Annotated in this window: 48 protein-coding genes (1 of these 48 running past the window's edge); 30 read left to right on the top strand and 18 right to left on the bottom strand. The window is 68.9% G+C overall.

Annotated elements, in window-relative coordinates; translation table 11 throughout:
- The 8 genes from nusA to ACFV7R_RS38240 form a co-directional block, all read left to right on the top strand.
- A protein-coding gene (gene nusA / locus ACFV7R_RS38275; protein WP_385272568.1) for a transcription termination factor NusA crosses the window boundary here: on the top strand, positions 1 to 290 show its 3' portion. It extends 697 nt beyond the left edge of the window; the window shows 290 of its 987 coding nt (coding positions 698-987); the start codon falls outside the window, past its left edge; it ends in the stop codon at positions 288 to 290.
- Positions 291 to 392: 102 nt separating this feature from the next.
- Positions 393 to 689 carry a YlxR family protein gene (locus ACFV7R_RS38270; protein WP_129801141.1) on the top strand — a complete coding sequence of 99 codons (297 nt, stop codon included), beginning with the start codon at positions 393 to 395 and terminating at the stop codon, positions 687 to 689.
- A gap of 146 nt (positions 690 to 835) precedes the next feature.
- The gene (gene infB / locus ACFV7R_RS38265; RefSeq protein WP_385272565.1) at positions 836 to 3,931 is read left to right on the top strand and encodes a translation initiation factor IF-2; all 3,096 of its coding nucleotides are present in this window, start codon (positions 836 to 838) and stop codon (positions 3,929 to 3,931) included.
- A 210-nt stretch (positions 3,932 to 4,141) separates the two neighbouring features.
- Positions 4,142 to 4,435 (top strand): DUF503 domain-containing protein, encoded by a 294-nt coding sequence (locus tag ACFV7R_RS38260; protein WP_129801140.1) that lies wholly within the window; start codon positions 4,142 to 4,144, stop codon positions 4,433 to 4,435.
- A 38-nt stretch (positions 4,436 to 4,473) separates the two neighbouring features.
- Positions 4,474 to 4,920: a 30S ribosome-binding factor RbfA gene (gene rbfA, locus ACFV7R_RS38255; protein ID WP_129801139.1), complete on the top strand. Its 447-nt coding sequence runs from the start codon at positions 4,474 to 4,476 to the stop codon at positions 4,918 to 4,920.
- Entirely contained in the window at positions 4,917 to 5,822 is a 906-nt protein-coding gene (truB, locus tag ACFV7R_RS38250; protein WP_385272560.1) for a tRNA pseudouridine(55) synthase TruB, read from the top strand. Before rbfA ends, truB begins: the two co-directional genes overlap by 4 nt.
- A 244-nt stretch (positions 5,823 to 6,066) precedes the next feature.
- Positions 6,067 to 9,600 carry a trypsin-like peptidase domain-containing protein gene (locus ACFV7R_RS38245; RefSeq protein ID WP_385272557.1) on the top strand — a complete coding sequence of 1,178 codons (3,534 nt, stop codon included), beginning with the start codon at positions 6,067 to 6,069 and terminating at the stop codon, positions 9,598 to 9,600.
- Positions 9,601 to 9,731: 131 nt separating this feature from the next.
- Positions 9,732 to 10,679, top strand: coding sequence for a bifunctional riboflavin kinase/FAD synthetase (locus ACFV7R_RS38240; protein ID WP_385272554.1), 948 nt, complete (start codon positions 9,732 to 9,734; stop codon positions 10,677 to 10,679).
- Positions 10,680 to 10,772: 93 nt separating this feature from the next.
- On the opposite strand, the gene ACFV7R_RS38235 is transcribed toward ACFV7R_RS38240, so the two are convergent.
- The 3 genes from ACFV7R_RS38235 to eccE form a co-directional block, all read right to left on the bottom strand.
- Positions 10,773 to 14,132, bottom strand: a complete 3,360-nt coding sequence (locus tag ACFV7R_RS38235) for an SCO5717 family growth-regulating ATPase (protein WP_385272551.1) — start codon at positions 14,130 to 14,132, stop codon at positions 10,773 to 10,775.
- Between the two features lie 351 nt (positions 14,133 to 14,483).
- Positions 14,484 to 15,257 (bottom strand): hypothetical protein, encoded by a 774-nt coding sequence (locus ACFV7R_RS38230; RefSeq protein ID WP_385272548.1) that lies wholly within the window; start codon positions 15,255 to 15,257, stop codon positions 14,484 to 14,486.
- Entirely contained in the window at positions 15,257 to 16,621 is a 1,365-nt protein-coding gene (gene eccE / locus ACFV7R_RS38225) for a type VII secretion protein EccE (protein ID WP_385272545.1), read from the bottom strand. The genes ACFV7R_RS38230 and eccE overlap by 1 nt, the downstream gene beginning before the upstream one ends.
- A gap of 206 nt (positions 16,622 to 16,827) precedes the next feature.
- Here eccE and eccB point away from each other — a divergent pair, with 206 nt between their 5' ends.
- The 5 genes from eccB to ACFV7R_RS38200 are packed head-to-tail and all read left to right on the top strand — an operon-like array spanning position 16,828 to position 22,644.
- A complete protein-coding gene (eccB, locus tag ACFV7R_RS38220) occupies positions 16,828 to 18,354 on the top strand; it encodes a type VII secretion protein EccB (protein WP_385272542.1) in 1,527 nt (508 codons plus the stop codon).
- A 23-nt stretch (positions 18,355 to 18,377) separates the two neighbouring features.
- The gene (mycP, locus tag ACFV7R_RS38215) at positions 18,378 to 19,649 is read left to right on the top strand and encodes a type VII secretion-associated serine protease mycosin (protein ID WP_385272540.1); all 1,272 of its coding nucleotides are present in this window, start codon (positions 18,378 to 18,380) and stop codon (positions 19,647 to 19,649) included.
- A complete protein-coding gene (locus ACFV7R_RS38210) occupies positions 19,643 to 20,254 on the top strand; it encodes a hypothetical protein (RefSeq protein ID WP_385272537.1) in 612 nt (203 codons plus the stop codon). Before mycP ends, ACFV7R_RS38210 begins: the two co-directional genes overlap by 7 nt.
- 33 nt (positions 20,255 to 20,287) lie before the next feature.
- Positions 20,288 to 21,544 (top strand): hypothetical protein, encoded by a 1,257-nt coding sequence (locus ACFV7R_RS38205; protein ID WP_385272534.1) that lies wholly within the window; start codon positions 20,288 to 20,290, stop codon positions 21,542 to 21,544.
- Positions 21,535 to 22,644, top strand: a complete 1,110-nt coding sequence (locus ACFV7R_RS38200) for a hypothetical protein (RefSeq protein ID WP_385272531.1) — start codon at positions 21,535 to 21,537, stop codon at positions 22,642 to 22,644. Before ACFV7R_RS38205 ends, ACFV7R_RS38200 begins: the two co-directional genes overlap by 10 nt.
- 62 nt (positions 22,645 to 22,706) lie before the next feature.
- Here ACFV7R_RS38200 and ACFV7R_RS38195 read toward each other — a convergent pair whose 3' ends face one another.
- From ACFV7R_RS38195 to ACFV7R_RS38180, 4 genes are all read right to left on the bottom strand, one after another.
- Positions 22,707 to 23,219, bottom strand: a complete 513-nt coding sequence (locus tag ACFV7R_RS38195) for a hypothetical protein (RefSeq protein ID WP_385272528.1) — start codon at positions 23,217 to 23,219, stop codon at positions 22,707 to 22,709.
- A gap of 67 nt (positions 23,220 to 23,286) precedes the next feature.
- Positions 23,287 to 23,859, bottom strand: a complete 573-nt coding sequence (locus ACFV7R_RS38190; RefSeq protein ID WP_385272525.1) for a hypothetical protein — start codon at positions 23,857 to 23,859, stop codon at positions 23,287 to 23,289.
- Between the two features lie 82 nt (positions 23,860 to 23,941).
- Entirely contained in the window at positions 23,942 to 24,148 is a 207-nt protein-coding gene (locus ACFV7R_RS38185) for a DUF397 domain-containing protein (protein ID WP_385272522.1), read from the bottom strand.
- Positions 24,145 to 25,017 (bottom strand): helix-turn-helix domain-containing protein, encoded by an 873-nt coding sequence (locus ACFV7R_RS38180; RefSeq protein WP_385272519.1) that lies wholly within the window; start codon positions 25,015 to 25,017, stop codon positions 24,145 to 24,147. Before ACFV7R_RS38180 ends, ACFV7R_RS38185 begins: the two co-directional genes overlap by 4 nt.
- A gap of 238 nt (positions 25,018 to 25,255) precedes the next feature.
- Here ACFV7R_RS38180 and ACFV7R_RS38175 point away from each other — a divergent pair, with 238 nt between their 5' ends.
- The 3 genes from ACFV7R_RS38175 (at position 25,256) to ACFV7R_RS38165 (ending at position 27,449) form a co-directional block, all read left to right on the top strand.
- On the top strand, positions 25,256 to 25,735 hold the full coding sequence (locus ACFV7R_RS38175) for an ATP-binding protein (RefSeq protein ID WP_385272516.1): 480 nt from the start codon (positions 25,256 to 25,258) through the stop codon (positions 25,733 to 25,735).
- Complete coding sequence (locus ACFV7R_RS38170) at positions 25,720 to 26,910, top strand: helix-turn-helix domain-containing protein (protein ID WP_385272513.1); 1,191 nt, start codon at positions 25,720 to 25,722, stop codon at positions 26,908 to 26,910. The genes ACFV7R_RS38175 and ACFV7R_RS38170 overlap by 16 nt, the downstream gene beginning before the upstream one ends.
- A gap of 74 nt (positions 26,911 to 26,984) precedes the next feature.
- Positions 26,985 to 27,449, top strand: coding sequence for a hypothetical protein (locus ACFV7R_RS38165; RefSeq protein ID WP_385272510.1), 465 nt, complete (start codon positions 26,985 to 26,987; stop codon positions 27,447 to 27,449).
- A gap of 174 nt (positions 27,450 to 27,623) precedes the next feature.
- On the opposite strand, the gene ACFV7R_RS38160 is transcribed toward ACFV7R_RS38165, so the two are convergent.
- The 6 genes from ACFV7R_RS38160 to ACFV7R_RS38135 all read right to left on the bottom strand — a co-directional run bounded on the left by ACFV7R_RS38160 (position 27,624) and on the right by ACFV7R_RS38135 (position 34,687).
- A complete protein-coding gene (locus ACFV7R_RS38160; protein ID WP_385272507.1) occupies positions 27,624 to 28,115 on the bottom strand; it encodes a hypothetical protein in 492 nt (163 codons plus the stop codon).
- A gap of 74 nt (positions 28,116 to 28,189) precedes the next feature.
- Positions 28,190 to 30,499: a hypothetical protein gene (locus ACFV7R_RS38155; RefSeq protein ID WP_385272504.1), complete on the bottom strand. Its 2,310-nt coding sequence runs from the start codon at positions 30,497 to 30,499 to the stop codon at positions 28,190 to 28,192.
- 104 nt (positions 30,500 to 30,603) lie between these two features.
- Entirely contained in the window at positions 30,604 to 31,119 is a 516-nt protein-coding gene (locus ACFV7R_RS38150) for a hypothetical protein (protein ID WP_385272501.1), read from the bottom strand.
- Between the two features lie 240 nt (positions 31,120 to 31,359).
- Entirely contained in the window at positions 31,360 to 31,722 is a 363-nt protein-coding gene (locus ACFV7R_RS38145; RefSeq protein WP_385272498.1) for a hypothetical protein, read from the bottom strand.
- A 176-nt stretch (positions 31,723 to 31,898) separates the two neighbouring features.
- Positions 31,899 to 34,205, bottom strand: a complete 2,307-nt coding sequence (locus tag ACFV7R_RS38140; RefSeq protein ID WP_385272495.1) for a hypothetical protein — start codon at positions 34,203 to 34,205, stop codon at positions 31,899 to 31,901.
- Between the two features lie 11 nt (positions 34,206 to 34,216).
- Positions 34,217 to 34,687: a hypothetical protein gene (locus ACFV7R_RS38135; RefSeq protein ID WP_385272492.1), complete on the bottom strand. Its 471-nt coding sequence runs from the start codon at positions 34,685 to 34,687 to the stop codon at positions 34,217 to 34,219.
- Positions 34,688 to 35,121: 434 nt separating this feature from the next.
- On the opposite strand from ACFV7R_RS38135, the gene ACFV7R_RS38130 reads away from it, so the two are divergent.
- From ACFV7R_RS38130 to ACFV7R_RS38110, 5 genes are all read left to right on the top strand, one after another.
- Entirely contained in the window at positions 35,122 to 35,568 is a 447-nt protein-coding gene (locus ACFV7R_RS38130) for a hypothetical protein (RefSeq protein WP_385272489.1), read from the top strand.
- A 2-nt stretch (positions 35,569 to 35,570) separates the two neighbouring features.
- Positions 35,571 to 37,349: a hypothetical protein gene (locus tag ACFV7R_RS38125; protein ID WP_385272486.1), complete on the top strand. Its 1,779-nt coding sequence runs from the start codon at positions 35,571 to 35,573 to the stop codon at positions 37,347 to 37,349.
- A gap of 90 nt (positions 37,350 to 37,439) precedes the next feature.
- Positions 37,440 to 38,678 carry a S8 family serine peptidase gene (locus ACFV7R_RS38120; protein WP_385272483.1) on the top strand — a complete coding sequence of 413 codons (1,239 nt, stop codon included), beginning with the start codon at positions 37,440 to 37,442 and terminating at the stop codon, positions 38,676 to 38,678.
- Between the two features lie 138 nt (positions 38,679 to 38,816).
- Positions 38,817 to 39,164 (top strand): hypothetical protein, encoded by a 348-nt coding sequence (locus tag ACFV7R_RS38115; protein ID WP_385272480.1) that lies wholly within the window; start codon positions 38,817 to 38,819, stop codon positions 39,162 to 39,164.
- Positions 39,165 to 39,259: 95 nt separating this feature from the next.
- Positions 39,260 to 39,559 (top strand): WXG100 family type VII secretion target, encoded by a 300-nt coding sequence (locus ACFV7R_RS38110; RefSeq protein WP_224733539.1) that lies wholly within the window; start codon positions 39,260 to 39,262, stop codon positions 39,557 to 39,559.
- Between the two features lie 139 nt (positions 39,560 to 39,698).
- On the opposite strand, the gene ACFV7R_RS38105 is transcribed toward ACFV7R_RS38110, so the two are convergent.
- Both ACFV7R_RS38105 and eccCa read right to left on the bottom strand, forming a co-directional pair.
- Complete coding sequence (locus tag ACFV7R_RS38105) at positions 39,699 to 40,730, bottom strand: hypothetical protein (RefSeq protein ID WP_385272477.1); 1,032 nt, start codon at positions 40,728 to 40,730, stop codon at positions 39,699 to 39,701.
- The gene (eccCa, locus tag ACFV7R_RS38100; RefSeq protein ID WP_385272474.1) at positions 40,727 to 44,704 is read right to left on the bottom strand and encodes a type VII secretion protein EccCa; all 3,978 of its coding nucleotides are present in this window, start codon (positions 44,702 to 44,704) and stop codon (positions 40,727 to 40,729) included. The genes ACFV7R_RS38105 and eccCa overlap by 4 nt, the downstream gene beginning before the upstream one ends.
- Before the next feature lie 332 nt (positions 44,705 to 45,036).
- On the opposite strand from eccCa, the gene eccD reads away from it, so the two are divergent.
- Entirely contained in the window at positions 45,037 to 46,545 is a 1,509-nt protein-coding gene (eccD, locus tag ACFV7R_RS38095; protein ID WP_385272471.1) for a type VII secretion integral membrane protein EccD, read from the top strand.
- A gap of 45 nt (positions 46,546 to 46,590) precedes the next feature.
- Here eccD and ACFV7R_RS38090 read toward each other — a convergent pair whose 3' ends face one another.
- Entirely contained in the window at positions 46,591 to 46,884 is a 294-nt protein-coding gene (locus tag ACFV7R_RS38090) for a DUF397 domain-containing protein (protein ID WP_385272468.1), read from the bottom strand.
- 264 nt (positions 46,885 to 47,148) lie between these two features.
- On the opposite strand from ACFV7R_RS38090, the gene rpsO reads away from it, so the two are divergent.
- From rpsO to ACFV7R_RS38065, 5 genes are all read left to right on the top strand, one after another.
- Entirely contained in the window at positions 47,149 to 47,436 is a 288-nt protein-coding gene (rpsO, locus tag ACFV7R_RS38085) for a 30S ribosomal protein S15 (RefSeq protein WP_004982702.1), read from the top strand.
- 336 nt (positions 47,437 to 47,772) lie between these two features.
- A complete protein-coding gene (locus tag ACFV7R_RS38080; protein ID WP_385272465.1) occupies positions 47,773 to 49,992 on the top strand; it encodes a polyribonucleotide nucleotidyltransferase in 2,220 nt (739 codons plus the stop codon).
- Positions 49,989 to 51,368, top strand: a complete 1,380-nt coding sequence (locus tag ACFV7R_RS38075) for a M16 family metallopeptidase (RefSeq protein ID WP_385272462.1) — start codon at positions 49,989 to 49,991, stop codon at positions 51,366 to 51,368. Before ACFV7R_RS38080 ends, ACFV7R_RS38075 begins: the two co-directional genes overlap by 4 nt.
- 29 nt (positions 51,369 to 51,397) lie before the next feature.
- Positions 51,398 to 52,150, top strand: coding sequence for a 4-hydroxy-tetrahydrodipicolinate reductase (gene dapB / locus ACFV7R_RS38070; protein WP_129801134.1), 753 nt, complete (start codon positions 51,398 to 51,400; stop codon positions 52,148 to 52,150).
- A gap of 8 nt (positions 52,151 to 52,158) precedes the next feature.
- Positions 52,159 to 52,614, top strand: coding sequence for a hypothetical protein (locus ACFV7R_RS38065; RefSeq protein ID WP_385272459.1), 456 nt, complete (start codon positions 52,159 to 52,161; stop codon positions 52,612 to 52,614).
- A gap of 91 nt (positions 52,615 to 52,705) precedes the next feature.
- Here ACFV7R_RS38065 and ACFV7R_RS38060 read toward each other — a convergent pair whose 3' ends face one another.
- On the bottom strand, positions 52,706 to 53,263 hold the full coding sequence (locus ACFV7R_RS38060; protein ID WP_385272456.1) for a hypothetical protein: 558 nt from the start codon (positions 53,261 to 53,263) through the stop codon (positions 52,706 to 52,708).
- Positions 53,264 to 53,362: 99 nt separating this feature from the next.
- Positions 53,363 to 53,608 (bottom strand): hypothetical protein, encoded by a 246-nt coding sequence (locus ACFV7R_RS38055; protein ID WP_385272453.1) that lies wholly within the window; start codon positions 53,606 to 53,608, stop codon positions 53,363 to 53,365.
- Positions 53,609 to 53,821: 213 nt separating this feature from the next.
- Between ACFV7R_RS38055 and thyX the strand changes: the two genes are divergently transcribed.
- The 3 genes from thyX (at position 53,822) to ACFV7R_RS38040 (ending at position 57,533) form a co-directional block, all read left to right on the top strand.
- A complete protein-coding gene (gene thyX, locus ACFV7R_RS38050; protein ID WP_385272450.1) occupies positions 53,822 to 54,580 on the top strand; it encodes an FAD-dependent thymidylate synthase in 759 nt (252 codons plus the stop codon).
- Between the two features lie 214 nt (positions 54,581 to 54,794).
- Positions 54,795 to 55,694, top strand: coding sequence for a 4-hydroxy-tetrahydrodipicolinate synthase (gene dapA, locus ACFV7R_RS38045; protein ID WP_385272447.1), 900 nt, complete (start codon positions 54,795 to 54,797; stop codon positions 55,692 to 55,694).
- A gap of 153 nt (positions 55,695 to 55,847) precedes the next feature.
- On the top strand, positions 55,848 to 57,533 hold the full coding sequence (locus ACFV7R_RS38040) for a ribonuclease J (RefSeq protein ID WP_385272444.1): 1,686 nt from the start codon (positions 55,848 to 55,850) through the stop codon (positions 57,531 to 57,533).
- The last annotated feature ends 138 nt before the right edge of the window (positions 57,534 to 57,671 follow it).

The raw sequence follows: 57,671 nt of genomic DNA, 5'->3' as shown, positions 1-57,671 counted from the left end.
GCCCCATGGGCGGCCGGGTGCGCAACGTGATGGGCGAGCTGAACGGCGAGAAGATCGACATCGTCGACTGGTCGGACGACCCGGCGGAAATGGTGGCGAACGCGCTGTCCCCCGCGCGGGTGTCCAAGGTCGATGTCGTGGACATGGCGGCCCGCTCCGCGCGCGTGACGGTGCCGGACTACCAGCTGTCGCTGGCGATCGGCAAGGAGGGGCAGAATGCCCGGCTTGCGGCCCGCCTCACCGGCTGGCGGATCGACATCCGTCCGGACACCGAACAGCCCGGGGAATAGATCCAGACCGCAGGGCGCTAGGAACACGACAGATCTGTGTGCAGCAACTGTTCGATCTCTGCCCCAAAGGGGTGAGGTCGGTACGGGGAGGTAGACTTAACCGTGTCTGGCCGGACGCCTGCCCGCGCATGCCCTGAACGCACGTGTGTGGGGTGCCGGGAGCGAGCGGCCAAGACGGATCTGCTGCGCATCGTGGCGATCAAGGACGCATGTGTCCCTGATCCTCGCGGTACGCTGCCCGGCCGGGGTGCGTATGTGCACCCCGCCCTGGTCTGTATCGACCAGGCGGTACGCCGCCGGGCGTTCACGCGGGCGCTGCGCGCCCCGGGTGCGCTCGACACAAAGGCGTTGCGCCGGTACGTCGAGCAGACAACAGTTGCTGAGCAGGCAACACCGTAAGAAGCGTCGTACGGAACCCCGTGCGGCCCTGGTACCTCGCGAGTCGAAAGCAGGTCGAGATTGCGATGAGCACTCGATGAGTACGCGATGAGTACGCCCATGAAGTAGCGACGGTCCGGCCGCAACCCGGACCTAAAAGGAGCGAAGTGGCTAAGGTCCGGGTATACGAACTCGCCAAGGAGTTCGGGGTTGAGAGCAAGGTCGTCATGGCCAAGCTCCAGGAACTCGGTGAATTCGTCCGTTCGGCGTCTTCGACCATCGAAGCGCCCGTTGTCCGCAAGCTGACGGACGCCCTCCAGCAGGGCAACGGAGGCGGCAAGTCCGCCCCCGCACGCAAGGCTGCCCCGGCGAAGCCGGCAGCCCCCTCCCCGGTGCAGGCTGCCCGTCCGGCCGCCCCGCGCCCGCCGGCCCCCAAGCCGGCCGCCGAGAAGCCCGCGGCTCCTGCCGCGCCGGCCACTCCCGGCCCCCGTCCCACTCCGGGCCCGAAGCCCGCGCCGCGGCCCGCCCCGGCGTCCCCGGCTCCGACCACGCCCGAGTTCACGGCGCCCCCGTCGGCTCCCGCCGCACCGGCCGCCTCCCAGGGCTCCGGTCCGCGTCCGGGCGCCCCGCGTCCGGCCGGCCAGGCCCCGCGTCCGGGCGCCCCGCGTCCGGGTGGCCCCGGCCAGGGCCGTGGTGACCGCGGTGACCGTTCCGGCGCTCCGCGCCCGGGTGGCGGCGCCCCGCGTCCCGGTGCCCGTCCGGCCGGTCCCCGTCCGGGCAACAACCCGTTCACCTCTGGTGGCTCCACCGGCATGGCGCGCCCGCAGGCGCCCCGTCCGGGCGGCGCCCCGCGTCCGGGCGGCCCCGGTGCTCCCGGCGGCGCCCCGCGTCCGCAGGGCCAGGGCCAGGGCGGTCCCCGTCCCCAGGGCGCGGCGGGCGGTCCTCGTCCGCAGGCTCCGGGCGGTCAGCGTCCCACCCCGGGCGGCATGCCCCGCCCGCAGGGCGGCGGCCCGCGTCCCGGCGGCGGTCCCGGTGGTCCGCGTCCCAACCCCGGCATGATGCCGCAGCGTCCTGCTGCCGGCCCGCGTCCCGGTGGCGGTGGCCCCGGTGGCCGTGGTCCCGGTGGCGGCGGTCGTCCCGGTGGCGGCGGTCGCCCGGGTGGCGGCGGCTTCGCCGGCCGTCCCGGCGGTCCCGGTGGCGGTGGCGGCTTCGCCGGCCGTCCCGGCGGTCCCGGTGGCGGTGGCGGCGGTTTCGCCGGTCGTCCGGGTGGTCCCGGTGGCGGCGGTGGCCGTCCCGGCTTCGGTGGTCGTCCCGGTGGTCCCGGTGGCCGTGGTGGCACGCAGGGTGCCTTCGGTCGTCCCGGCGGTCCCGCGCGTCGTGGCCGTAAGTCGAAGCGGCAGAGGCGTCAGGAGTACGAGGCCATGCAGGCCCCGTCGGTCGGCGGTGTGATGCTGCCTCGCGGCAACGGCGAGACCATTCGCCTGTCGCGCGGTGCGTCGCTCACCGACTTCGCGGAGAAGATCAACGCCAACCCGGCGTCGCTCGTCGCGGTCATGATGAACCTCGGCGAGATGGTCACCGCGACCCAGTCCGTCTCCGACGAGACGCTGGAACTCCTCGCCAGCGAGATGAACTACACGGTTCAGATCGTCAGCCCCGAGGAGGAGGACCGCGAGCTGCTCGAGTCCTTCGACATCGAGTTCGGCGAGGACGAGGGCGACGACGAGGACCTGGTGGTCCGCCCGCCGGTCGTCACCGTCATGGGCCACGTCGACCACGGTAAGACCCGACTGCTCGACGCCATCCGCAAGACGAACGTCATCGCGGGCGAGGCCGGCGGCATCACCCAGCACATCGGTGCCTACCAGGTCGCGACCGAGGTCAACGACGAAGAGCGCAAGATCACCTTCATCGACACCCCGGGTCACGAGGCGTTCACCGCCATGCGTGCCCGTGGTGCGAAGTCGACCGACATCGCGATCCTGGTCGTCGCGGCCAACGACGGCGTCATGCCGCAGACGGTCGAGGCGCTCAACCACGCCAAGGCGGCCGACGTCCCGATCGTCGTCGCGGTCAACAAGATCGACGTCGAGGGCGCCGACCCGACCAAGGTGCGCGGTCAGCTCACCGAATACGGTCTGGTGGCCGAGGAGTACGGCGGCGACACGATGTTCGTCGACATCTCCGCCAAGCAGGGTCTGCACATCGACTCCCTGCTGGAGGCCGTGATCCTCACGGCCGACGCCTCGCTCGACCTGCGGGCCAACCCGGTCCAGGACGCGCAGGGCATCTCGATCGAGTCCCGTCTCGACCGCGGCCGTGGTGCCGTGGCGACGGTCCTCGTCCAGCGAGGCACGCTGCGGGTCGGTGACACGATGGTCGTGGGCGACGCCTACGGTCGTGTGCGCGCCATGCTCGACGACAACGGCAACAACGTCGCCGAGGCGGGCCCGTCGACGCCGGTCCAGGTCCTGGGCCTGACCAACGTCCCGGGCGCGGGCGACAACTTCCTCGTCGTCGAGGAGGACCGTACGGCCCGCCAGATCGCGGAGAAGCGTGCCGCCCGCGAGCGCAACGCGGCCTTCGCCAAGCGCACGCGTCGTGTCTCGCTCGAGGACCTGGACAAGGTGCTCAAGGCCGGCGAGGTCCAGCAGCTGAACCTGATCATCAAGGGTGACGCTTCTGGTTCCGTCGAGGCCCTGGAGTCCTCCCTGCTCCAGCTGGACGTCGGCGAAGAGGTCGACATCCGCGTCCTGCACCGCGGTGTCGGTGCGGTCACGGAGTCCGACATCGACCTGGCGATGGGCTCCGACGCCATCGTGATCGGCTTCAACGTCCGTGCGGCCGGCCGCGCGGCGCAGATGGCCGAGCGCGAGGGTGTGGACGTCCGCTACTACTCGGTCATCTACCAGGCGATCGAGGAGATCGAGGCGGCCCTCAAGGGCATGCTCAAGCCGGAGTTCGAGGAGGTCGAGCTCGGTACGGCGGAGATCCGCGAGGTCTTCAAGTCGTCCAAGCTGGGCAACATCGCGGGTGTTCTCATCCGCTCCGGCGAGGTCAAGCGGAACACCAAGGCCCGTCTCATCCGCGACGGCAAGGTCGTCGCGGAGAACCTCAACATCGAGGGCCTGCGTCGCTTCAAGGACGACGTCACCGAGATCCGCGAAGGGTTCGAGGGCGGTATCAACCTCGGCAACTTCAACGACATCAAGGTGGACGACGTCATCGCGACGTACGAGATGCGGGAGAAGCCGCGGGTGTAACAGCCGACGGTTTCTTTGCCGGCCGGCGGGACATGGTTCCCGTCGGCCGGCGTGCCGTGTACCGGGGGGCTTCGCCCCCAGCCCCGGCCTGGGCGGGCGACAAAGAATCCCGTCGAGCCGTCCGCCCGTTCGTTGTACCTTTCTTGATGTCCCTGCCGACTGAACAGCGGGGCCATCGATCCCGTACCGGCGGGTGAACCGGTTGCACACATGTATGTGGGGACGCTGTCCTTCGACCTGCTTCTCGGCGACGTACGGTCGCTGAAGGAGAAACGCTCCGTCGTCCGTCCGATCGTCGCGGAACTCCAGCGGAAGTACGCCGTGAGCGCGGCCGAGGTGGATCACATGGACCTTCATCGCAGGGCCCTCATCGGTCTCGCGATGGTGTCCGGCGACGCGGGGCACCTGACGGACGTACTGGACCGGTGCGAGCGGCTGGTCGCCGGCCGCCCCGAGGTGGAGCTGCTGTCCGTGAGACGCCGCTTCCACGGCGACGACGACTGACCGAAGAACGTAGACAGGAAAGAACGGGAGACGGACCAGTGGCCGACAATGCGCGGGCCAAGAGGCTGGCGGACCTCATCCGAGAGGTGGTGGCCCAGAAGCTGCAGCGCGGGATCAAGGACCCGCGGCTCGGCTCGCACGTCACCATCACGGACACCCGGGTGACGGGCGATCTGCGGGAGGCGACCGTCTTCTACACCGTGTACGGGGACGAAGAGGAGCGGGCAGCTGCGGCCGCCGGTCTGGAGAGCGCCAAGGGCATCCTGCGCTCCGAGGTCGGCAGGGCGGCCGGTGTGAAGTTCACGCCGACCCTGACCTTCGTCGCCGACGCTCTCCCGGACACCGCCCGGACCATCGAGGACCTCCTCGACAAGGCGCGCGCCTCCGACGAGAAGGTGCGCGAGGCGGCCACCGGCGCCACATACGCCGGAGACGCCGACCCGTACAAGAAGCCGGGTGACGACGAGGACGACACCACCGAATGACCCAGAAGCACACCACGCCCGACGGCCTCGTCATCGTCGACAAGCCGTCGGGCTTCACTTCGCACGACGTGGTCGCCAAGATGCGCGGCATCGCCAGGACGCGCCGCGTCGGCCACGCCGGCACCCTCGACCCGATGGCGACCGGCGTCCTCGTCCTCGGCGTCGAGAAGGCGACCAAGCTCCTCGGGCACCTCGCGCTGACCGAGAAGGAGTACCTGGGCACGATCCGCCTGGGCCAGACGACCGTGACGGACGATGCCGAGGGCGAGATCACGGGGTCGGTCGACGCCTCGAAGGTCACCCGGGAAGCCATCGACGCCGGGATCGCCAAGCTGACCGGCGACATCATGCAGGTACCGTCCAAGGTCAGCGCCATCAAGATCAACGGTGTGCGCTCGTACAAGCGGGCGCGGGAGGGCGAGGACTTCGACATCCCGGCCCGCCGGGTGACGGTGTCGTCGTTCAGCGTGTACGACGTCCGGGACGCCGTCGCCGAGGACGGCACCCCCGTGCTCGACCTGGTCGTGTCGGTGGTCTGCTCCTCCGGCACCTACATCCGCGCCCTCGCCCGCGACCTGGGCGCCGACCTCGGCGTCGGCGGCCACCTCACCGCGCTGCGCCGGACGCGCGTCGGACCGTACAAGCTCGACTCGGCCCGTACCCTCGACCAGCTCCAGGAGGAGCTGACCGTCATGCCGATCGCCGAGGCCGCCGCGGCCGCGTTCCCGCGCTGGGACGTGGACGCCAGACGGGCCCGGCTGCTCACCAACGGTGTCCGGCTCGACATGCCCGACGTGTACGCGGACCGTGGCCCGGTGGCCGTCTTCGACCCCGAGGGCCGCTTCCTCGCGCTCGTGGAGGAGCAGCGGGGCAAGGCGAAGAGCCTCGCCGTCTTCGGCTGACGGCTCGGGACTGCCCGTGGAGCGGCGGTCACGGGGTCGTGCACTCCCGCCGCTCCACGGTCCCCCTCGGTTCCCCCATCCCTAGGGTGTATCCAACGACCCCTTCCCGTTCACCCGTCCGGGCAGGCGCTCGGAGTGAACCGGGGGAGTGCAAGGGGGCGCGTTGGGCCCGCGATCTGTCCGTCTGATCATCCCGCCCCTACCGTCGAACGCAGGGCACATGTACGACGGGGGAGGTTCGACCATGGCGGTACGGGGCCGGAGGACCGCACCGCAGGCCGGCTCGAGTGAGAACGCCGGGCGCGCGCCACACCACGACGCCCTGGTACGCATCCACGACCTCGCCGGACGCCCGCGCGGCACGGGTGTCGTCGCCGACCACGACGGCACGGTCCTCACCAGCCACGAAACCGTCGACGGCCTGACCCGCCTCGTTCTCCACGACGCCGGGGGCCGCAGCTGTGTCGTCACCGCCGATGCCGTGACCCCGCTGCCCGAGCTCGACCTGGCTCTCGTACAGACCGAGGGCCTCGGCGCGAACCCGCTCCCCGTCACCGTGCGGGACCGCATCGAGAGCGGCACGTATGTGCGGATCGCCGCCGGCGGCTGGCGGGAGGCCCGTGTGCTGGGCGCGACCGGCGTGACGTACACGGCCACGGACGGGTTCCATGTCCTCGACGACGTACTGGAGTTGGCGATCGGTACAGCCGGCAGGGACGCACTGCGGCTGGGCGGCGGCGCGGCAGGGGGACCGGTCGTCGACGTCACGACCGGCGCCGTGGTCGCGGTCCTCGGCACCGCCCTGCAGGCCGGTCACCGTGACACCGGCTTCGCCGTTCCGCTGCACCGCACCGAGAGCGGCCCACTCGCCGACCTGCTCGCCCGCAACGCCGCGACGGTGCCTGCGTACGGGGCCGACCTCAACCTTGCCGGAGTACTGGAGCTGACGGGCACGTCGGTGGGGCAGGACGGGCCGGGCGGGGCGGTTGCCGGGGCTGTCTTCGACGCGGTTCAGCCGGTCGAACGGGTGGCGACGGTGCGGGAGTTCGCCGCGTTCACCGCGGGGCCGGCCGTCGTCCTCGGGCTCGTCGGGCCGCCGGGCAGCGGTCGTACGACGGAACTCGCGGCCCTCGCCGACCGCCGCAGCCGGGGCGCGCAACCGGCCCCCACGCTGTGGCTGCACGGCTCCGACCTGAGGGACGACGACGCCTCGGTCGCGGACGCCGCCCGCCGGGCGCTGACCCGGGCGGCCCGCATCGTGGCGGCGTCCGGCGCCGACCTGCCCACCGACCTGCGGCATGCCGATCCCGACGGCTCCTCGGTGGATGGCGGTGACGCCGATTCCGGGGGCCTGTGCGGCGATCCTGAGGCCCCCGACCCCGCCGGCCCGGGCGACGTCCGGCCCGAACGGGTCGCCGCCCTGGCCCGCGCCGCGGGCCGCCCCCTGCTGTTGCTGCTCGACGGTCCCGAGGAGATGCCGCCGGTTCTGGCTCACCGGCTGCCCGAGTGGACGGACGGGACGGCGAGGTGGCTGCGGGAGACGGGGGCGCGGCTGGTGGTCGCGTGCCGGGCGGAGTACTGGGAGCGGGCGGGGGCGGAGTTCCCGCGGGAGTTCCTGCATGCGGGCGGGCGGTACGACGAAGGCCCCGGCAGCCTTCCGCCCTGCGTCCACCTCGGCGACCTGGACGAGGCCGAGGCCCGCGAGGCCCGCGCCCGCTACGGCCTGCCCGAGGACGCCCTCACCGGCCCCGATGCCCGCCACCCCCTCACCCTCCGCCTCCTCTCCGAGGTCCGCGCGGCGCTCCCGGACGCCCCGGCCGGCAGCGCCGTCGACCGGCATGACGTCCTCTCCGCCCACCTCGACCTGATGTGCCTGCGTGTCGCGGTCCGGCTCGCCGCCGAGAACGGCCTGCGCGGCACCGCCGTACGGCGCCTCGCGGCGAGGGTGGCCGGGCAGGTCCACGAGGCCGCCCGGCGCAGCCTCGGCCCCGGACCGGGCGAACTGGACCGGGAGTCGTTCGAGGCCGTCTTCCCGTGGGGACCCGCACCCGCTCGGCTCGGCGGCGGAGCCGGCTGGGCGGCCGCCGTCCTCACCGAAGGCCTCCTCGTCCCTGCCGGCACCGGCTACCGCTTCGCGCACGAGGAGTTCGCCGACTGGATCCAGGGCACCCACCTCGACCTCGACGAGGCCCTGCGCGCCCTGGTCCACCGCCCCCTCACCCCGCACACCCCGCACCCCCACCCCGTTCCGCACCACCGCATCGGCCCTGTCCTCCAGGCCCTCCTCCTCGTCGCCCGTCAGCAGGGCACCCGCCCACTCGCCGGCCGCCTGGAGGAGCTGGTGCACGCCCTGGACGCCGACCCGCGCTCCTGGTGGGCCGCCCGCCTGCTCGCCGAGGTCCTGCGCGGCGTGCCGGACGCCACGCCGTACGTCGGTGTCCTGCGGCTGCTCGCCGACGGCATCGCCGACTGGCGGCGGCAACAGCGGCCCGTCCCCGCGGAGTTCGGGCCCGCCTTCTGGACGGCCCTGCCGCTGCCGGAGGCCGAGCGTCTCGACCTGCTGCGCCGGCTGGTCCGCGCCGACACCACCGCCGGTGGCACCCGGTACCTCGACGCGGCCGCACACCTCCTCGCCGCCGACCCCACCGCCGTACAACCGCATCTCGCCCGCTGGTTCGACGACGAGCGGCCGTTGCCCGCGACCCCGCACGCCACCGTTGCCACGGCCGCACAGGCGCTGCTGCACACGTACCGGCACCGCGCGCTGGACGACCTCACCGAGGTGCTCGTGGACAGCGCGCACCCGCGCGGCGACGAGCTGCTCGCCGTACTCGCCGAGGAGGAGCCGTCCGCCGTGTGCCGGGCGGTCGACCGGTGGGCGCACGACGAGCGGCCCGCGCGGCGGGTGGCGGCGGTGGCGTACGGACTGCGCGCCGCCCCGCACGCGCGCACCGAGGCCGACCGGCAGCTCCTGCGCTACGCCGCCCTCACGCTGCTCGCCCGCCCCGCCGACGGCACGCTGCACGGGGGCGCGCTCGGCATCCTCGTACAGGATCCGCGCGCCCGCGCCCGCCACCTCCCGCGGGCGCTCGAACACTTCGTGGCGGGCGATCCCCAGTTGCCGCCCAGCGCGCTGGCCGCGGCCCTGCCCACCCACCCGGAGGCGGTCCTCGACGCCTTCCGCACCCGGCTGCACCGGCCGGACGCCGGGGCGGCGCTGCTCGCGCTCGCCGACGTCACGACACCGGCGCTGGCCCGCCGGGTCGCCGATCTCGTACGGGAAGCCGTGGCGCGGCGCCCCGACCGTGCCGCATCCGTCGCCGCGTACGTCGACCGGCGCCTCGACCAGGGACCCCTCGCCCGGACCGTACTGTTCCCGCTGGTCACCGGCGTACTGGACGGCGGACCGGAGCCGGTGCGGACCGCGCTCGCCGCCGTGCTCGCCGGCCCCGGCCCCCTGCGCCGCGAACTGCGCGCCTTCCTCCTCGCCCACGAGTGCACGCCCGCCGTCCTGGAGTCCCTGCTGTGCGCCGCCGCCCGGCACGACGCCGACGACCTGGGCGACCTCGTCCACCACACCGGCCTGCTCCTGGTCCGCACTCCGGACGGAGCCACCCGTTTCGACCGCACTCTCGTCGACCTCGGCCGCGAGGTACCGGGCTTCGCCGCACGGGCCGCGGGCTGGCTGGCCGACGCCCCGCAGGACTGGGCCGTGGTGGTCGGCCCCAGCACCCGCCGGATGATCGAGAACCTGGCCGGCGTCCGGGTCCCCGCATGACCGGGGACCGGCACGTGGGTCAGGTCACAGCCCCCCATGCCGATGCGGGCCGGACCCCCGCGGCATGGCACCCTTAGACCTGCGTAAGAGGTAGACGGCAAGTACCGACACGGGTTCGAGGAGCGGTCACAGTGCAGCGCTGGCGTGGCTTGGAGGACATCCCCGAGGACTGGGGACGCAGCGTCGTCACCATCGGCTCCTACGACGGTGTCCACCGCGGACACCAGCTGATCATCCGGCATGCCGTGGAACGCGCCCGCGAGCTGGGCGTTCCCACCGTCGTCGTCACCTTCGACCCGCATCCCAGCGAGGTCGTCCGCCCCGGCAGCCACCCCCCGCTGCTCGCCCCGCACCACCGCCGCGCCGAACTGATGGCGGAGCTGGGCGTGGACGCGGTCCTCATCCTCCCCTTCACGACGGAGTTCTCGAAGCTGTCGCCGGCCGACTTCGTCGTCAAGGTCCTGGTCGACAAGCTGCACGCCAAGGCGGTCGTCGAGGGCCCCAACTTCCGCTTCGGCCACAAGGCCGCGGGCAACGTGGACTTCCTCACCGAGCAGGGCAAGGTCTACGACTTCGAGGTCGAGGTCGTGGATCTGTACGTGACCGGCGAGGCGGGCGGCGGGGAACCCTTCTCCTCGACGCTGACCCGGCGCCTGGTCGGCGAGGGCGACGTCGAGGGTGCCGCCGAGATCCTCGGGCGTCCGCACCGGGTCGAGGGCGTGGTCGTGCGCGGCGCCCAGCGGGGCCGCGAGCTGGGCTTCCCGACGGCGAACGTCGAGACACTGCCGCACACCGCCATCCCGGCCGACGGGGTCTACGCGGGCTGGCTGCATGTGGAGGGCGAGGCGATGCCGGCCGCGATCTCCGTGGGCACCAATCCGCAGTTCGACGGCACGGCACGCACGGTCGAGGCGTACGCCATCGACCGGGTGGGGCTGGACCTGTACGGGCTCCATGTCGCCGTCGACTTCCTGGCCTTCGTACGCGGACAGGCGAAGTTCGACACCCTGGAGGCCCTGCTCGAGCAGATGGCCGACGACGTGAAGAAGTGCCGGGAACTGGTCGCGGCGGCGCAGTAGTCGGGCGTACGGCGCCAGTAGTCGCGCGTACGACGCCGAAGGGCGGCCGGTGCCTACGGGGCACCGGCCGCCCTTTGCGTGTGGTGGCTGCGGTTACTGCTGGTACGGCTGGCCCGGCTGTGGGTAGGGCTGGTAGGGCTGGCCGGGCTGCGGCTGGCCGGGGTGGGCGGGGGGCTGAGCCGGGTGCGCCGGTTGTCCCGGTTGTCCCGGCTGCGGGTAGGGCTGGCCGGGCTGCTGCTGGTACGGCTGTCCCGGCATGGGCTGGCCCGGCACAGGTTGTCCCGGCGTGGGCTGGCCCGGGAGCGGCGGCGCGGCCACCGGCGGCGGGTTGCCGTCGCTCGTCCACAGGCCGTGCATCTGCTGGTGGCGGACGAAGTCCTCGGCGACCATGGCCGCGAGGTTGAAGTACGCCTCCCGCACCTTGGGCCGCATCATGTCGAGGTCGACCTCGGCACCGGCGGCCAGGTGCTCGTCGAAGGGAACGACGACCACGCCCCGGCACCGGGTCTCGAAGTGCGTCACGATGTCCTCGACCTTGATCATCTTGCCGGTCTCGCGCACACCCGAGATGACGGTGATGGACCGGGAGACGAGGTCCGCGTACCCGTGCGCGGACAGCCAGTCCAGTGTCGTACTGGCGCTGCTCGCACCGTCCACGGACGGCGTCGAGATGATGATGAGCTGGTCGGCGAGGTCGAGCACACCGCGCATGGCGCTGTAGAGCAGACCGGTGCCCGAGTCGGTGAGGATGATCGGGTACTGCTTGCCCAGGACGTCGATCGCGCGCCGGTAGTCCTCGTCGTTGAAGGTCGTGGACACGGCCGGGTCGACGTCGTTGGCGATGATCTCCAGGCCGGAGGCGGCCTGCGAGGTGAACCGCCGGATGTCCATGTACGAGTTGAGGTACGGGATCGCCTGGACGAGGTCACGGATGGTGGCGCCGGTCTCGCGGCGCACCCGGCGGCCGAGCGTACCGGCGTCCGGGTTGGCGTCGATCGCGAGGATCTTGTCCTGCCGCTCACTGGCGAGGGTGGAGCCCAGCGCGGTGGTCGTCGTGGTCTTGCCGACGCCGCCCTTGAGGCTGATGACGGCGATGCGGTAGCAGGACAGCACCGGCGTCCGGATCAGCTGGAGCTTCTGCAGCCGCTCGGCCTCTTCCTTCTTGCCGCCGAGCTTGAACCGTGAGCCCGCGGTCGGCCGGCCGCTCTTCGGCTTCTGCCGCTTGTTGTTGAGCAGTCGGTCGGAGGACAGCTCCACGGCCGCGGTGTAACCGAGCGGCGCGGCACCGGGATTGGTGGGCTGCCGCTGGTCATGCTGCACGGGCTGCGGCCAGGCAGTACCGGCTCGGGGGTCTACGGGCGGCTGGTGCGGGGCCTGGGGCTGCTGCGGAGGCTGGGGCTGCTGTGGGATCTGCGGCGCGAAGCCCTGCGGGGCTCCTTGCGGGGCGCCGGCCGGGTTCTGGGCGTCGGGCTGCGGCTGCGCCGGCTGTGGGGGCACGCCGGGGTGCCCCTGCTGCCCGGGCTGCTGCTGCGGGAAGCCGTAACCGCCGGGCTGGGCGGGGAAGTTGGGGGCGTGCGGGGTGTTGGGGATGGCGCCGGGCCGGGGGAAGCCGTAGCCGTCTGGGGTGTGGGGCGGGGTCGGTGCCTGGGGGGCGGAAGGGGCTTGGTGCGGTTGGGCGTTCGGGGCGGCGGAGGCCGGGGTGCCGGGCTGCGGGAAGCCGTAGCCGCCCGGTGCGCCGGCCGGGTCCTGGGGGGCGGAAGGTGCTTGTTCCGGCTGGGGGTTGGCGGCGGTGGGGGCCGGGGTGCCGGGCTGCGGGAAGCCGTAGCCGCCCTGGGCGTTGGGCACGCCGGGGGGCGGGAAGCCGTAGCCCTGCTGAGGGTTGGGCGTGGGCGCGGAGCCCGGCTGCTGGGCGGCCGGAGCCGGGGTGCCGACCGGCGGGAAGCCGGGGGCGGGCTGCGGTGCGGCGGGCGAGGGGGCCGGCGGCGTCGGTGCAGGCGGCGGAGTCCAGGCGGCCGGCGCGGGCTGCGGTGGCTGCGGCTGGAAGGTGGGCTGCTGCGGCGGCACGGGCGGCTGCGGCTGCGCGGGCGCGGCTGGCTCCGCCTGCTGCGGCTGGGGCTGCGCGGGCCACTGGGCGGCGGGTGCCGGGGCCGCGGGCTGGTACGACGGCGGCAACGGCGGCAGCCCGCCCTGCGGCGTCGGCGGGGGCTTCCAGGCCGACGGCGTGTCCTGCGGCGCGTCGGACGGGGCCGGTACGGCGTCCTCGGGGGTGCTGTCCTGGGGGGCGTCGTCGTGAGGCGTCGTGTCCGAGGGCAACGCATCCGCAGGCGCCGCATCCGACGGCGCGGCGTCGGCCGGCACGGCATCGGACGGTTCGGCAGCCCCGTCGTCGGAGAACTCGGCGTCGGACGGCTCGGCGTCGGCGGGAGCGGCGTCCTCCGGCTCGGCGTCCTCCGTCTCGCCGTCCGCGGTTGCCGCCTGTTCGACGACCTCCGCCCCGGCATCCTCCGGTTCCGCCCCGGCAGGCTCCGCGCCCTCCGGGTCGACGTCCACGGAGGTCACGTCGTCGACGTCGTCCGCGACAGCGGCGGCAGCGTCGTCCTGGTCAGCCGCGTCGCCCGCGTCCGTGACCTCTTCGGAGGCCTCGTCCTCGGCGTCGGCCGGGGAGTCCGCCTCGTCCTCGCCTTCCGCGTCCTGCGATGCGTCGGCAGCGGCCTCTGCCTCTGCCGCGGCAGCAGCCCGCTCCTGGATCTCCCGCTTCAGGGCGACCGAGGAGAACCGCATAGTGGCACCGCTCTCCAGGTCACCGTTCCCGGAGTCGGCCTCGTCCGAAGCATCCGCGGCCTCCGAGCCCGCCGGCGACGCAAACCCACCGACCGGAATGCTCGGCACGGCCGCAGGAGAGATGGGATCGGCAGAAGTGCCGTCCCCGGTCTCCGCCTCGGGCCGCTGCGGCTCGAACCCACTCCCCACCGGAAGCCTGGGCACGCCGGCCGGCCCACCGGTCGGCGGCGCGGGCGGCGTGTACGGAGCCCCGGGCGCAGGCGCCGGAGGAGTGACCGGAGGCGTGAAGGGAGCTCCGGGCGCAGGCGCCGGCGGAGGAGGCGTGAAGGGCGCTCCAGGAGTGGGCGCAGCCGCGGGCGGCGGCGGTGTGAAAGGAGCCCCCGGAGCCGAGTGCACCGGCGGAGTCAACCCGGGCAGGTATTCCGGCGCTGAAGGCGCTGAAGGCGCTGAAGGCGCCGAAGGAGCCGAGGAGGAGGGCGACGGAGAACCCGCAGAAGGCGACGACGAGGACGAAGCCGACGACGAACCCCCCGACGCGTTCTGCGTGTACCAGGCAGGCGGCGCGTAGTCGATGGTGAACTCGCCCGTCGTCTCGACGGGGGACTCCGCGTCGGGCTGGTCATCGCCGGGCGTTGCCCAGCCCCCGCGGATCCCGTCCCGATCGCTGCTCACAGTTCCTCCTGGTGTGGTCGAGCACCCTCATGCCGTGCTGGGGCGACCAGCTCTTGTCGTCCGTACGTGTTCGAGGTCGTCCGATCCACCGGCTCTCCCCCTGCAGACGCCGACGCCCGCTCCACGGGTTCTGGCGTCGCGCCAGGTCCCAGCCTAATCACCACAGGACGAGCCCCGGCAGGCCCTCCACCCTCATCGCCCGCCCGCGACAGACACAACCTGTCAGCTACAACCGTACGCGCCACCACACCAGCAAATAAACCGGGAAACAACGGCGCCGGGCCGCTCACGATTGGATACGGAACCCCCTCAACCACCCCATGACGGCCAAGGAGTCGAACCGTCAGTCCCTCAGTCCATCCGCCGCGCGGTACCCAGCAATCCGATCTCGGCGTCCGTCGGCTGCGTCATCACGTACTGACGGTCCCGTTCCGTGCACCACAGCGTCACGCCGTCGGCGAGCGTCGGCAGGGACTCGTACTCGGCGCGGGGCAGTCCCGTCACCCGCCCTATCTCCGCCGCTTCGTCAGGTGAGACGCGCTGCACGCCGACGAGGCGCGCCTGGCGGATCAACCGCGGTGCGACCGGGCTCAGATACGGCAGGAGCGTCAGCACCGACTGCCAGGGCGTCGACGCCACGCGCCCGCGCGGCGGACGCATGCCGCAGTCACGGATCACGAGAACAGGCCCGCCCGCAGAGGCACCCTGCGGGGGCACCCGCCCCACGTCGTGCACGGTCATCCCGGACTGGCCGCCGCCCACCGCCTGGACCACCTGCGCCCATTGCTGTGCCCTGCCGGTCTCCACGGCCACCCGCGCTCCGGTCGCCGCCGCCCGCAGCGCGAGCACCTGCGCCGTCCACAGACCGCCGATGAGCACGATGTCGTACGGCGTGGGACGGTTCACCCCGAGCACGGCGGGCTGACCCTCCGCGTTGACGCCCACCACGACGCCGTCGTCCCCGATGGGCAGGGACAGCGCGTCGACCTGCTCCACGGGCAGCGCGTGCCGCGGGTGCCGGGGGCCCAGCAGGCCGAAGCCGGTGCGCAGGCGCTCCGCGAAGCCGGTGCCCGGCGCGCCGTCGGCACCCGCCGGGGAGGTACGGGTGGATGTCGTCATGGCCATCAGCGGGCACCTCCGAGCGGCAGAGTGGCGAGAACGCCGGGGAGTTGTTCCCGGTCCAGACGCGCAAGGCCCGTCCGCATCTGCCGTGCGCAACGCTCGAGGTCACGCCGCGACGTGGCCAGTTCGCTGCTGCTGCGGCCGGTGATCCGCACATGCCCGGTGACCGAGACGTCCTGCCGATCACCGCGGGCCAGCGTCAGACTGAACGTCGTCGCCAGCGCGGGTACCGCCGTCAACTGCGCCACCAGCTGCGGCAGTCCGACGCCGGAGGAGCCGCCGAGCGCGGGCCAGCGGCGCACCCAGTAGGTGGTGTGCCGGCGGTTGTCGCAGCGCCAGCTGCGGCTGGACTCCTCGGTCCGCCGCCGGGGCGCCTCGCTCTGCCCGGCCTGGGCCGTCACCATCGGGTTGGCGCAGGCCGAGGTGGCGATGGCGGAGGTCACCTCCTCCTCCGTGAGCACGCTCACCCGGAACCCGGCACCCGTCAGCCGGCTCGACAGATGCTCAGCCGACCGCACCAGGCACTTCTGCGCCCCGACGAGCCCACCGCCGCGCGCGGCCACGGCCTCCGGGCACAACTCGGGATCCAGCTTCAGGGCGATCCACATGATGCGGACCGCGGGGGAGGCGGTCCCCGCCTGGAGCTGTGTGTAGTTGGTCACCACGACCGACTGCTGGGGCAGATGCGGTGCGGGCGCGGGCTGGGTGTGCACCACGATCTGCGCCGACTCCAGCCGTATCCCGTCCACGTCCAGGACGTCCCGCACCAGCGCCACAGGCAGCGGTCTGAGGCTGCGCTCGGCGCGCAGGGCACCGGCGTCCGCCTCCACCTGGAGCACCGCGGTCAGGAAGCCCCCGTCGCCCACCATGCCCACCGGCCGCTGGTCGCGGTCGTCGCCGCGGCTGTAGCTGTACGTGCGCAGGCTCGGGTCGCACTCGACGGCGGGCGCCAGCCCGGCGTCGGTGCCGGGCGGTACCGGCGTGTTCTCGGCTCTCCGGCGGCGGGACCGCAGGGCCTGCACGCCGGCCAGCCACTCGGGCAGGGAACGCCCACGGCGTCGTACGACCGCAAGCACCACGAGAACCACGGCGATGACGGCCGTCGGCACCAGCGCATACGTGCCGATGACCCAGCCGCACACCACGAGCGCCGCCGCCAGCTCCAGCAGGACCAGCCGCTGCACCGCGAAGGAACCACCGCGGCCCGAACGCCCCCTCAGCCGGGGCGTGACAGCACTGCCGACGGCCGCGGCCGGACCCGTCGTACGAGGCGCGGCGGATGCGGGGCCATGGGAACCCGACCGGCCGTCGCCACCCGATCGTGCCCCGGATTGCGATCGCGACCGGGCCCGCGGTACGGAAGCCATCACTCCAAACCCCCCGAACTCTCCCGAATTCCCTGCAGCACAGGCCACTTGAAGCCCCGAGCACCCTACCCGTGACACAGGTACGGCCACGCAACAGGCATAGTAGGGGCCGGGTCTGACAACTGAGTCACCAGAGGCAACCATGGGCGGGGGGACGGATCTTCACGGGTCCCCCATGGCTCCGCACGGGGAGTGAGCGGACAGAGATGGCATCACGGCGCGATGAACTCAACGCCTACACCTTCGCGAAGCGCCGCACACTCGCGTCGTTCCTGCAACCCTCGCCGTCGGGTTCGGAGGAGGGTGCACCGAAGCCGCTGAGCGCGGTCTGGCCCGGTGTCGTCGTCGGCGTGGTGATCCTCGCGGTGTTCGGCGCCATCGGCCTGTTCAGTCCCACGGCACCCAGGGGCTGGGACACGCCGGGCGAGCACGTCATCGTCGCGAGCGACTCGACCACCCGCTACGTCGTGCTGAAGACGGACGGTGAGAAGCAGCTGCACCCGGTGCTCAACATGGCGTCCGCCAAGCTGCTCCTGGACCCGGCCAAGAACAGCATCATCACCGTCGACGAGAAGGTCCTCGACAGCGGCAAGCCGCCGCACGGCACCACCATCGGCATCCCGTACGCCCCCGACCGGCTGCCCTCCGACGGCGAGGCGGAGACCGCCAAGCGCTGGGCGGTGTGCGAGCGCCCCGGCGACGGCGGCCGGGCCATCCAGAAGGCGGCGTTCGTCCTCGCCGAGAAGGAGTGGTCGAAGACCGAGGGCCGCAACAAGCTCTCCGGCGGCGACCTGATGTACGTCGTCGCCCCGGACGGCAAGACGCAGTACGTCGTCGACTCCCGCGGCTCCGCGTACCAGCTCGCCGACCCGACCGACAAGGAACTCCTCAAGGCCCTCGACACCCAGGGCCGCGACCCGCAGCGCGTCTCCCAGGAATGGCTCGACACCCTGCACAAGGGAGACCAGCTCGAGATCCCGTCGATCGAGGGCACACCGGGCGAGCCCGCGGGCGCGTCCGACAGCCTCGGGGAGTACGACAAGGTCGGCATGGTCATCAAGGCCTACGACGGCACGCGGATGCAGTACTACGTCGTGCTGCCCGGCGAAGTGGCCCGCATCTCCGAGTTCACGGCCACGCTGCTGCTCAACAGCGGCGCCCTCGTCGCCGTCGGCCAGGCGGGCGAGGCACAACAGGTCAGCCCCGGTGCCGTCGTCGACAGCACGACGTTCCTCGGCGACAGGAAGTGGCCGACGTACAAGCCGAAGACGGTCAACACCGGCGCCGGCACCACCACCGGCCGCAACGCCGTCTGCAACGTCCTGCGCTCGGTGAACGCCGACAGCGGTGCGACGACCCTGTCCACCTGGGCGGGCACCGACTTCCCCGCGCAGCTGCCCACCGGCTCCTCCAGCGCGTACGTCACCCCCGGCTCCGGCCAGCTCTACCGTCAGTTCAAGGGCACGGAGACCAAGGCAGGCAGCGTCTTCCTGGTCACCGACACCGGCCTGCGCTACGCCCTGCAGTCCAACAGCGACAGCGCCACCGACGACCAGGGCATCGGCACCTCCGCCGAGCAGCGCAAGCAGGAGCTGAACGAAGCGAAGATCGCCCAGACCCGGCTCGGCTACGAGAAGGTCAACCCGACGCCCGTCCCCGCGGAGTGGTCGACGTTCCTGCCGACCGGTCCGCGCCTGTCGGAGGCGGCGGCACGTCAGCCGCAGGGTTCGTAGCGGTGCGTGTGGAGAACGAACTCATGCTGAAGACAACCGACTTGAAGCCCAAGATCCGTACGGCCACGGCGGCCCTCCTCGCCACGACCACCCTCACGGCGACGACCCTGCTCGTCCTCCCGGCCCCCGCGGCACAGGCGGACGACAGCGGCCAGTGCACCTTCCCGTCCAAGCAGTACGAGGGCCTGCCCTGGGCGCTGCAGCGCGTCAACCTCGACGAGCTGTGGGCGCAGTCGAAGGGCAAGGGCGTCCAGGTCGCCGTGATCGACACGGGAGTCGACGTCAAGAACCCGCAGTTGAAGCCGGCCGTCGACGCGTCCAAGGGCAAGAACCTCCTGCCCCCGAAAAACGCCAAGGGCGAGAAGATCGAACGCGGCAACGCACAGGGCACCACGGACACGGTCGGCCACGGCACGCGCGTGGCCGGCATCATCGCCGCTCGCCCCACCAAGGGAACCGGCTTCGTGGGCCTGGCCCCCGAGGCCACGATCATCCCGATCAAGCAGAACGACGCGGAGGGCAACGGAACGGCGGACACCCTCGCGGACTCGATCCGTTACGCGGTCCAGGCGGGCGCCGACGTCATCAACATCTCCCAGGACACGGCCAACGCCGTCGAACCCACCTCGCGCCTGAAGGACGCCGTCGACTACGCCCTGGCCCAGCGAGTGGTCGTCGTGGCCTCCGCGGGCAACGACGGCCTCGGCGGCAACGTCAAGGTCACGTACCCGGCGTCGTACGAGGGCGTCCTGGCGGTGGCCTCCTCCGACCGCAACAACGAGCGGGCCCCCTTCTCCCAGTCCGGCGAGTTCGTGGGCGTGGCGGCACCGGGCGTCGACATGATCTCCACGGTCCCGGGCAACGGCCACTGCTCCGACAACGGCACCAGCTTCTCGGCCCCGTACGTAGCCGGCGTTGCCGCCCTGCTGAAGGCCAAGTACCCCAAGTGGACCGCCCAGCAGATCGTCGCCCAGATCCAACAGACCGCGGAACGCTCCATCCCCGGCCACGACCGCCTGGTCGGCTGGGGCGTGGTCGACCCGGTCAGGGCCCTGACGGACGTGGATCCGGCGAACCCGGTGGAGTCCCCCAGACCCGAGAACGGCGTCGCGAGGGGCAAGGCACCGTCGGTTGCACCGGTGCACTTCGGCGAGACACCGGAGGAGCGGAACACGCGGCTGGGCACGTACGTGGTCGTAGGAGGCCTGGTGCTGGTGGCCGGCCTCGGGGGTACGGCGGTGGCGATACGGGATGCGCGGCGGCGTCGGCGAGGCATAGGAGACACGGCATGCTGACAAAACTGTCGGTAATCCTTTTCGTCCTGTCCGCGGTGCTGGTCGCCATGGCCTGCGTGAAGGCGGACCGAGTCCGCGCATGGCGAGAGACGCTCAATCCGTCCGCGCCCGAGGTCCCTGATGCGGCGTTCGTCGTCGCTCGCATCATCCTGGTTGGCGTCGCGGTGGGCGGCGTCGTCGCGGGAATCCAAGGCCTGACAGTCGAGGACGACTCGAAGTGGAGCGACAACGAGCTGACAAGCGCGGTAAGGGGCGCCACGGAGGCCCTGGACGGCAGCTTCACCTACGGCAGCTCGCTGGAGGGCGACGCCCCTGCCGACTTCGAGGGCGAATACGCCACGAACATCGAGGACGAGGTCGTCGAGCACGGTGGCGGCGACGCCCCCCAGTTTGGCGTGGAAGCGGCGGTTACCGGCCAGACGACGTCCGACGAGGCCTACTACCGGATCACGGCCAGTGGGGCGGGGGTGTCCTTCTGCATGCACGTCAAGCGCACACACGAGGGTTACATCGAGACGGTGGCACCTGGACTCTCGGGCGACGCGGCGGTGGTGAAGGAGCCGAAGTACACGTTCGCGGTGTCGAGCCGTGTGGGGGAGTGCTGATCTCCGCCGCCGAGGGACGGGGGGACGGGAGCGATGGGACGGATACCGAAGAGGCTGCGGCTTTCCCTGGCCGGGGTCCTGGCGCTGGGCCTGCTCGCGGCGGCTGGCGTGACGCTGATGCCGGGCGACGAGGGTGGCCATCTCGCCGCCAACAGAGCCCAGTTGAAGAAGGCCTGCGGAGGCCTGCTGCCGTACGACGAACTCCGCGACCACGTACCGGACGACGTACGAGGAACGCTCGACCAGTACGGCACCCTGCTGCAACCCGGTCAGGAGAGTCGCTCGCTGCTGAACTGCACCCTGGACTGGGAGGAGCGCGGTGGTGTGCACGTCGAGGCCGCGACGCTCGTCAACCACCTTCCGTACGAAATGAAGACAGAGGACCTCCTGGCGCCGGGCTACGAAGCTCCCGGCGTCACAGGCCGCGAAAGCGACGACAAGGGCAGGCCCTGGATCGTCGCGGAGTGCCCGAAGGGCCTGACCGGGCGCGCGCGCCCGGCGTCACAGATGTACGTCTCCGTGGGAATGGACAAGGTGCCCGTCCGCACGGAGTTCCGCATCGCCGTACATGTCGCCAACGCCATAGCGGAACGGCAACACTGCGGAACCACATCCACGCCGTCCGGCACCGCGTTGAATCTCCCCACCCGGGTGATCGACACCTACGAGGAACACGACGCGAACGGCGGTCCGGTCGACGAGGGGGACTACGACGGCATCCGCGTCGACGAGCCGGGCCGGGGCGCCAAGAAATGCGGATGGATGTCGGCCAAGGGATCGGCACCCGTACGGGGCACCTGGACCACGACAGGCGATCTCCAGCAGTCCCGCCTGCTGAGCGTGTGCCGGGCCGATCGCCGGGCCGACGAATACGGCGACTACACCGACCCGCAGCCGGCCGACCTGGAGCCTGTCACTCTAGACGCCACCAGCTGGGTGGGTGAGCTGGGGCGCAGCGCGTACCGCGACTACGAGCGGGACGGCGAGTACCCCGGCTTCGACGACGAGTCGGACACCATCAGGGACGACGACGCGGAACTCGCCCTGTGGGCCCGCTCGGAGTGCGCGGGCGGCACGACGTACCACCGGGTCTCGGTGCGTCCGAACCTCGACGAGCACTCGGTGGACCTCGAGTACGGCGGGATTGACCTGACCCGCCCCCAGCGTGCCGAACTCTCGAGTGCCGCAAAGAAACTGATGATCAGTTACCTGAATGCCCCCGACGGATGGCCGAAGGCACAGGACTGCCACGGCACGAAGCTGCTCGGGGAGGTGGAGCAGTGGAGGTGAGACGAAAGCGGATCATCCGCAATACGGCACTCGTGACGGCGGGAGCGCTGGTGGTCCTGGGCGGGTCGGTCTGGCTGTACGGCATGAACGACCGTGAACTGGGCCGCGCCTGCGGAGGCATGCTGCCCGTGGACGATGTCCGTGCGGTACTGGGTGACGACCGCCTGGACGTGGAGAGCAGATCCGGCGACGGAATCGACACCTGCGAGGTGAGTGCGAGCACCGACGGCGGGGGCAGTACGAAGGTGAGCATCGTCGACACGACGTGGATCGGCGTGTACAGCCGGCTCTCCGTTTCCTTTGCCGGGGTCCCTGCCAATGACATGCTCCCCGTACCGATCGGAAATGGCTGGTTGGGCCTCTTCGCCGCGGACACCGCCCCCATCAATGACGGTGAGGCAACAACCACACTGCTCCTGACCTGTGGCGAGGGCAGCTCGAAAACGTCGGCGGGCAAGCCGGTCAAGGGCCTGGCGGTGACGGTCGAGACGGAACTCGACACGACCCTTGACGACCCGGCCAACCGCCCCGCCTACATACGCATTGCCACGGGTACGGCAGCGAAGGCGGCCAAGGCGTACGGCTGCGTGACCCACCTGGGCCAGCGCCGGGTCCGCACGGTCGGACTCCCGGTGACGGAAGAGGAGTTCGAGCCCCTGTCAGGTGCTTCCGGCACGTGCCTGGGCATCCGCCCGACCTCCGACGTCACGACGGCCTGGGAGACCGCCCGCGACAGAGCTCCCCTTGAGAAATGCCGCCTGGGCGACGACGGCGTGGGCAACCACCGCTACTCCCTGGTGGCTTACTTCGGCGCGTACGCGGCTCAACTGAAGGCCGGCTACAAGGAAGAGCTCCGGTACACCTCGGACCCCACACCCGCCGACGCACCCAAGGGGCGACTTCCGGGAGACGGATCCTACTGGGGATCCGCCGCGTGCCCGGCCGACGCGGAGCGAGCGGTCTTCATCGTGTCCCGCACACGGGACACTGACGGACAACAGGCAACGGAAGCGGAGCGCAAGTACGCGAGAACCGCCCTCCGAACCTTCGCCGAACACTCTTCGGAGGCGCATGGTTGCTTGGCGCCCACAACTCCGTGACTCCGGGCAGACGGTTGGGGAAACCGAGTGCCAAGGCGGCGGCGAGTCGGGGCCCGTCGGCCTCACAGCTTGCTGAAGATCACGCTGCGCCAGGTCCAGCCCGACTTGAGGACGGCGTCCTGCAGGGGGTTACGCAGGTCCGTACCGTTGAAGTGGAAAGTCTCCGTCGCTTCGAGGCCGCCGTTCTCCCCGCGTTTGATCGTGTAGTGGCGGGAGACGGTCCTGTCAGGCCCACGCGAGTACGCCCCTGAAATCTTGAGCCTTGGCGGATTCCCGACCTGGGTGACCTCCCACGATTCCTCGAGGGCGCGCACCTCATGGTTCTCCGGGACCAGGCGCATCCGGATCCGGACGGCGCGAGTCAGTTGGGACTGGACGAAGATGGCCACCCAGGTGGGCTCCGCCATCTGCCACTCCGCCACCAGGTCGGCGCCCTCCGCGGCGCCGTTGCGGATGATGTACGGGACATCGGGTCGGTTGACGCCGAGCAGGGCTGCCCGCACCTCCTCGGCCGAACGCGGCGCGACACCGTCGTCGGGGTGCTTGGTTCCGGTCAGCTTGTCGAAGAGGCCCATGATGTCAACCTATCCGGCATCCGGGTGCGAGTGCCGCGCGACGAACGCGGCACGCGGTGCGCCGGCCTCATCCGGTGGTGCGGCGCGCCAGCCTTCGATGTCCACACCTCCGGAGGCGCCCCTTCGCACCCGCGAACGTCTCACCACCCAATTGCACACCATCGAGACCGGCCCCCGCGTAGGCTTCGGCCTCCCCGGCGAGCTTCATCGGCCCGTTGGTGAGCGAGCCCTCCGCGCTGGCGCGGCCGAGGTCAGCATGCGCCTCGGCCTCGCCCAGCTTGCCGGCCCCGGTGTGGGGCCCGGTGACCGATGTCCCGACGCCGGGGCCGGAGGCCCCGCTCTCACCTTCAGAGACCCACCCGTCGGTCTTCGTGGTGGTCTTGGGATCCGGTTTACCGGCCTTCGCCAGGTCACCCACAGCCGAGGCGTTGAACCCGCCGATCCCGATACCGTCCGTCGAAACATCGCTCGTCGCGCGGGCCAGCGCCCGCTTCACGCTCTGGTCGGCCTCGTCGACGGCCTTGACCGCCTTGGCGATGCCGTCGGTCCAGCCCTGTGCCTTCTCGCGGGCGTCGGCCAGCAGTTGGGGGTAGTCAGGGTCGTGATGGAGGGCGTACTGGGGCAGCGGTGCTCCGGGCATGTTGGAGGAGCGTGTGCGGGACGGTTGCGCATCCAGCACCGCTGCCCTCAGGTGATCTTGGTGAGATAGGGGCCTCGGTCTATCAGTTTTGCGCGGTGAACCGTATGAAGGTGGCCCACCCTTGAGAGGAGACGGACAGGACCTTCTGCGTCCTGTCCTTCGAGTCGCGGACATGCACGGTGCTGGAGCGGGGCGCGACCTCGACGCACTGGCCACCTTCGGCGCCGCTGTAGCTGCTCTTGACCCACGCCAGTTCATCGACGGTACGCGTGGTCGGTTCGGCGTTCATAGCTCCTCCAACAACTTCTCGATGTAGGCCAGCGACTCACGTGGGGTGAGGGCCTGCGCTCGGATGATCCCATAGCGCGCCGCGAGCGCACGGACCTCGTTTCGGTCCGTCACCAGTGTGCTCTTGCCCTGCGCTTCCATGTATCCGAACTGGTCGCCCCCCTGCCGGCTCAGCAGGGTAAACGGGCCGTCCACACCCGCGTTGTCCTCGCGGTCGAGCGGCATGATCTGGATCTCGACGTTGCGCTTCTGGCCGATCAGCAGAATCTGTTCGAGCTGTCCGCGTTGTACGGCTCGACCCCCAAGGCGCCGCTTCACCACCGTCTCCTCCATGACGAAGCTGAGCAGGGGTGCCGGCCACCTGTTGAAGATCTCTTGCCGGGCCACTCGGGCGGCGGCACGTTGCTCGATCGTGTCCTGGTCCAGCAGCGGGCGTCGCATGCCCAGAACTGCGCGGGTGTACTCCTCGGTCTGCAGCAATCCGTTGACGATGTACGTGTCGTACACGCACAACTCAACCGCCTCCGCCTCCAACCGAGCCGCACTCCGAAAGAACACCGGATACTGCGCCTGTGCCACCACCTCCTTCCCTGCCTTCAACACGCCGCCAGCATCCAGGACTTCGTCCGCCCGGTCGATGAACTTCGGCGGCGGAATGCGCCGCCCCTGCTCGAACGACGCGATCGTCGACGCCGAATAGCCCGTCAATGATCCGAACCGAGCCCGGTCCATCCCTGCCCGCACCCGGCACAACTTCAACTGCTGCCCGAATACGTGCAGAAGCGCCACTCCGAACTCGGCATCGGGCAACACACCCGCATCCGCGTCCGAGACTGACTCGCCCTCCGCGGCCCGCTCCCGCTCTTCCAAGCCCTGCCACCCCTTACACCGTCGTCGCGCCCCGCCTGCCCGCGCCAACGCGGCTGCCCGGGACCGGTCACGCCCCAAGCCGCGTACAACGCCGACCATGCCGCGTACGGCCCGCCCATGTCACAGCGTTACGCCTGGTCAACGCTACGCACGCGACGAGACCGTATGCGTCATGAATCAGGCAACTCACTCCGAAGAGCACCCGTCGCAACGCTGCCTGCATCCAACGGAGTTCGCGATGTGCTTCACATCCACCCCACGGGGCGCGCGGCTCGCCCGCCGACTCGTCGCGCACAGGCTTGCCGACTGGGGTCACCCTTACGACTCCGACGCCAACGAGACCGTCACCCTCGTCGCCTCCGAACTCGCTGCCAACGCCATCCGTCACGGACACGTTCCCGGCCGCGACTTTCACCTCCGGCTGACAGCCACGCCGTACGTCCTCCGTGTCGAGGTCGCCGACACCCGCGGCGAGCGCGTCCCTGAACCAGTCGCGCCGAGTCCGCCGGCCTCGGACGCCGAGTCCGGTCGCGGCCTGCTCCTGGTCGCGAACCTCGCGGACCGTTGGGGCGTGACTCCCCGCGAGGCCGCCCCGGGCAAGTGCGTCTGGGCGGAGTTCGACATGCAGAGATGTGTCACGGCAGGCCTCCGTGAGCAATTCGAGGTGTTGCGATTTTCGCAAGCCGCGGTTACTGTCAGTGTATGGACGAGACTGTGATCGACCGTGTGCGCAGGGTCATGGAAGCAGCCTCAATGAGTCAGGCTGCGTTCGCCGAGAAGGTGGGCCTCACACCCGACAAGCTGTCGAAATCGCTCAAGGGCGTGCGCCGCTTCACCTCGCTCGACCTCGCGTTGATCGCCGAGGCGGGCGGCAGGACGGTGGACTGGCTGCTCACGGGGCGTGAACCGTCGCGCCCCTCGTTGGCCGCACGGACGGCGGACGCGACGGCTCCCGGACGGGAGCACGTGGGTGATATCGCGAGCCGGTTCACCGCGGCGTACGAGGTGCTGGAGCTGCTGGGGCGATTGCCGAAGCTGCCCCCGCTCCCCACCGTGCGTACGGATCTCGCGCGTTACGTCGATCAAGGGGAGAAGCTGGCTCAGGATGCTGCCGCATCCCTCAAGCCGACGGACGCCCACTGGACCGTAGCCGATCTCGAAACCGACGCTCTGATCACAAGGTGCTCCGAGACCTTCGGCGTGGACATCGCAGTCACGCAGCTGCCCGACGGTGTCGACGGACTCGCGTGGCACACGGACACTTTCCGTCTCGTCCTCATCAAGCCCACGGAGATCTGGACCCGGCAGAGGTTCACCTTGGCGCACGAACTCGGCCACATCCTGGCCCGGGACGCTCAGGAACCCGTGGTCGAGTCCGATGTTGCTCCGGGGCGCCAGAAGGATCTGACCGAGGTGCGGGCGAACGTATTCGCTTCGAATCTGCTGATGCCTGCACCGGAAGTCACGCACCGCTTCCAGCAACTGGCCGACAGCCGAGGCAATCTCAGTGACGAGGCATTTTCCGCGCTAGTCGTCGGTTTCAAGGTCTCGCCGAGTGCCCTGACCGCGCGCCTGAGCCAACTCCGCCTGATCGATGCGCAGTCGGCGCAGCACTACCGCGGCTTCACCACCCAGATCTGCCACCTGCTCGCCGGAGCGACAGACGCCTTCCAACGACAGCTCGCCTGGGCCGCCGCCGGGCGCTTCCCCGTACGCGTCGTATCGGCTCTGTACAGGTGCTACGCCGACGGGGAGACGACCCTCCGGCCCCTCGCGGCCCTCTTGCGAAGGGATGTGGACGAGCTGCACGACATCCTCGACCCGACACAGCCCGAGGTTCCGGAACCGGCAAACGGCGAGGCAGAAGAGGGAGACCTGGTCTTTCAGCCATGAGAATCTGCTGGTTCCCGGACAACACGGTCCTCTGCAACTTCGCCTCCGTCGACCGCTTACCGCTCCTCGAAAAAGTGCTGGACGGCCGCGGACGCTGGACCGAGGCCGTGGCCTACGAGGCCAAGCAGTCCGCCAGATACCTGCCGTCGATGCGAGGGCTCGAGAAAGCCAGCTGGCTGGGCGAACCCATCGAGATCACCGACTCCTGGGAGCTGGCGGAGGTCGACCGTGTACGTCGTGCCGTCTTCAACGGGCCTGCATCCGTACCGACGAAGCACCTCGGTGAAGCCGAGACATGCGTACTGATCACCATGCGGACCGAGTTCCGCGACTCCGTGTGGATCACCGACGACCGGTCGGCCGGCGCGTTCGCGCGCCGTCGCGGCATCACGACGAAGGAGACCTACGACCTGATGAATAGGGCCGTCGTCGATGGCCTGATCAGTGCTCTGGAAAGTCACGAACTCCTTGGCCGAATGCAGGCCGCCGGGCGGCACTTGCACCGTGTTTCGATATGTCCTGAAGATCTCATGCGCTAACCGGAAAAGAGCCTGATAGAGCGTCAACTGCACCGCTAAGGGTCCTCAACACCCGGCAAACCCCAGACAGCCGTCGAGGACGTCGTGGCAGTACTGAAGCTGGCATAAGACGTGCCGGACGGTGGCGATGAGGTTCGTCGCGGTATGGCGGTCGCGCTGAGGGAGATCTGCGCCTCAATCGCACATGGGGGAATCCTCGACAGCATGGGTGTAGTCGGTGATGAGCTGCTTCATCGCGGTAGCGTCTCGATGTTTCGACCCGGAGGCTTGAATGGCCGTGAAAAGCACCTGATCTTTGTGCTTGCTGCTGCGACAATTCGTCACCTTACTGAAGGCCTGATAGCCCGAGTAGGCGTATGCCCCGTCATCCGTCTGCTGGCCAGGGTCATCCAGGGTCATGCCCCGAGCAAATTCAAAGACTGACATATCGTTCCACCACTCCTGGGAAGTCTGAACGATCAATTTGTCGTCCACGGAGATGGCGCACTTCGTTGTGTTTCGGGAGTTTGAGGTCACCTTGGTAGTGAGTTTCTTTCCGGAAGGCAGGAAATCGGAAACCGCCTTCGCGTTAATGGGCGTCCCGCATGCAGAGTGCGGAACTGCGTATTCACGGTTTGCCTGGTCTTCAGTGCACCCCGAGAGTACCCCAAGGAGGGCAGTCGCCACGACAATTGTGAGTATACGGCGCTGTGGTGTATGAGCATGGGAAGGCTTCATAGTTTACTCGCTTGGGTAGGATGTCATCCAGGATTGGTCGTGCTGCCGGGAGCCTGCCCGTCAAGGATGGCGCGTGCATTGATGAAGCCTTGGCGGGCTCCTTCTCTGGACCAGATGTCGATATCTTCGGCATTGTCCAGGTTATATTTATCTGCGGCGGCCAGTGCTCCCTTGCTGACGTATTCGTTGTTTACGTTAAGAGCAGCCTGCCAACTGTCACCCATTTCTTTGGTCTTCTGCTCCAGGGTGTGCCCCTCGGCATCCTTGAAGACCTGCTCCAAGACCACACTCGTTGCCGTGGTGGAGAGGCCGCCAACCAGAGCCCCTACCCAAGGCGTCGCGATAAAGGAGGTGCCGACCCCTACTGCAGTCCCGACGCCACCAGAAATTCCGTTCTTATACTGAGCGATTGAGTGGTCGTATTCTTTATCCTCGTCCGAACCTGGACTCCCGATGGCCTCCTGGCGCGCGAGCCCGAGTGTTCCTGACACTTCACCGGAGCGCTCCGTAAAGTACTTCACAGTGGTTTCTGTGTCTGTGGAGAAACGCTGATCGGTTGGCAAGTCGGGGTTCAGATGGTATTCCATCAGTTCCGCCATGTACGCTTGCTGACCGACTTCGACAGCAGCGTATCCTTCATCGTTCTGCCCCACTGCGAAGAGGAATTTGGTCACATCTGCATGATTCAGTGCGGCGTCCGTACCAGCCAGCGGATAGAGCCTCTCGATGTCCTCCCAAGACTTCGAGCCCCTCGACACATCAGTAACGGCTCGGTTGATATCCGGCAGATACTCTGAAGTGATCTGTCCCATGCTGTCCGACATGTACTCCTGATCGGTGAGGCGCCCGGGATCCTCTGCCACCGATGAAACGATGGCGTTGAACAGCTTGGCCTGTTCTGCGTTGTGCGCAGGTGTGTCGGGAGTGGGCATTTCACCCGCCGGATGCCCCGTAGTAGCTGCCTCCAGGGCGAGCGCTAGATTGTTCTTCCCGGTGTGAAGTTCTTTGCCCTTGGAGTCGGTTTCCTGAGGCCAGTCCCTTTCCTCAAAGAGGTACTGGAAGTTGGACAGCGTGACCTTGCCAGGCTTGTCATCGTCGTCCTTGTCTTCTTCGAAGGGGTTGTCCGGATCGTTATGGGAGATGAACTCCTGGTTGAAGAAGTCGGTGGCCGCGTCGGGGCTGTTGGAGAGGCCCTTCAGGTAGCCGGTGAACGGATCTGACCCGCTGTCCTCACCAATTCGGTTCAACGTTGGGGACGCGCCCATCTGCCGCCAAACCGTATTGGCGTGCTCCCCGTTGCCGGTGAGCTTGCGCTCGGTGGCCATGAGTTTGGTTCCGTAGTCCTTCAGGAACTGGTCGTCGTAGTCCCCGGTTCGCATCAGGTTGCTCATGACTTGGAAGCCCATGGGGCCGCCCTGGTTGCCGTGGATCAACTTGTCGCCGTTGTCGATCATCGTGCGCTTCCACTCGGTCATCGCTACCGAGTCGATCTGCGTTGCGTTGGCGAGGGTCGTCCCGAGGCTGCGTTGCAGGTCGTCCAGCTGGTCGAGGCGCTCCCGCCCCAGCTCGTAGTTACCGTGGTAGGGATCACTGACCCCAGCCCAGAACTCCAATGTCTTCTGGGGCCCGAGAGTCGTGGCGAACCGTTCGGCGAAAAGATCGTCGTTGCCGTACTTCTTGAGCCCGGCGGTGAGTTGGTCGAACTCCTCGACGGTGAGGTCCTCGGGGTTCTTCCGCGCCAGTTTCGCCAGCCTCTCGGCCTGTTTGATGGCCTCTGCCGCGGCGTCCCGGCTGGAGTAGTTGGCATCCGAGAAGCCAAGCTTGCTCTGGTCGGCGATGGCAGTGAGAACAGTCTTGGCCGAGTTGTCGCTCTCGGTCGCCTTGTCCAGGATCTTCTGGAGCTCGTCGCGGAGTGTGGTGATCTCGGACTGGTTGTTCTTGTCCTGCTGGGCTCGTCCCTCCGGCGGGACGTTCGAGGTGACGGTGAATCTGCCCTCGTACCCGATGACCATGAGGTTGTTCTTCCGGCCGCCCTCGATGGCGTCGACGAGCTGCTGGTGATAGAGCTTCAGCTCGTTTCGTGTGTCGTCGAGAATTTTGTGGATCGTGCTCGCCTGAGTGTGCGCGTCGGTGAACTCTTCGGCCGTCTTGCCGATGAACTCCTTGGTCACCCCGGCGTTCACGCCGGCCCAGTCCGCCTTGTTCGCGGCCTGATGCAATTCGTCCTCGGCGTCCTTCTTCAACGTCTCAAGGTGCTTGACCAGGGTCGACCAGTCATTGACGGCATCGTCGAGCAGCTTGAAGTTGGCGTTGCGCAGAGTGTCGAGGTCCATCGGTCTCTATCCCCAGAGGTGTCGAGCAGTGGCTGAGTGAGTCGGTGAGGTCGTGCCGGCCCGGGCGTGACGACGGGGAATGCCGTCGCCCGTCTCATCCGCCGTTACTCTTCCTTCTTCTCGCTCTTCTCTCCGTAGATGGGATTCTTCTCGCCGGGCTGACCAACCCGTTCGTCGAAGCCGGCGTCGAGTGTGGCGATACTGCTCATCTGCCGCACGATGTAGTTCTCGCCGGCGCCATGGATCTTCTTGCTGACCTGCAGGTGGTTCGTGATCTGCGCGCAGGCGTCCATCAAGGACTTGAGCTGCTCCTCCCACCGGTTCGACACATGCTGCAGCCCGGCCCCAAGCGCAAAACCCTGCTTCGACAGATCGCCGGCTGCGGAGTCGCTGGTGGGGACAGCGACGCGGGCCTTGTCCCATAGCGCGTTGTACAAGGTGTGCGCCGACTTGCTGATCTTGGTCAGCGAGGCGTTCGGAACTTCCAGGCGGCCGTAGTGGGTGGGCCCCCCGGCAATGCCGGGTGAGCCGTCACCTGGGTCGAGCTGATTCAACTGCATCTGCGTGGACTGCCGTTCGGCCGCCTGGGCCTTGAGCTGCTCCCACTCGTCCCATGCCATGCGTGCCCCTTCTCCCGTGCTGCTAGGCCGCCGGAGCTTGCGTCAGGTGGCTGTCGCAGTTGTGGTCAACTTAGCAACCTGATACGGGCAGATCGGGGGCAGGCCTGTTGTGCATGATTTGTCCGCGTGAAGGTTCGAAGGAGATGAGAGGCGTCCCGGGGCCAGGGCCATGGTGGCGGTGCGGCACAGAACCGCCACCCTCATCGCCGGCTCGGAGTCGGCTCCCCGGTCGAGTCGCACTCAGGGTGCCTTGGTGCATGGCTGACTCTTCTCCAGTGCTGTGGTGTACCCGGAGATCAGCTTCTTCATTGCCGTCTCGTCTTCTCGTCCTGGCTCCAGGACCCTGATGAGCGTGCTGATGTCCTCAGTCACCACACCGGCTCCGCGGCATTTCACCAAGGAGACGGCAGCCCCGTCGGAGTACGCGATGCCACCGCCCTTCGCGGGCTTCGACTGCCCGATGGAGAGACGACTCCGCAGGATGTTCCGTGCCGAATCGCCGGTGTCTATGCGCTCGCTGTTGAGCGTCAAGATCATGTCATGGCCATCCACGTTGACCTTGCACAGTACGGAGCCGTCGGCCAGGTTCCCCTCGCTGTCCACGGTGAGGTCCTTCCCGGAGGCAGGAAGGAGCCGGGACAGAGCATCGGCCGGTACCGACACCCCGCAGAGCGCCTTCGGGACGCTGAACTCCTGCTTCGGCTCGTCGGACGAGCAAGCTGTCCCCACGATCGCGACAGCGAACAAGGAGACGCCGCGCAGTGTGTACCTCTTGCACCTCAATTTGCGTCACTCTCCGAATTCCACTGCGCACCGTCCGAGTGGCTGATGCCTGCGGCCGTACGGGCGGCCCGCTTGAGGTCGTCCGCCGTTTTCCAGTCGATTTCTTGATTGTTGACGAGTGCGCGAGACACCGCGTCCTCCGCCGACCGAATGGCCTGCGAACGCCCGCTGGAGTACTCACTCCCGGCTTCAGCCTCCGCCTCGGTCGTCGTGTCCTGCTGGATGCTCGTCATGATGGACTCCTGGATGTCCTCGGACGCCCATCCGATAACGGTGCCAGCGATCGGTACCCGCTGGCCGACAGTGTCGACTCCCATGCCGAGGATCCGGTCCACCCACTTCTGCTTCTCCGCCGCGGACTCGTTGAATTCGGTGTCCATGGCCGTGTGGTACTTGTAGATGGCGTCCGCGCGAGAGTCGCTCATGATGCCGGCCATAGCAGCGCCCGGTGCGACCGCGTCACGTACGCGTCCGTCCAGTGACGCACCCGATACGCCGTCCGCGTTGATGACACGGTGCACCACATCTGCCGTGTACGCCTGTTGCGCGCTGGTGATGGCTGCGTAGGCGTCGGGGTCCTGGCCCACTTCGCCCAGGAATTGCTGCACATGGCCCGGATCGAGATTGGCGGCTGTGCCAAAAGTGGGGAACATGTCGCTGGACGAGCCTTCCTCGTACATGGCCCGCTGGAAGTCGCCCATGTACTCGGCAGTGATGTCGCCAAGGCTTCCCCGCATGCCGTAGAGAGGCCCGGTTGCATCATCGATGTCGCCGTTCTCGTTGCGTCGGATGAGTTCCGGGTGCTCCCCGAACTTGTCGACGATCTGACGTACCAGGTTGGCGCGTGCCTCGGTGTGCCGGATGGCATCACCGGTGTCGTCGCTGTCGTACGGCCGCCCGGTCGTCGCCGCCTCCAGCGCGTGGCCAAGCGCCTCGGGACCGAAGGCCAGCGCCTTCTTGGTCTTGTCCTCGTCGGCGAGAACGTTTGTGTCGTTCGTGTCGATCGTCCACTCGAAGTCCTCGTCGGTGAAGACATCGAGATACGAACCGAAGCCCAGCTCGCCGTCCTTCTTCGCCGTGCCGTCCTCGTTGTACGCGGTCGGTGGTTGTGTGAAGAACTTTTCTGCGGCCTCGGGGCTATGGCCCAGCGCCTCCAGGACGCTGTTGAGCGGGTCGTTGCCCGTACCGAGCTTGCCGGACGGGTTGAAGCCGTAGATGTCCGGGCTGCCGGCTGGCTTGTTCGACAGGAAGCGGTACGGGTCCTCTTTGTGGAGCTGGGTGACGTGCTCCGCGATGGGTGTGAGGAAACGGGCATCGTAGTTGCCGTAGCGGAGCAGGCCACCGAGGACCTGGTAGCCGTACGGCTTGTTCATCTGTCCCGGCTGCCAGCCGATCTCCTGAGTGCCGAGGCGTCGGAATTCGGCGTTCCAGCTGGCCGGCAGGTGATGCTTGTGGTCAGGGTCCGTGGCGTTGGCCAGGGTGTAGCCCATGACCTTCTGCAGGTCCTGAACCGCGTTGAGTCGCGTCTTCGTTGCCTCGGAGTCGGTGCCGTCGATCGACATCGCGGCGTAGAACTCCAGCGCCTTCTCCGGCCCGCCGAGTCCCTGATAGAACTCGGTCGCGAACTCGCCGTCCTTCTCCGAAGAGTTGAACTGTAGGAGGCGATTGAGCTCGCGGAGTTCCGCGTCGGACATCTCGTCGCCCTTACGGGCAAGTTCCAGCGCGCGCTCGACCTCGGCGTCGTTCAGGGACTCGTACTTACTGTGGCCGACGTTGTGGGCGTCGTTGCCGTGGCTCTTGGCCAGGGCTCGAGCGACTGTGGAATCGATCTCGGCAGCGTGGGAGAGGATCCGCTTGATCCGGTTCTCCAGCTCCTGCTTGGCATTGAGCTGCTCTTGCGTGCGTTCGTCCGTGTCTCCACGGATATGCGGGAAGAAACAGCGAACGTTGCCATCACCGAGGTCTTCGACGCGGACACCTAGGTTGGCCGCGTCCCCCTCTACGGCTTGTTTCACCTGCTTCTGGAGCGCCACGAGCTCCGTGTGCCCGTCGTCGAGTACCTGGTAGATGCTGTTCGCCTCGGTATGGAGATCCGAGATCTCCTTCGCCGTCTTCGCGATGAATTCGCGGGTCACCGTGGCGTTGACGCCGGCCCACTGAGCCGTGTCCGACTTGGCCTGCATCCCCTTGCGGGCGTTCTCCGCCGACGTTTTGAGACCATCGACGGTCTTCTTCCAGTCCGCTACGGATGTGGCGAGCTTGCCCAGATCGACCTCAACAAGGTCTGTCAATGTAAGGGCCACTGGAGGATCTCCTACTTGAAGTACTCGTTGAGCTGCGACACGGACATGGCGGAGCCGTCCCGTCCGCGAACGACCGCCGCGATCTGGGCATCGTCCTCCGTGTGGCGCTTCTTGCTGTAGTCCAAGTGGTTGGAGATGTGTGCGCATGCCTGGAGCACCGACTTGAGCTGGGACGTCCACACGCTGACGGTCGTCTCCAGAGCGCTGCCTGTCTGGAACCCATGGGACTTCAGCGTGGCCGCCGCCTGCATCGTCGAGCCGGCGCCGTCCTTGTTGGCTCCCGCCGCAGCGATGTCAGCTCCTTTGCTGAGCTCGTCGTAGAGGATGTAGGCGTCATGCCCGACGGCGCCCAGATCGTCCTGGCGCGCGACCAGGTCCCGACCGCTGCCTCCCCCCTCGGCAGGCAGCTGGTTGAGGCGCATCTGGGTCGAACGCCGCTCGGCAGCCTCGGACTTCAGATGCTCCCACTCGTCCCATGCCATGCGCAGGACCTTCCCCTGTGACCGTTCTGGCTCGACTTCCTGATGCCTCTGCCGCCCCTCGAGACGCTGGGGCGAGTGCCGAGCACGCTAGCAAGTGAGTGCGTACATCACTGGTGTTCCAGCGGAGCCATTGATCACTTGTGCGTGGAGATCTTGCGAAGATTGCGAACGGGTTTGCGTGGGCGTCGCTGGTCGAGGCAGCGGAGCGGCGGAGAGCGGTGGGCTGCGGCGCAGGTGCCCGCGGCATACCAGGCCAATCCGTAGTGCCTGGCGCGGTCTTGTAACTGAGTTAACACACACCTCAGTTGGAGCGGATGCGTTGGGTGGCTACAGTGGTACCTGCGATGTGAGGCTCGACTTGCTTTGCGATCGTAGGGGCGAGTGGTCGGTCGGCCTCAGCCCATCGGCGTACGGGGAAACGGGGAGGGAGCACCATGCTTCCGGCAGACATGGTGGGGGGCGTGTCCGCCGCCAGGGCAGCGAACCTGGAGGCCAGTGGCGAGGCCTTGACCACGTTCATGAAGAGAGTGGACGCGGTACTCAAGGACCTTGAGACGTCGGCCGGCAGCCCGACCAAGGTGGGCGCCCAGACGATCAGGCAGACGTCGTTGAGTAGCGGGCAGCACGCGGTCTTTCCTGAGGCGAAGAGCTTGTACCTGCAGTACAACCGAGTCCACGAGGAGCTGACGTCCCTGTCCAAGACCCTGCACCTGCAGATCGAGGCGATCGGCATCGCTGTCAAGGGAGCACACATCGGTTTCGGGAATCTCGAGGAGGAGCAGCGTCGGCGCTTCCATGAGATCCAGGTGGAGATCAGGGAAATCCAGAACGCGAATAACGGCAAGCGTCACGCCAACGACGCCGACACCGGGAAGTTCTGACGATGACGGATGAGCACAAGGTCGATCTGGAACGCGTCCGCCAGCAGAACTCCTTCGCGGACATCGCCCGGAGTGTTGAGGACACGCCGGACGGTGGGCTGTTCACCCGGCTGGTGAACGGCACCCTGCATGCGGTGGTCGGAGCCACGCCTTCTGGGCAGGCCGTGTACCGCAGCACGGACTTTGACGGGACCAACCTTGGTCTCAACCAGTTGCTCGACCTGGTCGAGACAACGAACCCGGAGGACTTGGAGTCCTCCGGTAAGGCCCTTTGGGAAGCACGCGATGCCATCAAGGCGGCAGCCAAGGAGCTCGACGGCCACATCGAGCATGTTCGATGGGTCGGCGAGTCGGGCGAAGCCTTCCGTAAGTGGGGCCGTTCGCTCGTCGTGAGTACCGAGGACCTGAGCGATTTCGCCGGATCGGCGGGTGACCAGATCACCGCCGCCGCCGAGGGACTCGCGTCGGTGCGCAAAGCCATGCCGTCACGTGACGCGCAACCGGACAGGAAGCGACCCGAGAATTTCACCGAGGCCGAGAAGGCCGCGGACAAAGAGGAGTACGCCGCCGCCGTACGGGTGGAGAAGGATCGCCAGGAGGCGATCAACCAGATGAATCGGTTGGCGTCGTACTACGCGGTCTCGGGTCAGCAACTTGAGGCTTTGCCGGTTCCTAAGTTCGAGAACATGCCTGATGTAGGGGTTCCTCAGCCGTCCAGGTATTCGGCTGAGTCTGGTGGGACCGCATCGGATGGTTCCCAGGGCGCTGCCGCGCCGACTGTCGCGAACGGTCATGCGGCCGTGCCGTCGGCAGGTCAGGTCCGCGTACATGGCACCAGCGAGACGCCAGTGGCTTCGACGGACATTACAGGGCGAGTCGCGCACCCCGACGAGCCTGTCGGCACGCACATCAACAGCGTCGGCACGCTGCCTCCGACCACGATTACGCCGGTGACGGGCAACACTCCGCCAATCACCGGAATGCCACCTACGAATAGCGGGCAGCCCAGCATGTTTGGGGGCGGCTACACGCCCCAGATCCCCAACAGCCTCTCTGGCAAGACCACTGGCGGTGCAGGCGGTCTCCGCACGCCTGCGTCCGTGCAGGGGCGAGCCGGGATGACGGGCGCGCCCAGTTCCAGCTCGGGGCGCACCGTGGGACAAGGCCCCCTCAACCAGATGGGGCGGGCCACCTCGACCAGCCAGCCGGTTGCCCGGGGAACCGCTTCCGGATCGAAGCCGTTCCCGATGGGCCCAGGTGTGACCGGTGGGACGTCACGGGCCAGTGGCACGGCAGCGCCGCGAGCCGCTGGTGGCCCCTCCACCGGTGCCGGCCGTGCGAACGGCGTGGTCGGAGGTCGCCCTACAACTGTTGGCGGTACTGCTGCGAAGAGCGGTCCGAGGATTCCACAGGGCACGGTCATCGGTGCCGGGCCGACGGCCAACGCACGGCCGACGACTGCCCGACCCGGACAGCGTGGCGTCTTCGGAGCGCCTGAGTCCGGCGTGAGGTCCACCACGAGCGGCAACGTGTCTCGTGATGGTTCGGGAACGCCCCAGGGAGTCACTGGCAGCCCGGCAGCCCGTACCTCCGCCGCCGGTGCCGAGCGCAACGGCATGACCCGCGGAGGCGCTGGTCTTGTACGCGGGCCTGGCGGTCAGGGGGAGCCCCGAAAGGTAAGGAACGCGATCGGATCGCCGCGGCCCAGCCACTCGGTCGAAGACGAGGAAACGCACCTGCCCAATAAGCCGCGGCGCGACGTGCCGCCGGTCGTCAACTGAGTGCTAGCGAGGACAGACAACGCCATGAAGTCAGGGACGAGCCGACGAGCTGAGCGAACTGCGCTCCTCGGGGCACAGTGCGGTAGACGTGTGCGTGCTGTGGGCGCAGTCGTCGGCGCCCTGGCCGTGGTGAGTGTGGGGTTCGCTCCGAGCGCGGCTGCCGCCGACGCCCAGTCGCAGCAGTGGTACCTGGAATCCATGCAGGCCGAGCAGATGTGGAAGGTCAGCACCGGTGAAGGGGTCAAGGTTGCTGTCATCGATACTGGCGTGAACGCGAACACCCCCTCCCTGAAGGGCCAGGTTCTGGCGGACGAAGTACCCAAGGCCGTTTCGTACCGTGCCACAAAGGACTACGCGGGCCATGGAACGAGCATGGCTGAGTTGATCGCGGGTACGGGGGTCGGCGGTGGTCTCCAAGGACTGGCACCGGGAGCCAAGATCGTCCCCTACCGAGCGCAGTTCGAGGGGCTTGAGCCTGGGACAGCGGAGTGGGAGAAGACGCCTGATTCATGGGAGGCGCTCAGGGCAGCTGCCGACAGCGACGCAAAGATCATCAGCATGTCGTTCGGTGGCATGACCACCGAGGAGGACGAAGCTGCCATCAACTATGCCGCTTCCAAGGGCAAGTTGTTGATTGCCTCTGCTGGCAACAGCGGCGGCGAGGGGGAGAGCGGGCTCATCGACTATCCCGCCGCGTATCCGTACGTGGTAGGGGTTTCGGCGGTCGACGCATCCGGAAAGGTGTCGGAGTTCTCCTCGTCCGGCAACTATGTTGACCTTGCGGCTCCGGGACAGGACTTCCCCGGATGGTGCGACGCCACGTTCCGCTCGTATTGCGATCGAGCAGGTACGAGCCCCGCAGCCGCCATCGCCTCAGCATCCGCCGCCTTGATCTGGTCGGCCCACCCTGACTGGACGGTGAACCAGGTCACTCGAGCCCTCATCGACACGGCCGGACGTACTTGGTCCAAGGACAATCCGAGCAAGTACCTCGGCTACGGGATCGTCCGTCCGCGCATGGTGCTTGAGAACGCCAACTACGACCCTGGTGCCGCGGACACTGACCCTCTCGCTGAGGAGAACGGCGGCGACCTACTGGCGAAGTCCGGGGCGTCTTCGTCCGCCGCATCGTCTGCACCTTCTGACTCTGCATCAACCTCGTCACAGGCCCCGGAAAAGGGTTCGACCGGCGGCACCTCGGCGGCAGGATCAAGCGCGGAATCCGCCGACGACAGCAACACTCTGTGGATCGCCCTGGGCGCCGCAGCCGCGGTGCTCGTGCTCGGGGGCGCCGGTGCGGCCGTCCTGCGGGCGCGGCGTGCGAGGTGACGTGATCAGCCGCCCGTACCGAGTGACCAGATGCCTCATGGGCCACTGGATACGGGCCTCCGCAGCGTCATCGCCCGGTTGAGGCGATGACGCGGGACCAATCGACCAGAAAACAGACAGAGGAAGGGATGGCTGGTCATGGCTACGGACCAGAAGCTTGAAGATGCAGCAGTAGTCAAGCTGCAGAAGCAGATGTACGAGAAGTACGAGAACATCCGGAAGCGGGTGCATGGGCTTCAGGGCGTCATCGACGGCCTCGAGGGCCAGTGGCACGGTATCGGTCGTGCGGAGTTCGACCGGAAGCAGTACGAGATCAACGAGTCGCTGAAGAACATCGGCGTCATCCTCGGCGATGTCATGGAAGCCATGACCACGGCGCGCAACATCAAGGACAGCAAGGAAGACGAGGTGCGCGCGTCGGTCAACCGGATCAACGTCAACGACGGGGCTCCCACGGTTCAGCCCTCTGCTTTCAACTCGATGTGAGACGCGCGGGAACCGAGGACATCGGTTCACGACATCGGGCATCGGTAGTTCACCGCACATCACCGGCACACGCGAGCGAGACGAGGTAGGCAGACATGAGCCGTAACAATGACGGCCTTTCCGTCACTTATGACGGGCTGGACTTCGCGGCCACCACGATTGGTAACGAGGCGAAGCAGCTCGAGCAGGATCTGCAGGAGCTCCGGCAGATGGTCGAGAACAGCCGGCAGTACTGGGCGGGTCAGGCTCAAGGTCAGTTCGGCGAGAAGCTGCGCCGTTGGGACAAGGAAGCCAACGACATCCACCAGGCACTGATGGGTATCGGCCACGTCGTCGGCCAGTCCGGCGGTACGTACATGGAAGGCGACAAGAAGGCCGCCAGCTACTTCCTGTAGATCACGGTCGGCTCGCAGAGCAGCAGAGCAGTTCCGGGGGTGGGCGTGCGCGGGAGACGCCCACCCCGATGCTTGTTCCGTTCGTACTGGGAACGCTGCTCTGCTCAGCGAGCCTTCCTCGCCCCGTTGCCCGCCTTGATCAGCTCGGCAGTTTCACATCCGTACACCCATGCCGCGCCGCCGACCGCTCGGCAAACGCCTTCAAGGCGGACGTGAGAAAGCTCTTCGTCGGCGCGGCGTACTCCGTCGCGTAAATGGTGAAGATCGCCCGCGCCTGACCGGGGCACGCTGCGGTCGCCCACGCGTGGTCACGTGAGATACCGGCGTCCGCGTTCAGCGAGCCCGGTTCATCCGTCGCCGACCGCAGGCGCTGCGCGTACGGACCGTACGAGGCGCTTACGTAGTACACCGCCTCGTCGCGTTCCTTCGACTCGCCGAGCACACAGCTCTCCCGCAGCGAGGTGCTCGACTCATCGGACTCCTGCATCCAGTCGACCCACTGGGATTCGGGAACACGGATGCCTTTGCAGGCGCCTTCCGCCCCGCCCGGCGCGAATGTGGCCTTCGACCATCCCCAGACTTTGGGGATCGGGCCACCGAAGTCCGCATCGCATGACCAGCGGGCCGCTGCCTTGCGGGAGATGGTCGCAGCAAGTTCAGCCATGGCCCGAGCCTCGGGCGGATTCTCGTGCGACTCGTGTCCGTCGATGGAGACGGCGACGGAGGCCTTCTTGTTGGCGCAAGGCAGCACGACAGCGGTGTTGCGCATGTCCGTGTGACCGCGCCAGCCGCCGCCGAGGGAGACCGGAAGGTATGCGGACGAGCCCGACGAGCCGGTGTCCAACATGCTCAGGATGTTGGAGTCGTAGTCGGACCCGACCGCATCGTCGGGGATCAGCCCGATGTTCACCGTCAGTACGGCGAGTCGGCAGGAGTAGTAGCCGCTGTCGCCGAAACCCTCCCACCGGTCTCCGGACAAGGTGACCTCCCTGGAACCGGTGAAATCCGCTGACTCCTCGTACGGGATCAGGCCGTCGCAGTACGTCGCCAGCTTGTCCTCGTAGCGCCAGCGCTCGCCGGTGTCGCTCACGCGGTACCAGGTGTAGCCCGCCGTGAGGACGACTGCCAACGGGATGACGACGAAGAGGGCGATTCGCCGCAGAATCCTCACTGTCCGAGGTCTTCCGGCACCAACCCCACCTGAACCAACGGCTTCCCCCGCTTCCGCGACACGAACACTCCCCGCCCCGCAGGCATAGCCCGAGGCCGCACCCCGCCCAGCAGGTCGCCCTCGCCCGGGTCGCCGGCGAGGACCACACCCTGGGCGCCGAGTTCCTTCATGCGCTGCATGAACGGCTCGTAGCCGGCCCGGCCCGCGCCCGCCGTCGAGCGGGCGATGATGAAGCGCACGCCCACGTCGCGGGCGAACGGGAGCAGCTCTGTGAGGCCCGACAGAGGGTTGCCGCTCGACGTGGACACGAGGTCGTAGTCGTCGATGACGATGTACACCGTCGGGCCGCTCCACCAGCTGCGGTCGCGCAGCTGTTCCGGTGTGACGTCCGCCGTCGGTGTGCGGCGTTGCATCAGGTCGGCCAGGGCGTCCATGTGGTGCTGCATCTGGTTGGACATGGGGATGTACTCCGCCAGATGCGAGTTCGGCGTCACGCCGAGCAGGGAGCGCCGGTTGTCGACCACGAACAGCTTGCAGTCGTTGCCGTCGTAGCGCTCGGTGAGGCGTTGGATGAGCAGTTTCAGCAGGTTGGACTTGCCGGACTCGCTCTCGCCGAAGACGAGGAAGAACGGGTCCTGGTCGAAGTCCACGAACACCGGCTCGAGGTTGTCCTCGTCGAGCGCGAAGGCGATGCCTCGGTTCGGGAAGCGGTTGCCGGGTGGGAGGTGGGTGGCAGCGAACTCCCTGGGCAGCAGGCGTACTTCGGGGGCGCCCGGCTGCTGCCAATGCCGGGAGACCTCGGCCGCGAGGGCCTGCGTCGCCTCGGCCAGGTCCGTGTCGGAGGACAGGCCGTCGATCCGCGGGACCGCCGCCATGAAGTGCTGCTTCTGCGGGGTCTGCCCGCGGCCCGGTACGCCGGTCGGCACATTGGCCGCGACCTTGCGGTCGAACTCGGAGTCCATGGGGTCGCCGAGCCTCAGCTCCAGGCGGTTCATGAGGTGGTCCTTGAGGTTGGAGCGGACCTCCATCGAGCGTGAGGCGGTGAGGATGACGTGGATGCCGTAGCCGAGACCGCGCGCGGCGATGTCCACGACCACCGGCTCAAGGCCGTCGTAGTCCGAACGGAAGTTGCCCCAGCCGTCGATGACGAGGAAGACGTCGCCCCACGGCTGGTCGGTCGTCGAGATCTCGCCACGCGCGCGGCGGGTGCGGAACTCCGCGATGGAGGAGATGCCGGCGGTGCGGAAGTACTCCTCGCGGCGGGTCATGATGCCGTACACCTCGGCGACCGTACGCCGGACCTTCTCCGGGTCCAGGCGCGAGGCCACCCCGCCCACATGCGGCAGGCCAGCCACGGCCGACAGGCCGCCACCGCCGAAGTCGAGCCCGTAGAACTGCACTTCCTGCGGGGTGTGCGTGAGCGCGAACGAGGCGACGATCGAGCGCAGCAGGGTCGACTTGCCGGACTGCGGGCCGCCGAGGATCTGCATATGGCCGGCCGCGCCGCCGAAGTCGGTCCACAGCGGGTCGCGCCGCTGCTCGTACGGCTTGTCGACGAGGCCGACGGGGATGACGAGCCGACCCGCGCCCTCGTAGCCGGGCTGGGTGAGGCCGCGGCCCGGCACCGCGGCCAGGCCGGGCAGCAGCGAGTCCAGCGACGGCGGGCTGTCCAGTGGGGGCAGCCACACCTGGTGGGCCGCCGGGCCCTGCGCCTCCAGCCGCCGCACGATCACGTCGAGCACGGTGTCGGCGAGCGCGTCGTCCGGCTGGTCCGGCTCCTCCTCCGGACGCTGCTGCGGCACCGCCACGTACTGCACCGGGACCTGGGCGGCCGTGAACAGCACGGGCCGGCGGTCCACCGGGAGCGGGCCGCCGTACGACGCCGCCTGCTGGGCGCTGGAGCGGTACACGCCGGAGACGTACGCCGCCTTGAAGCGGACCATCTCGTCCGTGCCGAACTTCAGGAAGCCGGAGCCGGGTACGTTCGGCAGTTCGTACGCGTCCGGGACGCCGATCGCGGCGCGTGACTCGGCCGCCGAGAACGTCCGCAGACCGATCCGGTACGACAGGTAGGTCTCCAGGCCGCGCAGGCGACCCTCCTCGAGACGCTGCGAGGCGAGCAGCAGGTGCACGCCGAGCGACCGGCCGATGCGGCCGATCTGCACGAACATCTCGATGAAGTCAGGCTTCGCCGTGAGCAGTTCGCTGAACTCGTCGATCACCAGGACGAGCGAGGGGATCGGCTGCAGCGGGGCACCGGCCGCGCGGGCCTTCTCGTAGGCGTGGATGTTGGCGTAGTTGCCCGCGTCGCGCAGCATCTCCTGGCGGCGGTTGAGCTCACCGCGGATCGAGTCGCCCATGCGGTCGACGAGGGTCAGGTCGTCGGCGAGGTTGGTGATGACCGCGGCGACGTGCGGCATCTGGGCCATGCCCGCGAAGGTCGCACCGCCCTTGAAGTCCGCGAGGACGAAGTTCAGGGTCTCGGAGGAGTGGGTCACGGCGAGGCCGAGGACCAGGGTGCGCAGCAGCTCCGACTTGCCGGAACCGGTCGCACCGACACACAGGCCGTGCGGGCCCATGCCCTCCTGCGCCGCCTCCTTGAGGTCGAGCATCACGGGCCGGCCGTCCTCGCCGACACCGATCGGCACGCGCAGCCGCTCGGACTGCGAGCGTGGCCGCCAGGTGCGCCTGGGGTCGACGGCTGCCGCGTCACCGAGGTTGAGCAGATCCGTGAACTCCAGGTTGGCGAGCAGCGGTTCGTCGTCGTCCCCGCCCGACGCCATCCGCAGCGGCGCCAGCTGCCGGGCCAGGGCCTCGGCCGCCTCGTACGACAGGACGTCGGGCGTGCCCTCGTAGACCATGCCGTGCGCCGACTCCAGGCGCAGCTCGCGCGGGTGTACGACGACGGAGAGGTCACCGCGTCCGGACGTGAGGTCGCCGGGCACCACCTCCAGGACCGTGACGCCCTGCAGGCCCTCCGGGCTGGCCAGCAGGGAGGTCGGCGGCAGCGAGACGCCGTCGAGGACGACCACCACGTGCGGCTGCTCGGGAACCGGCGGCGCGGCCGGATGGAAGCGCGGGCGGCCCTGGAGCCGGGCGTCCAGCAGCTCCTCCAGCTGGACCGGGTTGGTGGTGATCAGGCGCAGGCTGCCGGCGCCGTCCGCCTCGCCCCGCGCCTGTACGTGCGGCAGCCACTTGGCCCACTCCCACTCGGGTGCCGACTCCCGCGCGGTGGCGACGGCGATGACGAGGTCCTCGGGGGAGTGCAGCGAGGCGAGGGAGGCGGTCACCGCGCGCGCGGCGCCGCGTACGGTGACCGGATCGCCGCTGATCGACACGTGGTAGAAGGCGCGCAGCGAGACCGCCATCGGCAGGTCCTCGAGGGTGCTGTGCGTGGCCACGAAGCGCTGCATGGCGCCCGCCGTGAGCGGCTCCAGCTGGTCCACCGGCGCGCTCTGCGGCGGGATCAGGGGAGTGGCCAGGGCCTGCGCCCCGAGGCCCACGCGCACCTGCCCGAAGTCCTCGTCACCGGCGCGGCGTTCCCACACCCGGCTGCCTTCGGCGACCAGCGCCCACAGTTGCTCCGGTGAAGGGTGCAGGTAGTACTGGGCGTCGCGCTGGGTCTTGGCGGTCTTCTGGGCGTCACGGCGGGTCTGCGACAGATACCGGAGGTAGTCGCGGCGGATGTCGGCCAACTGACCCTGGTTGCCCCGCCGGTAGCGGATCAGCATCGCGACGCCCATGGCGATCGTCGAGGCGATCATCACCATGCCCATGATCTTCATGAATGGCTGGGCCTGGGGGTTGAAGAAGAACACCACGGACCCGCCCATGCCGAGCATCGGCAGGAGCTGCATCAGAGCGCCTTCCTGCTGCCCCCGCGGGAGTTCCGGCGGTGGCTGCAGCACGACCTCGTCCGTGGGCACTCCCTTCGGCAGTGCCCGCGGCGGGCGCTTGACGACGACGTGGCTCACTTCGCACCAATTCCCTTGCCGGACCGATCCGTTCCGTCCGCCGCCCCGTGTCCGGCGAACGTCGATCGCGCAGCGCGATCCTACTGACACCCACTGACAAGGGCGGGCGGTAGGGTGCCCGTGAGACGTGTGAGCAGGTGCGAATCGGCCGGGGAAAACCGGGCAATCCGCAGCGTTCGACACGAGTGCTCCCCGCCTGATCCCGGGCAACGCGGCGCATGTGACCGGCGGCGCGGGCGGCGGGGCGTAATGTACACGGGATTTTCACAGGCGGTCGTACGCTCGGCGCCGCGACCGCCGTCACCACCGACGAGGGGGAACAGCAGGTGAGCATGACGGCCTCCGCGCCGGCCGGCGCGACCGGCGGAGCGGGCACCGGTGCCCTTTCCGGGACGGGAACCGGGTTCGGGTTCTGCCGGGTCACCATCGTGGCGCCCGACAGCCGCATCGACGTGGCGCTGCCCGACGACGTACCGGTCGCCGACCTCTACCCGGAGATCCTTCGGCTCTCCCGGCAGAGCCCCGCCGAGGGCGCCCCGGTCGGCTACCACCTCGTACGCCGGGACGGCACCGTCCTCGACGGTTCCCGTTCCTTCGCCGCCCAACGCATCCTCGACGGCGAGCTGCTGACGCTGCGTCCGTTCGCCGAGTCGCTGCCACCCGCGGTCTTCGACGACGTCTCCGAGGCCGTCGCCTCCGCCGTCACGCAGGACCGCACGCTGTGGAGCGGCGCGTTCACCCGCGCCGCCGGCCTGGTCGCGGGCGGGATCCTGCCCGCGCTGCTCGCCTTCGTGGTCTGGAGCTCCCAGATCCGCCACGACATGCACAGCCTCCAGGGCATCCTCGCCGCCGTCACCGGTGTCCTGCTGACCACCATCGCGTGCGTCCGCGCGCGGGTGTACGACGACCGGGGTTCGGCGATCGCCCTGGGGCTCGGCGCCCTGCCGAACATCGCCGTGGCGGGCTCCGGACTGCTGCCGCTGTCGGAGGGGCAGGGCATCGGACGGCTGCAGTTCCTGCTCGCGTGCGCGGCGGTGCTCGTCGCCTCCGTCGTCCTCACGCTGGTGTCGCCGGGCGGTGACGGCCCCTTCGTGGCGTTCGTGTTCGCCGCCACGATCGGTCTGCTCACCACGTTCGTCGCGATCCTCACGGATCTGAAGCCCATCGAGACGGCCGCTGTCTGCGCCCCGCTCGCGGTCTGCGCCCTCGCCTTCCTGCCCGGCCTGTCCATGCGCTTCGCGCGGCTGCCCATCGGCTTCGAACCGCCCAACCCCGCACGCGGCTACACGACGGAGGAGACCGCCGCGCAGGAGCCCGTCGACGCCGAGCGCATCGCCGCCCAGGCCCGCCGCGGCCACGAACTCCTCGTCGGCCTCGTCGGCGGGTGCGCGCTCGTCACGGTCGGCGCGTCGATCGTCCTCGGCTTCTCCAGCAACGTGTGGGCGCAGCTCCTCGCCCTGGCCACGGGCGTCGCCATGCTGATGCGGGCTCACCTGTTCCGCTACACCGCGCAGGTCGGCGCCACGCTCGCCGCCGGTCTCGCCGCCCTTGTCTTCCTCGGCCTCGGGCTCGCCCTGAACCCGCCCGTGGAGTACTGGCGTGACGCCCTCCAGGGCGACACCGCCGGCCTCGACATCCGCACGGTCTGGCTCGCCGCCGCCATCGCCGGAGCCACCGCACTGGTGACCGCGATCGGCCTGATCACCCCGCGCAGCGGTGTCACCCCCTTCTGGGGGCGCTTCATGGAGATCGCCGAGACCTTCGTCCTGCTGACCCTGGTCCCCCTGGCGCTCGCCGTGTTCGACGTGTACGCGTCCGCCCGGTCCATGGCCGGCAACTGAAACCGGCAGTGGGGGCGGCACACGCGCGTGCCGCCCCCACTCGTTTCACTCCGACGCAAGCCCGCCGTTGTGCGGGGCCGGCTCCAGGTCGAACTCCCCGTCCCGCGCGCCCAGTACGAACGCCCGCCACTCCGCCTCCGTGTACCGCAGCACGGTGTCGGGGTCGAGGGACGAGCGCATGGCCACCGCGCCATCGGGGAGGTAGGCGATCTCGACGCGCTCCTCGTGCTCCTCCGTGCCCGGCGCGCTGTGCCACTCGACGTCCGAGATGTCGAGCGCGTAGAGCTCGTCCCGCTCCCGCTCCTTACGCGCCTTCATCTCCGCTTCCGTCTCCGCCATGCCGAAGCGACCCCTTCCCGACGTACGAACGATCCGATCACTCACCCTAGTGGCCGAGCCCGGGCCGGCCGGGCGGTTCGGGGAGCGGGGGACAGGCGGTCACCAGCTGCTGGTACCCTGAGTGACGGCCGTTTGTGTACGCACCCCCGGAGCGCCGCTCTGGAGGCCGCGCCCAGCGGATCCCCGCCTCCCGAGTAACGGAAGCTCCCCCGCGATGAAGACCGGGGGCACTCGGTGGCCACTCACAGACTATGAGGAGTACGCGTGTCGCTCGACGCCGCTACGAAGAAGCAGATCATCTCCGAGTTCGGTACCAAGGAGGGTGACACCGGCTCCCCCGAGGTCCAGGTCGCTCTGCTGTCCCGTCGGATCTCCGACCTGACGGAGCACCTCAAGACCCACAAGCACGACCACCACTCCCGCCGTGGTCTGCTGATCCTGGTCGGTCAGCGCCGCCGGCTGCTGCAGTACCTCGCCAAGAAGGACATCCAGCGCTTCCGTGCGCTGGTCGACCGCCTCGGCATCCGCCGCGGTGCGGCGGGCGCCAAGTAAGACGCCGTGAAGGGAGCGGTTCCCTGTCGAGGGGGCCGCTCCCTTTGCCGTACGTGCGGAAACGTGCGCAGTGTCACTGCCCCTTTGTAGTGTGGTAGCACAACGCAAGACGTACGACACAGCGTGATGCCGCGTACCAACAGGGGTATGGCGGGATCACAAGACGAACGAGGAGAAGCGCACCTCGCCGCCGCCGGTCCTCGGTAGTGGCCCCCGGGGGGAAGCGAGCCCCGGGTGCTTCGATCGAAGACCGGCCCGCACCAGACGGCGCGCTTCTCCGCCACCGTCCCCCCGCCATCACGGGCGAGGAGGGACGAAGACGAGGAGAAAACACTAGTGGAGAACGAGACCCACTACGCCGAGGCCGTCATCGACAACGGCGCCTTCGGCACCCGCACCATCCGCTTCGAGACGGGCCGCCTGGCCAAGCAGGCCGCCGGCTCCGCCGTGGCGTACCTGGACGACGACACCATGGTGCTGTCGGCCACCACCGCCTCCAAGAACCCCAAGGACCAGCTCGACTTCTTCCCGCTGACGGTGGACGTCGAGGAGCGGATGTACGCCGCCGGCAAGATCCCCGGCAGCTTCTTCCGCCGTGAGGGCCGTCCCTCCGAGGACGCCATCCTCACCTGCCGTCTGATCGACCGCCCGCTGCGCCCGTCCTTCAAGAAGGGCCTGCGCAACGAGATCCAGGTCGTCGCCACGATCATGGCGCTCAACCCCGACCACCTGTACGACGTCGTGGCGATCAACGCCGCGTCCGCGTCCACGCAGCTGGCCGGCCTGCCCTTCTCCGGCCCGATCGGCGGCGTCCGCGTCGCGCTGATCCGCGGCCAGTGGGTGGCCTTCCCGACGCACACCGAGCTCGAGGACGCCGTCTTCGACATGGTCGTCGCGGGCCGCACCCTGGAGGACGGCGACGTCGCGATCATGATGGTCGAGGCCGAGGCCACCGACAAGACCATCACGCTGGTCGAGGGCGGCGCCGAGGCGCCGACCGAGGAGATCGTCGCCGCCGGTCTGGACGCTGCGAAGCCGTTCATCAAGGTCCTGTGCAAGGCCCAGGCCGACCTCGCCGCGAAGGCCGCCAAGCCGACCGCCGAGTTCCCGATCTTCCTCGACTACCAGGACGACGTCCTGGAGGCGCTGACCGCAGCCGTCCGCCCGGAGCTGGCCTCCGCGCTGACCATCGCGGGCAAGCAGGAGCGCGAGAGCGAGCTCGACCGCGTCAAGGCGCTCGCCGCCGAGAAGCTCCTGCCGGAGTTCGAGGGCCGCGAGAAGGAGATCTCCGCCGCGTACCGGTCGCTGACCAAGCAGCTGGTCCGTGAGCGCGTGATCAAGGAGAAGAAGCGCATCGACGGCCGCGGTGTCACCGACATCCGCACGCTGGCCGCCGAGGTCGAGGCCATCCCGCGGGTGCACGGTTCCGCCGTGTTCGAGCGTGGCGAGACCCAGATCCTGGGCGTCACCACCCTGAACATGCTCCGCATGGAGCAGCAGCTGGACACCCTCTCCCCGGTGACCCGCAAGCGCTACATGCACAACTACAACTTCCCGCCGTACTCCACCGGCGAGACCGGCCGCGTCGGCTCCCCGAAGCGCCGCGAGATCGGCCACGGCGCCCTCGCCGAGCGCGCCCTCGTACCGGTCCTGCCGACGCGCGAGGAGTTCCCGTACGCGATCCGCCAGGTCTCCGAGGCGCTGAGCTCCAACGGCTCGACGTCCATGGGCTCGGTCTGCGCCTCCACCATGTCGCTGCTGAACGCCGGTGTGCCGCTGAAGGCCCCGGTCGCCGGTATCGCCATGGGTCTGATCTCCCAGGAGATCGACGGCGAGACGCACTACGTCACCCTCACCGACATCCTCGGGGCGGAGGACGCCTTCGGTGACATGGACTTCAAGGTCGCCGGCACCAAGGAGTTCGTGACCGCCCTCCAGCTCGACACCAAGCTGGACGGCATCCCGGCCTCCGTGCTCGCCGCCGCCCTGAAGCAGGCCCGCGACGCCCGTCTCCACATCCTCGACGTGATGATGGAGGCCATCGACCGGCCCGACGAGATGTCCCCGAACGCGCCGCGGATCATCACCGTGAAGATCCCGGTCGACAAGATCGGTGAGGTCATCGGCCCCAAGGGCAAGATGATCAACCAGATCCAGGAGGACACGGGCGCCGAGATCACCATCGAGGACGACGGCACGATCTACATCGGTGCCGCCGACGGCCCGTCCGCCGAGGCCGCCCGCACCACGATCAACGGCATCGCCAACCCGACGATGCCCGAGGTCGGCGAGCGCTACCTCGGTACGGTCGTGAAGACGACCACCTTCGGTGCCTTCGTCTCCCTGCTCCCGGGCAAGGACGGCCTGCTGCACATCTCGCAGATCCGCAAGCTGGCCGGCGGCAAGCGCGTGGAGAACGTCGAGGACGTGCTCGGCGTGGGCCACAAGGTCCAGGTCGAGATCGCCGAGATCGACTCCCGCGGCAAGCTCTCCCTCATCCCCGTGATCGAGGGCGAGGAAGCTGCCGAGGACAAGAAGGACGACGCCGACCAGTGACGTCCCGTAGCTCCAAGGCGACGGCCCGCACCTCTTCGGAGGCGCGGGCCGTCGCCCGTACCCAAACCCTCATCAAGGGCACGAACGGCATCGGCACCGTCCGCAAGACCACCCTCCCCGGGGGCCTGCGCGTCGTCACCGAGACCCTGCCCTCCGTGCGCTCCGCCACGTTCGGCATCTGGGCGCACGTCGGCTCCCGCGACGAGACCAGGTCCCTGAACGGCGCCACGCACTACCTGGAGCACCTGCTCTTCAAGGGCACGCAGAGAAGAAGCGCCCTGGACATCTCCTCCGCCCTCGACGCCGTCGGCGGCGAGATGAACGCGTTCACGGCGAAGGAGTACACGTGCTACTACGCGCGCGTCCTCGACGCCGACCTGCCGCTCGCCATAGACGTCGTCTGCGACATGCTCACCGGCTCGCTGATCCTCGAGGAGGACGTCAACATCGAGCGCGGCGCCATCCTCGAAGAGATCGCGATGACCGAGGACGATCCGGGCGACTGCGTGCACGACCTGTTCGCGCACACCATGTTCGGCGACAACCCCCTCGGCCGCCCGGTCCTGGGCACGGTCGACACGGTCAACGCCCTCACCGCCGACCGCATCCGCCGCTTCTACAAGAAGCACTACGACCCGACCCACCTCGTGGTCGCCTGCGCCGGCAACATCGACCACAACAAGGTCGTACGCCAGGTCCGTGCCGCTTTCGAGAAGGCCGGCGCCCTCACGGACCCCGACGCCACGCCCCTCGCCCCGCGCGACGGCCGTCGCGCCATCCGCACCGCCGGCCGCGTCGAGCTGCTCGGCCGCAAGACGGAGCAGGCCCACGTCGTGCTCGGCATGCCCGGCCTGGCCCGCACCGACGAGCGCCGCTGGGCCCTGGGCGTGCTGAACACCGCGCTCGGCGGCGGCATGTCGTCCCGCCTCTTCCAGGAGGTCCGCGAGAAGCGCGGCCTGGCCTACAGCGTGTACTCGTACACCTCCGGCTTCGCCGACTGCGGCCTGTTCGGCGTGTACGCCGGCTGCCGGCCCTCGCAGGTCCACGACGTGCTGAAGATCTGCCGCGACGAACTCGACCACGTCGCCGAACACGGCCTGCCCGAGGAGGAGATCGACCGCGCCATCGGCCAGCTCCGCGGCTCCACGGTCCTCGGCATGGAGGACACCGGCGCGCTGATGAACCGCATCGGCAAGAGCGAGGTGTGCTGGGGCGAGCAGATGTCCGTCGACGACATGCTGGCCCGGATAGCCTCGGTCACCCCGGACGACGTCCGCTCGGTCGCCCGCGAGATTCTGGGACAACGGCCCTCCCTGTCGGTCATCGGCCCGCTGAAGGACAAACAGGCGTCCCGGCTGCACGAGGCCGTCGCCTGACCCCCCGTATCCGGTAAGGAAGCAAGATCATGAGCAAGCTGCGCGTGGCGGTCCTCGGTGCCAAGGGCCGGATCGGTTCGGAGGCGGTACGAGCCGTCGAGGCCGCCGAGGACATGGAGCTGGTCGCCGCCCTCGGCCGGGGCGACAAGCTGGAGACGCTGGCCGAGACCGGCGCCCAGGTGGCCGTCGAGCTGACCACCCCCGCCTCGGTGATGGGCAACCTCGACTTCTGCGTACGGCATGGCATCCACGCCGTCGTCGGCACGACCGGCTGGACCGACGAGCGCCTCGCGCAGCTCAGGGGCTGGCTGGCCCAGTCCCCGGAGACCGGCGTGCTGATCGCGCCGAACTTCTCCATCGGCGCCGTGCTCACCATGAAGTTCGCGCAGATCGCCGCACCCTGGTTCGAGTCCGTCGAGGTCGTCGAGCTGCACCACCCGAACAAGGTCGACGCCCCCAGCGGCACCGCCACCCGCACCGCACAGCTCATCGCCGAGGCCCGCCGTGCGGCCGGCACCGCCCCGGCGCCGGACGCCACCGTCACGGCCCTGGACGGCGCGCGCGGCGCCGACGTCGACGGCGTGCCCGTGCACGCCGTCCGCCTGCGCGGTCTGCTCGCGCACCAGGAGGTGCTGCTCGGCGGCGAGGGCGAGACCCTCACCATCCGGCACGACTCCCTGCACCACAGCAGCTTCATGCCGGGCATCCTGCTGGGCGCGCGCCGCGTGGTGACCACTCCGGGCCTGACCTTCGGCCTGGAAAACTTCCTGGACCTGAGCTGACGCGAGCCATGCGAGCCAAGCTGTCCTACGCCCTCACGGCCGCCGTCCTGGTCTTCTACTTCGTCCTGGTCGGCAGCCGCGGAGTGCTGCTCATCAAGACCGGCACGTTGCTCACCGTCACCTTCGGTGTCGCGGTGCTGATCCTGCCGGTGATCGGCCTGTGGTTCCTGTGGAAGAACACCCAGTTCGTCCGCAGGGCCAACCAGCTCGCCGCCGAACTCGAGGCCGAGGGCGGCCTGCCCGTCGACGAGCTGAAGCGCATGCCCAGCGGCCGTATCGACCGCGACTCGGCCGACGAGGTCTTCGCCCGGCGCAAGGCCGAGACAGAGGCGGCGCCGGACGACTGGCGCGCCTGGTTCCGCCTTGCCGTCGCCTACCACGACGCCCGCGACACCCCACGCGCCCGCAAGGCGATGCAACGGGCGATCGCCCTGCACGAGGGCAAGGCTCCTTTTTGCGCCTGAGCCGACGCCGTTCTCGCGGACGTGGTTGATCGCCGTCGTGGTGCCTCAACCAATGGTTGCGGTGGTCGAGGGGAGGCCACCGCAACCGGTGTCAGATGCCCCGCCGATACTCCTCGGCCCATACCTCCACCGCGTCCGCCGCCCGGTCGAACGCCTGCGGCCGCCCCAGGAAGTCGGCGTTGTGCGTGGTCATCAGCGGCGGCACGTCGTCCGCGGCCCGGTCCTTGCGTACGAGGAGCAGGGCCTGTCCCTGCACGGTGCGCGGCAGCCCGAACCAGCGCACCGGCTGCTGAACCGTCCGCACGGCGACGACCTGGTCCCACCGCACCGTACGCGTGAGGAGGAAGCCCACGTGCCGCAGCCCGTGGGCGCTCACCCACACGCCCATGCGCAGCAGCCGCAGGGCCCCGACAATGACCACCAGCGCGATGCCGAGCACCACCCCGGCGGACGGCAGTGTGCCGGTCAGCGCGATGATCACCGCGGCGAACAGCACGTACGAGGCGAGCAGCAGCCAGATCGCAGCCGTGCCCACGCGCCAGGGCCCGGGACGGTAGGGCCGCCGCCAGCGGTCGCGATCGTCGAACGGCAGCGCGACGTCGTCCGTTGCGTCGAAGGCGCGGTCGGCCGTCAGGAAGGGCAGGGGCACGGCTGGTCCTCACTCAATCCATGCATGGGCTGTGCCGGTGAGGTTATCGACCTGCGCCCCCGCTCACCACCCTGGGGGTCCGTCCGAGTCAGCTCCGGCTCAGCGCCCTTCGGACGCCTGGGACTGATGCGGGTGCTCGGCCGAGTGGTCGAGCTCCAGCTCCAGCGCCGGCATGCCGATCACCAGGGAACCCACCAGTGCGGCGACGATGGTGAGCCCCATGAGCCAACGCCCGGCTATCTGCCCGGCGGTGGCCCGCTCGCGGGATGGGGGAGTGACGTTGCTACGAAACCTGTCGGCTTCGGCGAGGAAGGCGAACGGCACGGGTTCGCGCCGACGGAACATCGGTGCTGCTTCTCCTCTCAGGGCTCGAACGCATCGCTGTCACCAACACAGACGAGCGAGTGCCCCAAAAGGTGCCCAGTTTCGCCGAATTCGCAGAAGTTGCCGACGTTCGCCGACGAATGTCGCGGCCCGGCACCGAACGCCCCGATGTCAGTGCCGGGCCGTAGAGTGGGCGCCGCCCGAGAGAAGTGGATGGAAGGGACCCTCCAAGCCGTGACCGACACCCCCGCCGACGCACCCCAGGAAGCCCCGGATCTCAAGCCGAGCTTCCGCAGCGACGTCACCGTCGAGCTGGTCAAGCACACCGCCTCGGACGCCGACGTGCTGTTCGCCGCCCGCGTCTCGACCGCCGGCGAGCAGTCCCTGGACGAGCTGAACAAGGACCCGGAGCGCTCCAAGGGCCTGATCAACTACCTGATGCGGGACCGGCACGGCAGCCCCTTCGAGCACAACTCGATGACGTTCTTCATCAGCGCCCCGATCTTCGTCTTCCGCGAGTTCATGCGGCACCGCGTGGGCTGGTCGTACAACGAGGAGAGCGGCCGTTACCGCGAGCTCCAGCCGGTGTTCTACGTCCCCGACGAGTCCCGCAAGCTGGTCCAGGAGGGCCGCCCGGGCAAGTACCGGTTCGTCGAGGGCACTCAGGCCCAGCAGGAGCTGGCCGGCCGTGTCATGGAGGACTCGTACCGCCAGGCCTACGAGGCCTACCAGGAGATGCTCGCCGCCGGCGTCGCCCGCGAGGTCGCCCGCGCGGTCCTCCCGGTCGGCCTGTACTCCTCGATGTACGCCACGTGCAACGCCCGCTCGCTGATGCACTTCCTCGGCCTGCGCACCCAGCACGAGCTGGCCAAGGTCCCGTCCTTCCCGCAGCGTGAGATCGAGATGGTCGGCGAGAAGATGGAGGCCGAGTGGGCCGGCCTCATGCCGCTCACGCATGCCGCCTTCAACGCCAACGGCCGCGTGGCGCCGTAACGTAGATGCGCTTCCCCGCTCGCCGAGCACAGATGTACGGACCAGCCGGGCGAAGTGTCCGTATTGCGGCATTTGGAGAAGTTCATCTAGCCTGATCAAACGGACCCGGCACTGCTTGAACCCCCGAGCAGGCAGTGCCGGGCTCCATCTTTGTCCTGACTTATCCGGCCCCCGAGGGCAGACCCCGCCGTGAGCAACGAGTAGCGTGTAACCCATGGCTCCGACCTCCACTCCGCAGACCCCCTTCGGGCGGGTCCTCACCGCCATGGTCACGCCCTTCACGGCGGACGGCGCACTTGACCTAGACGGCGCGCAGCGGCTCGCCACGCACCTGGTGGACGCAGGCAACGACGGCCTGATCATCAACGGCACCACCGGCGAGTCCCCCACCACGAGCGACGCGGAGAAATCGGACCTCGTACGAGCGGTTCTGGAGGCAGTGGGCGACCGCGCCCACATCGTCGCCGGTGTCGGCACCAACGACACCCACCACAGCATCGAGCTGGCCCGCGCCGCCGAGAAGACCGGCGCGCACGGCCTCCTCGTCGTCACGCCGTACTACAACAAGCCCCCGCAGGAAGGCCTCTACCAGCACTTCAAGGCCGTCGCCGACGCCACCGAGCTGCCGGTCATGCTGTACGACATCCCCGGCCGCAGCGGCGTCCCGATCAACACGGAGACGCTGGTCCGCCTCGCCGAGCACCCGCGGATCGTCGCCAACAAGGACGCCAAGGGCGACCTCGGCCGCGCAAGCTGGGCCATCGCCCGGTCAGGCCTCGCCTGGTACTCCGGCGACGACATGCTCAACCTGCCGCTGCTCTCCGTGGGCGCGGTCGGGTTCGTCTCCGTCGTCGGCCATGTCGTCACGCCCGAACTGCGCGAGCTCGTCGAGGCCTACACGACGGGCGATGTCCAGAAGGCCACCGAGATCCACCAGAAGCTGCTCCCGGTCTACACCGGCATGTTCCGCACCCAGGGCGTCATGACCACCAAGGCCGCCCTCGCCCTCCAGGGCCTGCCCGGCGGCCCCCTGCGTCCGCCCATGGTCGAACTCACGGCCCAGGAGATCGAGCAGCTCAAGATCGATCTTGCCGCCGGCGGGGTACAGCTCTGACATCAGGCTTCGCCCGACCGGGCGTGTACGGACTTCACAACTGAATACGCGGGCCACCGGTGCCTGCACCCCACAACGACAACTGCTTCTGCACGAACGTCACGCGCGCCACGTGCCCAACCGGTACGTGGCGCGCGTGGTGAGGAGAGTCTTTTGAGTCATCCGCATCCTGAACTCAGCCCGCCCCCGCCGCTCCCCGAAGGCGGCCTGCGGGTCACCCCGCTCGGCGGCCTCGGCGAGATCGGCCGGAACATGACGGTCTTCGAGTACGGCGGCCGCCTGCTGATCGTCGACTGCGGAGTGCTCTTCCCCGAGGAGGAGCAGCCCGGAATCGACCTGATCCTGCCGGATTTCACCTCCATCCGGGACCGCCTCGACGACATCGAGGGCATCGTCCTCACCCACGGCCACGAGGACCACATCGGCGGCGTCCCGTTCCTGCTCCGCGAGAAGCCGGACATCCCACTGATCGGCTCCAAGCTGACCCTCGCTCTCATCGAGGCCAAGCTTCAGGAACACCGCATCCGGCCGTACACCCTCGAGGTGGCGGAGGGGCACCGGGAGCGCATCGGCCCGTTCGACTGCGAGTTCGTCGCGGTCAACCACTCCATCCCCGACGCCCTGGCCGTGGCCATCCGCACCCCTGCGGGCATGGTCGTCCACACCGGCGACTTCAAGATGGACCAGCTCCCGCTGGACAACCGCCTCACCGACCTGCACGCCTTCGCGCGGCTGAGCGAGGAAGGCATCGACCTCCTCCTCAGCGACTCCACGAACGCCGAGGTCCCCGGCTTCACCCCGCACGAGCGCGACATCTCCAACGTCCTGCGCCAGGTCTTCGCGTCCGCCCGCAAGCGGATCATCGTGGCGAGCTTCGCCAGCCACGTCCACCGCATCCAGCAGATTCTGGACGCGGCCCACGAGTACGGCCGCAGGGTGGCCTTCGTCGGCCGCTCCATGGTCCGCAACATGGGCATCGCCAGGGACCTCGGCTACCTGAAGGTCCCCCCGGGCCTGGTGGTCGACGTCCGGACACTCGACGACCTGCCGGACAACGAGGTGGTCCTGGTCTGCACGGGCTCACAGGGCGAACCGATGGCGGCCCTGTCCCGCATGGCCAACAGGGATCACCAGATCCGCATCGTCGACGGCGACACGGTCATCCTGGCGTCGTCCCTCATCCCCGGCAACGAGAACGCGGTCTACCGCGTCATCAACGGTCTCACCCGCTGGGGCGCCAACGTCGTCCACAAGGGCAACGCCAAGGTTCACGTCTCCGGCCACGCCTCGGCGGGCGAGCTCCTGTACTTCTACAACATCTGCAGGCCGCGCAACCTGATGCCGGTCCACGGCGAATGGCGCCACCTGCGGGCCAACGCGGAACTCGGTGCCCTGACCGGTGTTCCCCACGACCGCATCGTGATCGCCGAGGACGGAGTCGCCGTCGACCTCCTCGAGGGCAAGGCGAAGATCTCCGGCAAGGTCCAGGCGGGCTATGTGTACGTCGACGGCCTCTCGGTCGGCGACGTCGGCGAGCCGGCCCTCAAGGACCGCAGGATCCTGGGCGAGGAGGGCATCATCTCGGTCTTCGTCGTCATGGACTCGTCCACCGGCAAGATCACGGGCGGCCCGCATGTCCAGGCCCGCGGCTCGGGCATCGAGGACGCGGCCTTCGTCGATGTCATCCCGAAGATCACGGAGACACTCGAGCGCTCGGCCCAGGACGGCGTCGTCGAGCCCCACCAGCTGCAGCAACTCATCCGCCGCACGCTGGGCAAGTGGGTCTCCGACACGTATCGGCGCAGGCCGATGATCCTCCCGGTCGTCGTGGAGGTCTGACCCGCGTACGACCCCTCGTACGCGTGAACCGGGAGCGGGGGGGGGGCACGGGCGACGAGGAGGCCGCCAAAAGCCGGGAGAGCGGGGCGCCCGGCGCGGCCCGCCGGGGCCCGCCCCCGACCCCCGCTGCAACGCGCA

Source organism: Streptomyces sp. NPDC059866 (assembly GCF_042731325.1).
GTDB lineage: Bacteria > Actinomycetota > Actinomycetes > Streptomycetales > Streptomycetaceae > Streptomyces > Streptomyces flavusporus.
Note: the sequence above shows the minus strand (reverse complement) of the source record. Positions and strands in the feature narration are given on the sequence as shown.

Coding starts and splice junctions, on each gene's coding strand:
- ACFV7R_RS38260 (WP_129801140.1), top strand. CDS start 4,142: ATGTATGTGGGGACGCTGTCCTTCGACCTGCTTCTCGGCGACGTACGG.
- truB (WP_385272560.1), top strand. CDS start 4,917: ATGACCCAGAAGCACACCACGCCCGACGGCCTCGTCATCGTCGACAAG.
- ACFV7R_RS38245 (WP_385272557.1), top strand. CDS start 6,067: ATGGCGGTACGGGGCCGGAGGACCGCACCGCAGGCCGGCTCGAGTGAG.
- ACFV7R_RS38230 (WP_385272548.1), bottom strand. CDS start 15,257: ATGGCCATGACGACATCCACCCGTACCTCCCCGGCGGGTGCCGACGGC.
- eccE (WP_385272545.1), bottom strand. CDS start 16,621: ATGGCTTCCGTACCGCGGGCCCGGTCGCGATCGCAATCCGGGGCACGA.
- eccB (WP_385272542.1), top strand. CDS start 16,828: ATGGCATCACGGCGCGATGAACTCAACGCCTACACCTTCGCGAAGCGC.
- mycP (WP_385272540.1), top strand. CDS start 18,378: ATGCTGAAGACAACCGACTTGAAGCCCAAGATCCGTACGGCCACGGCG.
- ACFV7R_RS38210 (WP_385272537.1), top strand. CDS start 19,643: ATGCTGACAAAACTGTCGGTAATCCTTTTCGTCCTGTCCGCGGTGCTG.
- ACFV7R_RS38205 (WP_385272534.1), top strand. CDS start 20,288: ATGGGACGGATACCGAAGAGGCTGCGGCTTTCCCTGGCCGGGGTCCTG.
- ACFV7R_RS38195 (WP_385272528.1), bottom strand. CDS start 23,219: ATGGGCCTCTTCGACAAGCTGACCGGAACCAAGCACCCCGACGACGGT.
- ACFV7R_RS38190 (WP_385272525.1), bottom strand. CDS start 23,859: ATGCCCGGAGCACCGCTGCCCCAGTACGCCCTCCATCACGACCCTGAC.
- ACFV7R_RS38185 (WP_385272522.1), bottom strand. CDS start 24,148: ATGAACGCCGAACCGACCACGCGTACCGTCGATGAACTGGCGTGGGTC.
- ACFV7R_RS38175 (WP_385272516.1), top strand. CDS start 25,256: ATGTGCTTCACATCCACCCCACGGGGCGCGCGGCTCGCCCGCCGACTC.
- ACFV7R_RS38170 (WP_385272513.1), top strand. CDS start 25,720: ATGGACGAGACTGTGATCGACCGTGTGCGCAGGGTCATGGAAGCAGCC.
- ACFV7R_RS38155 (WP_385272504.1), bottom strand. CDS start 30,499: ATGGACCTCGACACTCTGCGCAACGCCAACTTCAAGCTGCTCGACGAT.
- ACFV7R_RS38150 (WP_385272501.1), bottom strand. CDS start 31,119: ATGGCATGGGACGAGTGGGAGCAGCTCAAGGCCCAGGCGGCCGAACGG.
- ACFV7R_RS38135 (WP_385272492.1), bottom strand. CDS start 34,687: ATGGCATGGGACGAGTGGGAGCATCTGAAGTCCGAGGCTGCCGAGCGG.
- ACFV7R_RS38130 (WP_385272489.1), top strand. CDS start 35,122: ATGCTTCCGGCAGACATGGTGGGGGGCGTGTCCGCCGCCAGGGCAGCG.
- ACFV7R_RS38125 (WP_385272486.1), top strand. CDS start 35,571: ATGACGGATGAGCACAAGGTCGATCTGGAACGCGTCCGCCAGCAGAAC.
- ACFV7R_RS38115 (WP_385272480.1), top strand. CDS start 38,817: ATGGCTACGGACCAGAAGCTTGAAGATGCAGCAGTAGTCAAGCTGCAG.
- ACFV7R_RS38110 (WP_224733539.1), top strand. CDS start 39,260: ATGAGCCGTAACAATGACGGCCTTTCCGTCACTTATGACGGGCTGGAC.
- eccD (WP_385272471.1), top strand. CDS start 45,037: ATGACGGCCTCCGCGCCGGCCGGCGCGACCGGCGGAGCGGGCACCGGT.
- ACFV7R_RS38090 (WP_385272468.1), bottom strand. CDS start 46,884: ATGGCGGAGACGGAAGCGGAGATGAAGGCGCGTAAGGAGCGGGAGCGG.
- dapB (WP_129801134.1), top strand. CDS start 51,398: ATGAGCAAGCTGCGCGTGGCGGTCCTCGGTGCCAAGGGCCGGATCGGT.
- ACFV7R_RS38065 (WP_385272459.1), top strand. CDS start 52,159: ATGCGAGCCAAGCTGTCCTACGCCCTCACGGCCGCCGTCCTGGTCTTC.
- ACFV7R_RS38055 (WP_385272453.1), bottom strand. CDS start 53,608: ATGTTCCGTCGGCGCGAACCCGTGCCGTTCGCCTTCCTCGCCGAAGCC.
- dapA (WP_385272447.1), top strand. CDS start 54,795: ATGGCTCCGACCTCCACTCCGCAGACCCCCTTCGGGCGGGTCCTCACC.